At 75.3% G+C, this 56,693-nt stretch carries 52 protein-coding genes, 1 tRNA gene, 2 rRNA genes and 2 pseudogenes (1 of these 57 running past the window's edge); 20 read left to right on the top strand and 37 right to left on the bottom strand.

Translation table 11 applies throughout. The annotated features are described in order from the left end of the window. On the top strand, positions 1–138 hold the final stretch of the coding sequence (locus LN037_RS09370; RefSeq protein ID WP_230751675.1) for a muconolactone Delta-isomerase family protein. Its footprint begins 171 nt before the window's first position; the window shows 138 of its 309 coding nt (coding positions 172–309); its start codon lies beyond the left edge, outside the window; the stop codon is at positions 136–138. A 201-nt stretch (positions 139–339) separates the two neighbouring features. On the opposite strand, the gene LN037_RS09365 is transcribed toward LN037_RS09370, so the two are convergent. After that, a complete protein-coding gene (locus LN037_RS09365; protein WP_230751674.1) occupies positions 340–759 on the bottom strand; it encodes a hypothetical protein in 420 nt (139 codons plus the stop codon). A gap of 312 nt (positions 760–1,071) precedes the next feature. Between LN037_RS09365 and LN037_RS33150 the strand changes: the two genes are divergently transcribed. Further along, positions 1,072–1,731 (top strand): transglycosylase family protein, encoded by a 660-nt coding sequence (locus tag LN037_RS33150; RefSeq protein ID WP_372460410.1) that lies wholly within the window; start codon positions 1,072–1,074, stop codon positions 1,729–1,731. 57 nt (positions 1,732–1,788) lie between these two features. Here LN037_RS33150 and LN037_RS09355 read toward each other — a convergent pair whose 3' ends face one another. The 3 genes from LN037_RS09355 to LN037_RS09345 form a co-directional block, all read right to left on the bottom strand. Next, the gene (locus LN037_RS09355; RefSeq protein ID WP_230751673.1) at positions 1,789–3,699 is read right to left on the bottom strand and encodes an acetoacetate--CoA ligase; all 1,911 of its coding nucleotides are present in this window, start codon (positions 3,697–3,699) and stop codon (positions 1,789–1,791) included. Between the two features lie 161 nt (positions 3,700–3,860). Then, complete coding sequence (locus tag LN037_RS09350) at positions 3,861–4,481, bottom strand: DUF5134 domain-containing protein (RefSeq protein WP_230751672.1); 621 nt, start codon at positions 4,479–4,481, stop codon at positions 3,861–3,863. After that, a complete protein-coding gene (locus LN037_RS09345; protein WP_230751671.1) occupies positions 4,478–5,095 on the bottom strand; it encodes a TetR/AcrR family transcriptional regulator in 618 nt (205 codons plus the stop codon). The genes LN037_RS09350 and LN037_RS09345 overlap by 4 nt, the downstream gene beginning before the upstream one ends. A gap of 64 nt (positions 5,096–5,159) precedes the next feature. Here LN037_RS09345 and LN037_RS09340 point away from each other — a divergent pair, with 64 nt between their 5' ends. The 3 genes and pseudogenes from LN037_RS09340 to LN037_RS09330 all read left to right on the top strand — a co-directional run. Then, positions 5,160–5,327, top strand: coding sequence for a hypothetical protein (locus LN037_RS09340; RefSeq protein WP_230751670.1), 168 nt, complete (start codon positions 5,160–5,162; stop codon positions 5,325–5,327). Between the two features lie 33 nt (positions 5,328–5,360). After that, a complete protein-coding gene (locus LN037_RS09335) occupies positions 5,361–6,074 on the top strand; it encodes a hypothetical protein (RefSeq protein ID WP_230751669.1) in 714 nt (237 codons plus the stop codon). 12 nt (positions 6,075–6,086) lie between these two features. Further along, a pseudogene (locus LN037_RS09330) lies at positions 6,087–7,289 on the top strand (linalool dehydratase/isomerase domain-containing protein); the annotation flags it as partial. Between the two features lie 10 nt (positions 7,290–7,299). Here LN037_RS09330 and LN037_RS09325 read toward each other — a convergent pair. Then, the gene (locus LN037_RS09325; protein ID WP_230751668.1) at positions 7,300–8,193 is read right to left on the bottom strand and encodes an FkbM family methyltransferase; all 894 of its coding nucleotides are present in this window, start codon (positions 8,191–8,193) and stop codon (positions 7,300–7,302) included. Positions 8,194–8,347: 154 nt separating this feature from the next. Here LN037_RS09325 and LN037_RS09320 point away from each other — a divergent pair, with 154 nt between their 5' ends. Both LN037_RS09320 and LN037_RS09315 read left to right on the top strand, forming a co-directional pair. Beyond that, positions 8,348–9,706, top strand: coding sequence for an APC family permease (locus LN037_RS09320; protein WP_230751667.1), 1,359 nt, complete (start codon positions 8,348–8,350; stop codon positions 9,704–9,706). 58 nt (positions 9,707–9,764) lie between these two features. Then, positions 9,765–10,223 (top strand): SRPBCC domain-containing protein, encoded by a 459-nt coding sequence (locus tag LN037_RS09315; protein WP_230751666.1) that lies wholly within the window; start codon positions 9,765–9,767, stop codon positions 10,221–10,223. Here LN037_RS09315 and LN037_RS09310 read toward each other — a convergent pair. Next, positions 10,188–11,129 carry a pseudouridine-5'-phosphate glycosidase gene (locus tag LN037_RS09310; protein ID WP_230751665.1) on the bottom strand — a complete coding sequence of 314 codons (942 nt, stop codon included), beginning with the start codon at positions 11,127–11,129 and terminating at the stop codon, positions 10,188–10,190. The genes LN037_RS09315 and LN037_RS09310 overlap by 36 nt on opposite strands. A gap of 251 nt (positions 11,130–11,380) precedes the next feature. On the opposite strand from LN037_RS09310, the gene LN037_RS09305 reads away from it, so the two are divergent. The 3 genes from LN037_RS09305 (at position 11,381) to LN037_RS09295 (ending at position 15,740) form a co-directional block, all read left to right on the top strand. Beyond that, complete coding sequence (locus LN037_RS09305; RefSeq protein WP_230751664.1) at positions 11,381–12,592, top strand: acyl-CoA dehydrogenase family protein; 1,212 nt, start codon at positions 11,381–11,383, stop codon at positions 12,590–12,592. A 140-nt stretch (positions 12,593–12,732) separates the two neighbouring features. Continuing rightward, positions 12,733–13,365, top strand: a complete 633-nt coding sequence (locus LN037_RS09300) for a ribonuclease H family protein (RefSeq protein ID WP_230752030.1) — start codon at positions 12,733–12,735, stop codon at positions 13,363–13,365. Positions 13,366–13,598: 233 nt separating this feature from the next. Continuing rightward, positions 13,599–15,740, top strand: coding sequence for a DEAD/DEAH box helicase (locus LN037_RS09295; RefSeq protein ID WP_230751663.1), 2,142 nt, complete (start codon positions 13,599–13,601; stop codon positions 15,738–15,740). Between the two features lie 175 nt (positions 15,741–15,915). Here LN037_RS09295 and LN037_RS09290 read toward each other — a convergent pair whose 3' ends face one another. From LN037_RS09290 to LN037_RS09255, 8 genes are all read right to left on the bottom strand, one after another. Continuing rightward, a complete protein-coding gene (locus LN037_RS09290; RefSeq protein ID WP_230751662.1) occupies positions 15,916–16,278 on the bottom strand; it encodes a nuclear transport factor 2 family protein in 363 nt (120 codons plus the stop codon). A gap of 262 nt (positions 16,279–16,540) precedes the next feature. After that, positions 16,541–18,037: a long-chain-fatty-acid--CoA ligase gene (locus LN037_RS09285; protein ID WP_230751661.1), complete on the bottom strand. Its 1,497-nt coding sequence runs from the start codon at positions 18,035–18,037 to the stop codon at positions 16,541–16,543. A 53-nt stretch (positions 18,038–18,090) separates the two neighbouring features. Beyond that, complete coding sequence (locus LN037_RS09280) at positions 18,091–18,468, bottom strand: YchJ family protein (protein WP_230751660.1); 378 nt, start codon at positions 18,466–18,468, stop codon at positions 18,091–18,093. A gap of 6 nt (positions 18,469–18,474) precedes the next feature. After that, positions 18,475–19,374, bottom strand: a complete 900-nt coding sequence (locus LN037_RS09275; RefSeq protein ID WP_230751659.1) for an alpha/beta hydrolase — start codon at positions 19,372–19,374, stop codon at positions 18,475–18,477. Between the two features lie 48 nt (positions 19,375–19,422). Then, positions 19,423–20,373, bottom strand: a complete 951-nt coding sequence (locus tag LN037_RS09270; protein ID WP_230751658.1) for a helix-turn-helix domain-containing protein — start codon at positions 20,371–20,373, stop codon at positions 19,423–19,425. 77 nt (positions 20,374–20,450) lie between these two features. Then, positions 20,451–20,672 (bottom strand): hypothetical protein, encoded by a 222-nt coding sequence (locus tag LN037_RS09265; protein WP_230751657.1) that lies wholly within the window; start codon positions 20,670–20,672, stop codon positions 20,451–20,453. Positions 20,673–20,758: 86 nt separating this feature from the next. Next, positions 20,759–20,835 (bottom strand) — tRNA-Pro (locus LN037_RS09260). 157 nt (positions 20,836–20,992) lie between these two features. Next, positions 20,993–21,553 carry a TIGR03086 family metal-binding protein gene (locus LN037_RS09255; protein ID WP_230751656.1) on the bottom strand — a complete coding sequence of 187 codons (561 nt, stop codon included), beginning with the start codon at positions 21,551–21,553 and terminating at the stop codon, positions 20,993–20,995. A 148-nt stretch (positions 21,554–21,701) separates the two neighbouring features. On the opposite strand from LN037_RS09255, the gene LN037_RS09250 reads away from it, so the two are divergent. Beyond that, positions 21,702–24,293 (top strand): LuxR C-terminal-related transcriptional regulator, encoded by a 2,592-nt coding sequence (locus LN037_RS09250; protein WP_230751655.1) that lies wholly within the window; start codon positions 21,702–21,704, stop codon positions 24,291–24,293. Continuing rightward, a complete protein-coding gene (locus LN037_RS09245) occupies positions 24,290–26,908 on the top strand; it encodes a helix-turn-helix transcriptional regulator (protein ID WP_230751654.1) in 2,619 nt (872 codons plus the stop codon). Before LN037_RS09250 ends, LN037_RS09245 begins: the two co-directional genes overlap by 4 nt. Here LN037_RS09245 and der read toward each other — a convergent pair. From der to LN037_RS09230, 3 genes are read right to left on the bottom strand one after another with little or no spacing between them, the layout of a single operon-like run. After that, positions 26,905–28,278: a ribosome biogenesis GTPase Der gene (gene der, locus LN037_RS09240; protein ID WP_230751653.1), complete on the bottom strand. Its 1,374-nt coding sequence runs from the start codon at positions 28,276–28,278 to the stop codon at positions 26,905–26,907. The genes LN037_RS09245 and der overlap by 4 nt on opposite strands. 3 nt (positions 28,279–28,281) lie before the next feature. Continuing rightward, positions 28,282–29,064 carry a (d)CMP kinase gene (cmk, locus tag LN037_RS09235; protein ID WP_230751652.1) on the bottom strand — a complete coding sequence of 261 codons (783 nt, stop codon included), beginning with the start codon at positions 29,062–29,064 and terminating at the stop codon, positions 28,282–28,284. Positions 29,065–29,102: 38 nt separating this feature from the next. After that, complete coding sequence (locus LN037_RS09230) at positions 29,103–29,849, bottom strand: pseudouridine synthase (protein WP_230751651.1); 747 nt, start codon at positions 29,847–29,849, stop codon at positions 29,103–29,105. 42 nt (positions 29,850–29,891) lie between these two features. On the opposite strand from LN037_RS09230, the gene LN037_RS09225 reads away from it, so the two are divergent. Further along, positions 29,892–31,070 (top strand): YbfB/YjiJ family MFS transporter, encoded by a 1,179-nt coding sequence (locus LN037_RS09225; RefSeq protein WP_230751650.1) that lies wholly within the window; start codon positions 29,892–29,894, stop codon positions 31,068–31,070. Positions 31,071–31,142: 72 nt separating this feature from the next. Here LN037_RS09225 and LN037_RS09220 read toward each other — a convergent pair whose 3' ends face one another. The 4 genes from LN037_RS09220 to LN037_RS09205 all read right to left on the bottom strand — a co-directional run bounded on the left by LN037_RS09220 (position 31,143) and on the right by LN037_RS09205 (position 34,060). After that, the gene (locus LN037_RS09220; protein WP_230751649.1) at positions 31,143–31,760 is read right to left on the bottom strand and encodes an SDR family NAD(P)-dependent oxidoreductase; all 618 of its coding nucleotides are present in this window, start codon (positions 31,758–31,760) and stop codon (positions 31,143–31,145) included. A 73-nt stretch (positions 31,761–31,833) separates the two neighbouring features. Then, positions 31,834–32,397 carry an SMC-Scp complex subunit ScpB gene (gene scpB / locus LN037_RS09215; RefSeq protein WP_372460409.1) on the bottom strand — a complete coding sequence of 188 codons (564 nt, stop codon included), beginning with the start codon at positions 32,395–32,397 and terminating at the stop codon, positions 31,834–31,836. Beyond that, on the bottom strand, positions 32,394–33,185 hold the full coding sequence (locus tag LN037_RS09210) for a segregation and condensation protein A (protein ID WP_230751648.1): 792 nt from the start codon (positions 33,183–33,185) through the stop codon (positions 32,394–32,396). The genes scpB and LN037_RS09210 overlap by 4 nt, the downstream gene beginning before the upstream one ends. Beyond that, positions 33,182–34,060, bottom strand: a complete 879-nt coding sequence (locus tag LN037_RS09205; protein ID WP_230752014.1) for a ParA family protein — start codon at positions 34,058–34,060, stop codon at positions 33,182–33,184. The genes LN037_RS09210 and LN037_RS09205 overlap by 4 nt, the downstream gene beginning before the upstream one ends. 167 nt (positions 34,061–34,227) lie before the next feature. On the opposite strand from LN037_RS09205, the gene LN037_RS09200 reads away from it, so the two are divergent. The 3 genes from LN037_RS09200 to LN037_RS09190 all read left to right on the top strand — a co-directional run bounded on the left by LN037_RS09200 (position 34,228) and on the right by LN037_RS09190 (position 38,006). Beyond that, a complete protein-coding gene (locus tag LN037_RS09200; RefSeq protein ID WP_230751647.1) occupies positions 34,228–35,004 on the top strand; it encodes an IclR family transcriptional regulator in 777 nt (258 codons plus the stop codon). Between the two features lie 168 nt (positions 35,005–35,172). Next, the gene (locus tag LN037_RS09195) at positions 35,173–36,405 is read left to right on the top strand and encodes an MFS transporter (protein ID WP_230751646.1); all 1,233 of its coding nucleotides are present in this window, start codon (positions 35,173–35,175) and stop codon (positions 36,403–36,405) included. After that, positions 36,402–38,006 carry a thiamine pyrophosphate-dependent enzyme gene (locus LN037_RS09190; protein ID WP_230752012.1) on the top strand — a complete coding sequence of 535 codons (1,605 nt, stop codon included), beginning with the start codon at positions 36,402–36,404 and terminating at the stop codon, positions 38,004–38,006. The genes LN037_RS09195 and LN037_RS09190 overlap by 4 nt, the downstream gene beginning before the upstream one ends. An 8-nt stretch (positions 38,007–38,014) precedes the next feature. Here LN037_RS09190 and LN037_RS09185 read toward each other — a convergent pair whose 3' ends face one another. Next, positions 38,015–38,572 carry an ATP-binding protein gene (locus LN037_RS09185; RefSeq protein WP_230751645.1) on the bottom strand — a complete coding sequence of 186 codons (558 nt, stop codon included), beginning with the start codon at positions 38,570–38,572 and terminating at the stop codon, positions 38,015–38,017. 160 nt (positions 38,573–38,732) lie between these two features. Here LN037_RS09185 and LN037_RS09180 point away from each other — a divergent pair, with 160 nt between their 5' ends. The 3 genes from LN037_RS09180 to LN037_RS09170 all read left to right on the top strand — a co-directional run bounded on the left by LN037_RS09180 (position 38,733) and on the right by LN037_RS09170 (position 41,159). Then, positions 38,733–39,146 (top strand): helix-turn-helix domain-containing protein, encoded by a 414-nt coding sequence (locus LN037_RS09180; RefSeq protein ID WP_230751644.1) that lies wholly within the window; start codon positions 38,733–38,735, stop codon positions 39,144–39,146. Between the two features lie 82 nt (positions 39,147–39,228). After that, on the top strand, positions 39,229–39,963 hold the full coding sequence (locus tag LN037_RS09175) for a GAF and ANTAR domain-containing protein (protein WP_230751643.1): 735 nt from the start codon (positions 39,229–39,231) through the stop codon (positions 39,961–39,963). Further along, entirely contained in the window at positions 39,912–41,159 is a 1,248-nt protein-coding gene (locus LN037_RS09170; RefSeq protein WP_230751642.1) for a CaiB/BaiF CoA transferase family protein, read from the top strand. The genes LN037_RS09175 and LN037_RS09170 overlap by 52 nt, the downstream gene beginning before the upstream one ends. On the opposite strand, the gene LN037_RS09165 is transcribed toward LN037_RS09170, so the two are convergent. Genes LN037_RS09165 through LN037_RS09155 form a run of 3 tightly spaced genes read right to left on the bottom strand, consistent with a single transcriptional unit; the run spans position 41,156 to position 43,700 of the window. After that, positions 41,156–42,322 (bottom strand): acyl-CoA dehydrogenase family protein, encoded by a 1,167-nt coding sequence (locus LN037_RS09165; protein ID WP_230751641.1) that lies wholly within the window; start codon positions 42,320–42,322, stop codon positions 41,156–41,158. The genes LN037_RS09170 and LN037_RS09165 overlap by 4 nt on opposite strands. Positions 42,323–42,332: 10 nt before the next feature. After that, positions 42,333–43,256 carry a site-specific tyrosine recombinase XerD gene (gene xerD / locus LN037_RS09160; protein WP_308286130.1) on the bottom strand — a complete coding sequence of 308 codons (924 nt, stop codon included), beginning with the start codon at positions 43,254–43,256 and terminating at the stop codon, positions 42,333–42,335. 18 nt (positions 43,257–43,274) lie between these two features. Next, the gene (locus LN037_RS09155; protein WP_230751640.1) at positions 43,275–43,700 is read right to left on the bottom strand and encodes a pyridoxamine 5'-phosphate oxidase family protein; all 426 of its coding nucleotides are present in this window, start codon (positions 43,698–43,700) and stop codon (positions 43,275–43,277) included. Between the two features lie 542 nt (positions 43,701–44,242). Here LN037_RS09155 and LN037_RS34120 point away from each other — a divergent pair. Next, positions 44,243–44,548: pseudogene (locus LN037_RS34120) on the top strand (helix-turn-helix transcriptional regulator); the annotation flags it as partial. Positions 44,549–44,626: 78 nt separating this feature from the next. On the opposite strand, the gene LN037_RS09145 reads toward LN037_RS34120, so the two are convergent. From LN037_RS09145 to LN037_RS09090, 12 genes are all read right to left on the bottom strand, one after another. After that, positions 44,627–45,307 carry an NUDIX domain-containing protein gene (locus tag LN037_RS09145; protein WP_308286129.1) on the bottom strand — a complete coding sequence of 227 codons (681 nt, stop codon included), beginning with the start codon at positions 45,305–45,307 and terminating at the stop codon, positions 44,627–44,629. Further along, the gene (gene pyrG, locus LN037_RS09140; protein WP_230751638.1) at positions 45,304–47,070 is read right to left on the bottom strand and encodes a CTP synthase; all 1,767 of its coding nucleotides are present in this window, start codon (positions 47,068–47,070) and stop codon (positions 45,304–45,306) included. The genes LN037_RS09145 and pyrG overlap by 4 nt, the downstream gene beginning before the upstream one ends. A gap of 201 nt (positions 47,071–47,271) precedes the next feature. After that, positions 47,272–48,189 (bottom strand): copper transporter, encoded by a 918-nt coding sequence (locus LN037_RS09135; protein ID WP_230751637.1) that lies wholly within the window; start codon positions 48,187–48,189, stop codon positions 47,272–47,274. Continuing rightward, positions 48,186–49,397 carry a putative cytokinetic ring protein SteA gene (gene steA, locus LN037_RS09130; protein ID WP_255693706.1) on the bottom strand — a complete coding sequence of 404 codons (1,212 nt, stop codon included), beginning with the start codon at positions 49,395–49,397 and terminating at the stop codon, positions 48,186–48,188. The genes LN037_RS09135 and steA overlap by 4 nt, the downstream gene beginning before the upstream one ends. A gap of 121 nt (positions 49,398–49,518) precedes the next feature. Further along, positions 49,519–51,378, bottom strand: coding sequence for a DNA repair protein RecN (recN, locus tag LN037_RS09125; protein WP_230751635.1), 1,860 nt, complete (start codon positions 51,376–51,378; stop codon positions 49,519–49,521). A 99-nt stretch (positions 51,379–51,477) separates the two neighbouring features. Then, positions 51,478–52,383: an NAD kinase gene (locus LN037_RS09120; protein ID WP_230751634.1), complete on the bottom strand. Its 906-nt coding sequence runs from the start codon at positions 52,381–52,383 to the stop codon at positions 51,478–51,480. Positions 52,384–52,402: 19 nt separating this feature from the next. Continuing rightward, positions 52,403–53,224 (bottom strand): TlyA family RNA methyltransferase, encoded by an 822-nt coding sequence (locus LN037_RS09115; protein WP_230751633.1) that lies wholly within the window; start codon positions 53,222–53,224, stop codon positions 52,403–52,405. A gap of 5 nt (positions 53,225–53,229) precedes the next feature. Then, a complete protein-coding gene (locus LN037_RS09110; protein WP_230751632.1) occupies positions 53,230–53,397 on the bottom strand; it encodes a hypothetical protein in 168 nt (55 codons plus the stop codon). A 15-nt stretch (positions 53,398–53,412) separates the two neighbouring features. Further along, on the bottom strand, positions 53,413–54,432 hold the full coding sequence (locus LN037_RS09105) for an HAD-IIA family hydrolase (RefSeq protein ID WP_230751631.1): 1,020 nt from the start codon (positions 54,430–54,432) through the stop codon (positions 53,413–53,415). After that, the gene (locus LN037_RS09100) at positions 54,429–55,325 is read right to left on the bottom strand and encodes a hypothetical protein (RefSeq protein WP_230751630.1); all 897 of its coding nucleotides are present in this window, start codon (positions 55,323–55,325) and stop codon (positions 54,429–54,431) included. Before LN037_RS09100 ends, LN037_RS09105 begins: the two co-directional genes overlap by 4 nt. Positions 55,326–56,354: 1,029 nt before the next feature. Then, positions 56,355–56,471, bottom strand: a 5S ribosomal RNA gene (gene rrf, locus LN037_RS09095). Positions 56,472–56,599: 128 nt separating this feature from the next. Next, a 23S ribosomal RNA gene (locus LN037_RS09090) occupies positions 56,600–56,693 on the bottom strand; the annotation flags it as partial.

Here is a 56,693-nt window from a genome sequence, read left to right as displayed (position 1 = left end):
AACGCCGAGAGCCGCGAGGACCTCGACGCGCACCTGCGCACGCTGCCGGTCCTCCCCTACAACGACCTCGAGATCACCGCTCTGGCCCTCCACCCCGCCTTCCCGACTCCCCTACGCGCCGCGGCACGGCCGGCGTGACGCCGACCGGTACGCGGCGCCCCTCGGCGTCGGAGGGCCCAGAATCTCGGCGAGCGGGGCCGGCCGACACGTGCGCCGGAGTCCGCCGGGACCGGACCACCGCCGGTGATCGCGTCGCGCAGGGCGCCCACGTGGCTCGCACACCGGCCCGCGGGGCCCGGTCATCGCCCAGCTCCCCGCGGCCGCCTGCGTGCGCCACCGTCAGCCGGCGCCCCCGCACGCCGCCTCGTCGGACGAGGGTCCGAGCGGGTCGGTGGCGTCCACCGCGAAGACCCGCCCGTCCGGCGCGCGGAGCTCGCAGCTCAGGGTCGTGCGCGGGTTCCGGTCGGGCGGCCCCGCGACCCGCGCCCAGACCCAGTTGCCGTTCTCGTGGGGCACGGGCAGGACGGCGGTCGGACGCTCCGGGGACAGTTCCACCGGGGTCGCGTCGATGCCCTCCCCCGTCAGCCCGGACGGGCTGCGCTGACGGACGTCGAACCACACCGTCATCGGCGTCCCGGTCTCGGCGGACACGGTCAGCGTGTTCGGCGGTCCGGAGTCGGTGACGGCGGCGCACCCGGCCAGGAGGCAGGCCCCGGCCCCGCACAGCGCGGCGAGTCCCGTCACGAGCGTCCTGGTCACCGGGGCCTCCCGCCTCGACGTCAGCGTCCGTCCGCCACCGTGCAGCGAGGACGGCCGCGGGGCATCGGCTCGGCGGGGCACATCCGGACGACCACCCTCCGCCCGTGAGGTCGGCGCCGGGCCCGCTCGGCGCAGGCCGGCGCGCCGAGCGGATCTCCCTGAGGCGACGGCGGGGCATCCGGCTCCGCCCGCTGCGCCCTTCGGCCGCGTCCCCGGTCGCCGGTCGCGTCCCGGACGCAGATCGGCGCAGCCGCCCGCCTCCGGCTCTCAGGATCGCCGGGTCACGCCGGAGGAGATCCCTACCGTCGCGCCGTGCCGAAACACCGCGCTCCCCGCGCCGCCACCCCGCTCCGTCGGACCGTGGTCGCCACCACCACCGGGCCGCCGGCCCTCGCCGCCCTCGGGGCGGTCGTCGCCCCCGCCGCCCAGGCCGCGCCGTCGGTGAACTGGGACGCGATCGCGCAGTGCGAGTCCTCGGGCAACTGGGCCGCGAACACCGGGAACGGGTTCTCCGGCGGCCTGCAGTTCACGCCGTCGACGTGGAAGGCGTTCGGCGGCACGGGCTCGGCCCACAACGCGTCCCGCGAGGAGCAGATCGCGGTGGCCGAGCGCGTGCTCGACGGGCAGGGCATCGGGGCGTGGCCGGTGTGCGGGAAGAAGGGCGGGACGCCCTCGTCCGGCTCGTCGTCCGGCTCGTCCGGCTCGTCCTCCGGGACGACGACGAAGGCGAGCACGAAGGACACCTCGACCGCGAAGCGGTCCTCCGGGTCGACCCCGAAGCGCAGCGTCCCCGCGAAGCAGGCCGCGAGCGGAACCGGCGGCTACACGGTGAAGGCCGGGGACACGCTCTCCTCGATCGCCGGCGCGCAGGGCATCTCCGGCGGATGGCGCTCCCTGGCCGACGCCAACCCGGACATCGCGACGAGCCCCGACCTGATCTTCCCGGGCCAGTCCCTCACGATGCCGGCCTGACGGCCCGCTGCCTCTCCCGACGACGGGTCCGCGACCGGCGCAGGTCGCGGAGCCACCTCAGCGGGACGCCCGCTCCGCGAACGCGGTCAGCGCGGACGGGTCGTCGACGGCCCCCGGGCTCGCGACCTCCTCGACCGGCCGGCCCCGCAGGATCTGCTTCACCGGCTTCTCCAGCTTCTTGCCGGTCATCGTGCGGGGGACGGCAGGGACGGCCTCGATGACGTCGGGCAGGTGGCGCGGCGAGAGCTCGGACTTCAGTGCCCGTCGGATCCGGCCGAGCAATCCCTCGTCGAGCTCGCCTCCCCCGGCGACGACGACGAAGAGCAGCAGCTCTCCCGGCCCGCCGTCGGAGGCCTCGAGGTGGACGACGAGCGAGTCGGCGACCTCCGGGAGCTCCTCGACGACGCTGTAGAACTCGGCGGTGCCCAGCCGCACGCCGCCGCGGTTGAGCGTGGCGTCCGAGCGGCCGGTGATCACGAAGCTGCCGCGGGAGGTGCGGATCGCCCAGTCGCCGTGGCGCCACACGCCGGGGAACTCGTCGAAGTAGGACTCGCGGTAGCGCTCGTCGTCGGGGTCGTTCCAGAAGCGGACCGGCATCGACGGCATCGGGCGGCGGATCACCAGCTCCCCGACCTCGTCGACGATCTCGCGGCCGGACTCGTCGAAGACGGTGACGTCGACGCCGAGGCACGGCCCGGCCAGCTCGCCCCGGTACACCGGCAGCCACGGGTTGCCGGCGACGAAGCCGGAGCCGACGTCGGTGCCGCCGCTCATCGAGTTGACGAGCACCCGGGGGCCGAGCTGCGCGGCGGCCCAGTCGAACCCGTCGTCGGGAAGGGGCGATCCGGTGATCCCGAGCAGGCGCAGCGACGACAGGTCGCGCCCCGACCGCGGCTCGACCCCGGCCTTGCGGCAGGCCATGAGGTAGGCGGGGCTGGTGCCGAGGTGGGTGAGCCGGGCGTCGGCGGCGATGGCCCACTGCGCGGTGAGGTCGGGGTACAGGAAGTTGCCGTCGACGAGCACGATCGCCGCCCGGCACAGCAGCCCGGAGACGAGGATCGGCCACATCGTCCAGGCCGTCGTCGTGAACCAGCAGAAACGGTCGCCGGGGCGCAGGTCGAGCGCCAGGGAGTGGTTCTTGAGGTGCTCGAGCAGGATGCCGCCGTGCCCGTGGACGATCGCCTTGGGCAGCCCGGTGGTGCCGGAGGAGAACAGCACGGTGAGCGGGTGGTCGAACGGCACCGGCTCGAAGGCGAGCTCACCCGGCTCCGCGAGCAGGTCGTCCCAGCTCAGGGCGTCGGGGACCTCCTGGGCACCGTAGGGCACCGCCACCACGTGGCGCACGGTCGGCAGGCCCGCCCGGATCGTCGCGACGTCGGCGGTCTTGTCGATCGGCTTGTCGCCGTAGACGTAGCCGCCGATCGTCAGGAGCACGGTCGGCTCGACCTGCGCGAACCGGTCGATCACGCTGCGCGCGCCGAACTCCGGGGCGCACGCGGCCCAGATCGCGCCCAACGACGCGCAGGCGAGGTAGGCGACGACCGCCTCGGGGATGTTCGGCAGGAACCCGACCACCCGGTCGTCGCGCCCGACGCCGAGCCGCTGCAGGCCCGCGCGGCACCGGGCCACCCGGTCGGTGAGCTCGCCGAAGGTCAGCTCCTGCTTCTCGCGGGTCTGCGAGTAGGCGACGACGGCGGTCTCCTGCAGATCTCCCCGCAGCAGGTGGGAGGCGTAGTTGATCGCGCTGCCCGGGAACCACGTCGCGCCCGGCATCTCCCGGGAGGCGAGGACCTCGTCGGAGAGGCCCTCCACCCCGAAGTGGTCGCGGATCGCGCGCCAGAACCCGTCGAGGTCCTCGACCGACCAGCGGTGGAGCTCGGCGAAGTCGGCGAACGACCGGTCCAGGCCCGCCAGGAACTCCCCCAGGGCGGTCCCGTCGAGGGGGCCGGCGTCTCGGATCACGGTCATCGCGTCACGCTCCGTGGGCGTCGTTGCGGCAGGGGACGGCTCGGCACGAGCGTCGCCGTCGTGGCGACGCTAGGCCGCCGAGTGCCCCGTGTGGTGCTCAGGATTCCTGTGCACCACACACGGCATGCCATGACCCAGCCACTCCGTGGGGCACCGGGCCGCTACCCCGTGGCGAGCAGCATCGCGACCATGCCCACGTCCATGACGACGTGCGGGACGGTGCCCACCCGCAGGGTCCGGACGTCGGCGCGCGGCGCCGGCGCCGGCGCCGGCGCCGGCGGACCAGTGGGGACCGGGACCGGCTCGGGTGCCAGGGCGAGCTGCGGCGCGAGCAGCACGACGGCCGTCGTCGCGATCGCATCGAGGGCGAAGAGCACCGCGAGCACCCAGGCCGCCGCGCCGGGACCCGCATCGGCCATGTCCATCCCCGCCATGTCGCCCGCGTGGCTCCCGGCGAGCTCCGCGTAGAGCATCGCCCCGGCCGCGACCAGGTGGAACAGGTGAGCGGGACGGGCCGCACCCGGACCTCGGACCAGCAGGACCGCGAACGCGAGCCCGAGGACCACGAGGACACCCACCGCGGCCGCGCGCACCGCGCCGGTCCACCAGGGGGTCAGCATCAGCGCCATGACCAGGTTCATCACGAGGTGCCCGGTCTCGGCGCCCCGCCCGGTCACGTAGCGGTCGACGCTCCGGCCGCGGACGAGCTGGACCGCGCTGACGGCGGCCGCGGCGAGCAGGGCGACCAGGAGCAGCCGGTCCAGCGCGGGCGACCCGGTCACCTCGCGCCCCCGAGCGGACCGGGGACGTCGCGCGCCCCGAGCTCGGCGAGCGCGTCGATCACCCGCCGCCGCCCGAGCTCGAGCTCGCCGCCGAGCCAGGCGCAGAGGACCTCGGTGGTGCCCGCGATGACGTGCCGGGCGGCGAGCCGGGCCAGGGGGTCGGTCGGGTCCCGGCGGAGCACGTTGGTCAGCCAGAACTCGGCGTAGCGCGCGAACGTGCGGTCGCGGTGGGGGCGCAGGGTGCCGTGCCCGGCGGCCTCGACGTAGAGCCGGGCGAGCCGCCGGTCGTCGGCGAGGAGGTCGGTGAGCTCCCCGACGGCGGCCCGGGACCGGTCGAGCCGGGTCGGCCCCGCCACGAGCAGGGCGGCCACGATGCGGCGGTTCACCGTGCGGAAGAGCTCCTCGAGCACGGCGACGAGCAGGGCGTCCCGGTCGGGGAAGCTCTCGTAGAAGTACCGCTTCGTCAGGCCGGCCCGCGCACAGACCTGCTCGACGGTCACCGCCGCGACCCCCTGGTCGGCGACGACGTCCAGGCAGGCCTCGCGGAGCTGCCGGTCGCGTCGGCGGCGGCGCTCGTCGGCGCTCAGGCCGCGGTAGAGCCGGGTCTCCGTCACCCCCTCATGTTGACACGCCTGCGTTCCAGTTGGTCAGATGGCATCTGACACAGCGACGTATCAGATGACGGGAGGGGCCGGGATGGCGTGCTGCGTGGCGGCCGGACTGCTCATCGCGTTCGTGCGTCGGCAGTGGTTCCGCCTGTTCCCGGGACGCGCCCCCGAGCAGGCCGGGTTCGCGCCGCCCGCCCGTCGCGAGGCACCGACCACGACCGCCGTCAGGAAGGCCTGAGACGAGATGAGTGCCGCGGAGTTGCCGGGACCGGTGACCACCACCGCCCCGACCGGCCGGGCCGGCGACCGCCGGACGACCGTGCTGCTGCCCGACGTGGCCGCCCTCGGCCCGGTGACGGCGCGCCGGATGCGTCGGGCGGTCGCCGTGTACGCGGTGTTCTGGGTGCTCGGCTCACTGCCCGGGTGGCTCGGCGCGACACCCGCGCCGACGAGCTTCGGGCTGGGGCTCGTCCTGCCCGGCGGGGGCTTCCTCTACGGCGGCTCCCCCGTGCTCGCCGCGGTGGCCCTCCTGGTGTTCCTGCTGGCGCTCGTCGTCTGGTGGTTCGCCGGGCCCGTGGTCCTGCCGCCGGTCGTGTGGGTCGTGGGCGCCGGGCTGTCGGCGCTCGCCGTCGACCCCACCAAGGTCGTCCCGACGATGCGCACGGCCGTCCCGGCCGCGGTGGTCGTGCTGCTCGTGGCGGCGGTCGTCGTGCACCGCGGGCGCCACGCGGCCCAGCGGCGCACCCGGGACCGGCTCAACGCCGAGCTCGCGCGGACCGACTTCCTGATCACCGGTCCGCCGGCCCTCGCGAGCGACCTGCCCGTCGTCGAGAGCTCCGCCGACGACCTCGCGCACCTGCGTTACGCGCTGGACATGGCCCTGCAGCCGGTGGACGAGTTCCGGGGCTTCACGATCCTCGACCAGTACCGCGAGGCCGCCCTGCGCTATCAGCTGACGGCGCTGTGCAACGGCGTCGCGATGTAGCAGTTCACCCGGACCCCGGCCTTCTCCGGGTACCTGGCCGAGGCCCAGCGGAACGCGATCGAGAAGGTCCTGCTGCGCAAGGTCTGGGGCTACTGGGCGGCCGAGAACCTCTGGGGCAACCTCTCGACCAACCGCGACCCGCTCGACACCGACGAGAACATCATGCTCTCGGGCTGGCACGGGACGATGGTCGGCGCGTACTCGGTGCTCAACGACGACCGCTACTCCGCGCCCGGCGGACTGACCTACCGGTGGTCCGACGACGAGGCCTACGCGCACGACTTCCACGCGCTGGCCGGACAGATCCACCGCAGCATGCTCGCCTCGGACTACGCGCTGATCCCGTGCGAGCCGAACTGGATCTACACCGTCTGCAACACCTTCGGCATCAACACGCTGCTCGCGCACGACGCGGTGCACGGCACGGCGTTGTTCGAGGACGTCCGCGACCGGCTGCACCACGCCTACGAGCACGAGTTCCTGCGCCCGGACGGGCGGATCGTCGGCGTCCGGGCCCGGCACCTCGGCCTGTCCTGGAACTTCTGGGCGGGCGCCGCCGTGCAGCTCAACACCACGTTCTGGCTGCACGCGGGGTTCCCCGACCTCGCGCAGCGGGCCTGGTGGCTGCTGCGGGAGCGGGAGCTGGACACCACCGACGGGCTGCCGGCCCTCCCCCTCGGCCTGGTCTCGCGCCTCGATCCCGGCAACTACACGCTCGGCCGCGACACGCTCGGGCTGATCGGGATCACCATGGCCGCCCGCGAGGTCGGCGACGAGGAGACGGCCGCCGCGGCGGCGGCCCGGCTCGCCGACCGCGAGCCGGTCGAGGAGCGCCACGGCGCCCGCCGGTACGCCGACTCCTCACCACTGGTCAACTTCTACGGCGTGCTCGGACGCTTCGGGCGCGCGGGCGGCCTGCGCGACCTGCTCGGCCACGGCGCCGTGCCCGAGGCCTGGCGCAACGGCCCGCGCCTGGCCGAGGTCGCCTACCCCGACGTGCTCGTCGCCCGCGCGGTCACCGACGGGAACGCCCTCGACCTCGTCCTGCGCCCCGGCGACGGCCCGGTGCGGACCACCCTCGCGGTCGACCGGCTCGTCCCCGGGCGGACCTACGCCGCACTGGGCACGACCGCCGACACGGTCACGGCGGACGGGTCGGGGCGCGCCCTGCTCGAGGTCGACCTCGGCGCGCGGCACGAGGTCCGGCTGCACTGAGCGCGCGGGCTCAGCGGGTCCGGCGCCAGAAGCTGTTGTACGGGGTCAGCTTGTCGACGAACGTCCAGCCGGTGGCCTGCAGGTACCCGACGACGGCGTGGTCGACGAAGTCCTCCACCAGCAGCAGCGCCTCGGCGGCCCCCGTCGTCGTCGCGAGGGCGCCGTCGAGGGCCGGGACCTCGTAGCCCTCGACGTCGAGCTTGAGCACGACGACGTCGTCGGCGCGGACCTCCGGCAGGTCCGCGAGCGTGGCGTCGACGGTCGTCACGGCGACCTGCTCGCGGCGCGCGCCGCCCACGAGGTCGGCGCGGACGCCGCTGCTGCCGGGCTCCTCCGCGTCGAAGGTGAGCAGCAGGCGGTCCACCGACCCGTCGCCGCACGCGACCCGCACGCGGTGCACACGGTCGGCGACGCCGTTGAGCTCGACGTTGCGGGCGAGCAGGTCGTGCGAGTCGTAGGCCGGCTCGAACGCGACGACCGTGACCGCGGGATCGTGCCGCGCGACCGTGACGGTGTAGGTCCCGAGGTCGGCCCCGATGTCGAGGAAGGTGACCGTCCGGCCCGCGGCGCGGTAGCGGTCGAGCTCGGCGAGCAGGCGGTCGACGTCGGGCCGCTCGAAGGCGGGCGAGGCGCAGGCGGCGTCGATGGTGCCGGGCCGCACGGCGAAGCGGCCGAAGCGGGAGTCGACCTCGTCGATGCCCAGCCCCCGCAGCGGGGCCGGCCGGCGTCCGGCGAACCGCGCGACGGAGTACGACCACTCGTAGGCGGTGAGCCGCAGCCGGTGCGAGCGGACGTCGGTGACCATGCCGACCGTCTTGTCCTTCACGTAGGAGGCGACGAACCGGGCCCGGTCACGATGCCGGAAGCCGAAGGGACGCGACGGAGCCGGCAACGAAGTCGTCATGCGCCGAATGTCGCAGGATGGCGCCGTCGACGTTAGGCCGATCGCGTGAGCAGCACTCGTTCGGGTGGCGCGGAGGACCCGTCCTCAGGACGCCGGGACCGACGGTCACGGGGATGAAACAGACATTCGTCGCACATCGTGTGACCATGCGCGGATGGCTGACGCCCCGGCGGACACGGCGACCGCGCCGCACGCGACCAAGCTGAAGCGCACGGTGGGCACGGTCCTGCTGTTCTTCTTCATCGTCGGCGACACCCTCGGGGCGGGGATCTACACCCTCGTCGGGACGATGGCCCAGGACGTGGGCGGCATGCTGTGGCTGCCGCTGGTCCTCGCGCTCGTCCTCGCCCTGCTGACCGCGGGCACCTACGCCGAGATGATCACCAAGTACCCGCACGCGGGCGGAGCGGCGCGCTACGCCGAACGGGCGTTCACGATGCCGTTCGTGACGTTCGTGGTCGGCTTCTTCATGCTCTCCTCGGGGATCACGACGTCGGCGCTGCTCGCCAGCGCCTTCTCCGGGGACTACCTCTCCGAGCTGATCGACGTGCCCGCCGCCCCGGTCACCGTCGTGTTCCTGCTGCTGCTCATCGCGATCAACCTGCGCGGGGTGAAGGAGTCGCTCTCGGCGAACGTGGTGGCGAGCGTGATCGAGGTCAGCGGCCTGGTCCTCGTGATCGTCGTGGCGGCGATCGTGTTCGGCAGCGGCGGCGGCGACGTCGCCCGCATCCTCACGCCCTCGCCCGACCAGCCCCTGCTCTACGGCGCGTTCGCCGCGTCGGTGACGGCGTTCTTCTCCTTCCTCGGGTTCGAGGCCGCGGCGAACATGGCCGAGGAGGTCAAGGACCCGAGCCGGGCCTACCCGCGGGCGCTGTTCGGCGCGATCGGCACGGCGGGCGTGATCTACCTGCTCATCGCGCTGGGCTCGGCGATCGTGGTCGACCCGCTGCGGATGGCGGAGTCGACGGGCCCCCTGCTCGAGGTCATCACGGCCTCCGGCCTCGCGATCCCGGGCTGGCTGTTCTCGGTGGTCGCCCTGATCGCGATCGCCAACGGCGCGCTGCTGTTCATGGTCATGGCCAGCCGGGCGACCTACGGGCTGGCCGAGGCGGGACTGCTGCCCTCGATCTTCGGCAACGTCGCGCCGACGCTGCGCACCCCGTGGGTGGCGATCCTCGTGGTCGGCGCGGCGACGATCGGCATGAGCTTCGTCGGCGGCATCGGCACCCTCGCCGACATGACCGTGCTGCTGCTGGTCTTCGTGTTCATCTCGACGAACGTCTCGTGCCTCGTGCTGAAGAACGACCGGGTCGACCACGAGCACTTCACGATCCCGCGCGTCGTGCCGGTGCTGGCGATCATCGCGAGCATCGCGCTGCTGTTCCAGCAGTCGTCGGAGATCTGGCTGCTGGCCGCGGTCTACCTGGCGGTGGGCACGGTGCTGTTCCTCATCGCCCGCTACAGCCGGCGCCACTTCGACCAGGGGCCGCACGAGACGTCGTTGACGTTCTGAGTCGGGCAGCCGCCGGCACCCGCCGTCCCGCCACCCGCCGTCGGGAAGGATCGGCCGCATGGCCCGCACCGACCGCGCCGCGCGCGTGATCAGCGCCGACCCGGAGCGGGTCCACGCCGCCCTCGTCGACCCGGACGCCCTCGTGACGTGGCTGCCGCCGGAGGGCATGCGGGGGCGGATCGAGCGATGGGACCTGCGCCCGGGCGGCGGGTTCCGGATGGAGCTGACCTACCTCGACGCCGCCGGCGCCCCGGGGAAGTCGACCGCGGCGACCGACGTCGTGGAGGTCGGGTTCGGCGAGGTCACCGCGCATCGGGTGGAGTGGCGGACGGAGTTCGTGGCCGACGACCCCGCGTTCGCCGGGGTCATGACGATGACGTGGTCGCTGCGCCCGGCCGGGTCCGGCACCGAGGTGGTCGTGACCGCCGACGACGTCCCGCCCGGCATCGGGGCGGACGTGCACGAGGAGGCGATGGCCTCCTCACTGGCGAACCTCGCCGCCGCCGTCGAGCGCTGACAGCTCCCGGGCCACCGCGCCGCCGAGCGCGACGTTGGCCCGGTAGAGCGCGAGGTTGACCTCCAGGCTGCGGCCCGCGCTCGCGCGGTGCAGGTGGTCGAGCAGGTGCGGGGTGGTGTCCTTGCCGCGCACGCCGTGGGCCTCGGCGTCGGCGAGGGCCCCGTCGAGCACCGCGCGGTGCAGCTCGTCGTCGAGCTCGTCCGCCTCGGCCACCGGGTGGGCGAGCAGCACCGCCGAGGACAGCCCGAGCGCGTCCCGCGCCCGCACCACCGCGGCCACCTCGCCCGGCGTCTCGACCCGGTCCGCGATCCCGAACCCGGAGTCGCGCACGTAGAAGCCGGGGAAGGTCGTCGTGCGGTAGCCCAGCACCGTGACCTGCAGCGTCTCCAACCGCTCCAGGGTGGCGCCGACGTCGAGGATCGACTTCACCCCCGCCGAGACCACGAGGATCGGCACACCCGCCAGCGCCACGAGGTCCGCCGACTCGTCGAACGTCGTCGCGGCGCCGCGGTGCACGCCGCCGAGGCCGCCGGTGGCGAAGACGCCGACGCCCGCGCGGTGGGCGAGGACGGCCGTCGCCGACACCGTCGTGCCGCCCGACCAGCCCTGCGCCATCGCCACGGGCAGGTCGCGCGTGCCGATCTTGTGCACGTCGTCGGCGGCCCCGAGTCGGTCGATCTCCCCGGACGAGAGCCCGACCGTCGGCCGCCCGTCGACCACGCCGACCGTCGCCGGGACGACCCCCGCCCCGCGCAGCAGTGCCTCGGCGTCGCGGGCCGCCGTGACGTTCCGCGGTCGCGGCAGACCGTGGGTGATGATCGTGGTCTCGAGCGCGACGACGGGCCGGCGGGCGGCGACCGCCGCGCGGACCTCGTCAGAGACGGACACGGCCGACGAGATCGCCATGGTCGGCATCCTGCCTCCTCACACCGCCTTGGACCCGTCCCGACGGCGGGTTATGGTCGCTCCATGATCGCGGCGGTGCTGCTGACCACGCGGGGTCACATCGACCTCGCGCGGGTCGCCTCCGCGCTGTGTCGCGCCTGACGTCTCGTCGCCGCACCCCCTCACCTCCCGGGCCCGGTCCGCCCGGCGGCCGCGCGTGCCGCCGCGCCCCGGCCCGGTCGTCGCCGTGCCCCCGTCCGCGAGAGGAACCCATGACCGCCACCGTGCCCACCGAGACCACCCCCGACGCGAGGCTCGACGAGCTCTTCGCTCCCGTCTTCGCGCGCATCGCGGAGGGCGCGCTGCAGCGCGAGCACGACCGTGCGCTGGCCTTCGACGAGGTCCGCGCGCTCAAGGAGGTGCGCTTCGGCGCGCTGCGGGTGCCCGTCGAGTTCGGCGGGTACGGCGCGAGCGTGCGCCAGCTGTTCCGGCAGCTCATCGCCCTGGCGGCGGCGGAGTCGAACCTGCCGCAGGCCCTGCGCGTGCACTGGTGGTTCGTCGAGGAGCAGCTGCTCGCCGAGCCGGGGCCCGAGCGGGAGCGCTGGCTGCGCGCGGCCGCCGACGGCACGCTCGTGGGCAACGCGATCTCCGAGCCGGGCGTCGGCGCGATCGACCGCTACCAGACGACCCTGACCCCCGACGGCTCCACCGACGGCGCCCTGCGCCTGAACGGCACGAAGTACTACAGCACCGGCAGCCTCTACGCCGACCACATCATCGTCGCGGCCGACCAGGCCGGCGAGCGCGTCGCGGTCCTCGTGGACGCCGACGCCGAGGGCATCACCCAGCACGACGACTGGGACGGCTTCGGCCAGCGCCTGACCGCGAGCGGCACCACCGAGTTCAGCGACGTCCTCGTGCCCGGCGACCGGGTGCTCGGGCCGGGCTACGGGACGCCGGGGCGCACGTACGGCACCTCCTACCTGCAGCTCGTGCAGCTCGCCGTGCTCGCGGGCATCGCGCAGCGCGCGACCGACGACGTGTCCGCCTGGGTCCGCGAGCGCACCCGCTCCTACACCCACGCCGCCGCCGACCTGCCCAAGGACGACCCGCTGGTGCAGCAGGTGATCGGCCGGCTGTCCTCGGCCGCCTACGCGGCCCGGACGATCGTGCTCGACATCGCCGACCAGCTCGACGTGATCCTCGCCGGGGACAGCGAGGACGCCGACCTGCTCGACCGCGTCGAGTTCGACGTCGCCCGCGCCCAGGCCGCCGTCATCCCGACGGTTCTCGACGCGACGACCCAGCTGTTCGAGGTCGGCGGCGCGTCGATCACCTCGGAGGCCCTGCGCCTCGACCGGCACTGGCGCAACGCCCGCACCATCTCGGTGCACAACCCGCTGATCCACAAGCTCCGCACGGTCGGCGACCACGTGCTCAACGGCTCCGAGCTGCCCTACGCCTGGAGTGCGGGCAAGCGCTGACGCCACTCCTCCCCCGGTCCCGCGCGAGGGGAACCCTCGGGCCAGAAGAGCGCCCGAATCCTCCCCTCGCGCGGCGAGGTGGCGGACACGCGGCGGGTGACGGGCGCGGGAGCGGCGCGACCTACCCTGGCCGCGTGCCGATGACCGCCAAGTACGCGACCACCTGCGGGGTGTGCGCCGCCCCCGTCTCCCCCGGCGAGCAGATCGCGAAGGCCGGCCCGCGGTGGGCGCACGTGGCGTGCGCGGACACGGCCGGGGACGCCCCGGCGAAGGCGCCGGGCACGGCACCCGCGAAGAAGGCCGCGACGAAGGCGACGAGGCCGGCGCGCGCGGACATGCCCGCGGCCGAGGGGGCGCTGGAGGTCTGGACCGACGGCGCGTGCTCGGGCAACCCCGGCCCCGGTGGCTGGGCGTGGGCGACGCGGGACGGCCGGCAGGACAGCGGCGGCGAGGCCGGCACCACGAACCAGCGCATGGAGATCCGCGCCGCGCTCGAGGCGGTGCGCTCGCTCGAGGGCCCGTTGGTGGTGGTCAGCGACTCGACCTACGTCGTGAACTGCTTCCGCGACGGCTGGTGGAAGGGCTGGATCGCGCGTGGCTGGACGACGAGCGCGAAGAAGCCGGTCGTCAGCCGCGACCTGTGGGAACCGCTGATCACGCTGGTCAACGAGCGCGGCGACATCTCCTTCCGCTGGGTCAAGGGGCACTCCGGCGACGAGATGAACGACCTCGTGGACCGGCTCGCCGTCGAGCGGTCGAAGGCCGTGGCCTGACCTCGCGCGTGTCCCGTACCGGGTCGCGTCCCGTCCGCGTATAGTCGCGGGTGCGACGCCACCCGTGGTGTCGCACGGTCCGGGTGACGCACCGGTTCTTCGCAGAGCGGTCCTGTTCTGCGGCGGGGCTCCCGGGCGACGGGTCGAGGTCGCTCCCATCGGGTCGGCACCCTCGCGCCCCCGCTGTCTCACGACAGGCCAGCACGACGGCGTCGTGCACGGAGGAGGAGTACGTGGCTCGAGGAGGCCAGCCCACGAGGGCTCGCCGTGGCGCCGCCAACGACCGGCGGCGTGGTGGCCGCCGCGGCGGCGACGACGTGATGTCGGTGCTCCAGCGCGCCGTCCGTGAGGTCAAGACCGCGCTCGGCAACGGCCGGGTGACCGAGTCGATCCGCACGAAGTTCCAGGCCGTCGCGCTGATGCTGCGCGACGAGCGCGCCCGGGTCCGCGCCGACGAGTCCCTCGGCGAGACGAAGCGCGCCGAGCAGCTCAAGCGGCTCGACGACGTCGCCACCTCCCTGGCGATGAGCGCGGTGCGCGACTCCCGGCTCATGGTGCTGCTCTCCGAGGACGCCGTCGTCTCCGACGAGGCCCGCGCCCTCGAGCGCGACATGCTGCGCAAGGCCGGCATCGAGGTCGCCGAGGAGCCGGAGCCCGAGCCCGAGGAGGAGCCGGTCGCGCCCGTGCGCAGCGGCGTCGTCCCGCGCTCGGTGATCTCGCGCCAGCTCGCGAACCCCTTCATGGAGCCCGACTACTCGATCTCCCGCCCGAGCGCGCCCCGCCCGTCGCGCCTGGCCAGCTGGGAGCTCCTCGAGCCGCTGCTGCGCTCCTTCGAGCGCGCGAGCGCCGGGGCCCCGGCCTGCATGGACCTGCCCGAGCCCGGGTCGCTGCAGACCCGCGGCGGCCAGCTGCTCATGCCGCACCAGGCCGAGGTCGTCGAGGCCGTCGCCGAGGGCCACCGCACCTTCCTGCTCGCCGACGAGCCCGGGCTGGGCAAGACCGCGCAGGCGCTGCTCGCCGCGGAGGCCGCCGAGGCCTACCCGCTGCTCGTCGTCGTCCCGAACGTCGTCAAGACCAACTGGGTGCGCGAGGCCGGGCTGTGGTGCCCGCGCCGCGGGGTCACCGCCGTGCACGGCAACGGCGACTCGGTCGACGGGTTCGCCGACATCGTCGTCGTGAACTACGACGTCCTCGACCGCCACGTCGGCTGGCTGGGCGACTTCGGCTTCCGCGGGATGGTCGTCGACGAGGCCCACTTCATCAAGAACAAGGGCTCGCAGCGCTCCCAGCACGTGTTGTCGCTCTCCGAGAAGGTCCGCTCGTTCGCGGGCCGGCCGCTGCTCATGGCGCTGACCGGCACCCCGCTGATCAACGACATCGAGGACTTCCTCGCCATCTGGGAGTTCCTCGGCTGGATCGACGAGAAGAAGCCCCTCGCCGACCTCATGGACTCCCTCACCGACACCGGCCTCACGCCCGCCGACCGGGAGTTCTACCCGGAGGCCCGCCAGGCGGTCGTCGACATGGGGATCGTGCGGCGACGCAAGGTCGACGTGGCCGCCGACATCCCGGAGCGCCGGATCGCCGACCTGCCCGTCGAGCTCGACGGACCCACCGGCCGCTCGATCCGGGCGGCGGAGCGCGACCTCGCGGCGCGCATGATGGCGCGGTACGACGAGGCCCTGGCCGCCCGGTCGGGCGGCGAGCGGGCGGTCGAGGGCATCGACCGCGACCTCGTCCGCCTGGTGGCCTCGTGGGAGCAGAAGGACGCCGAGAACTCCCCCAACGGCGACAACGTCTTCACGATGATGCGCCGGATCGGGCAGGCGAAGGCGGCGCTCGCGGCCGACTACGCCGCGCAGCTCGCCCGCAGCGCCGGCAAGGTCGTCTTCTTCGCCAAGCACGTCGACGTGATGGACGAGGCGCAGGCGACGTTCGACAAGCAGGGGGTGCGCTGGGCGGCGATCCGCGGCGACCAGTCCCGCACCGCCCGGCAGAAGAACATCGACGCCTTCGTCGAGGACCCGGAGGTCCAGGTCATCGTCTGCTCGCTGACGGCGGCCGGCGTGGGCATCAACCTGCAGGTCGCGTCGGACATCGTGCTCGCGGAGCTGCCCTGGACCGCGGCCGAGCAGACCCAGGCGATCGACCGCTGCCACCGCATCGGCCAGTCGATGCCCGTCACGGCGTGGCGCATCCTCGCCGCGCAGACCATCGACGCCCGCATCGCCGAGCTGATCGACGACAAGGCCGGGCTCGCCGCGGTCGCGCTCGACGGGTCCGAGGGCGAGATCGCCACCGCCGACGCCCAGCACGCGACCCTGGTCGCGCTGCTCACCAGTGCGCTGGAGTCGCGGACGCCCGCCCTGTCCTGACGACGGGGCGGGGCGTCCTCCGGTCGTCAGCTGCTCCCGGGCCGACGCCGGCCGGTGGCGGGCCCCGACGGAGTGGGCACGAGCAGCACGGCGGCCGACGGCGGGGGCGAGTTCCGGGTCGAGGAGCGGCGGGGCCCGACCTGCTCCGTCCGAACCCTGGTGGTCCCTGCGGCGGTCACGACGGCAGCACGACGTCGAGCCGGGCGATCCGGTCGCCGGCGAGCGTGAACCGGTAGTCCAGGTCCGCCTCTCCCCCGGGGAAGTCGCCCTCGAGGTGGTGGCCCACCACCCAGATGTCCCCGTCCCGCGTCACCCCGGTGAGCTCGGTGGTGTAGGTGAACTCCGTCCCTGCCTCGACGAGGAAGCGCCGCAGCCCGTCCGGGCCGCTGAAGACCTCGCCGCCGTCGGCGACGTCGACGATGACGGCGTCCTCGGTCAGGAGCGGGAGCGCCCTCGTCTCGTCGCGGGCCACCTGGGCGTCGAGGAACGTGGTGATCGTGGCGGGGAGCTGCGCGGTGGTGCTGGCGTCGTCGTCCATGCCTCGGAGCGTGGTTGCTTCCGCGGCGCGAGGGTCAAGCGTTCGCGTCTCCCGCGGGGAGAGGGTTCAGCCGAGGTCGTCGATCACCGGGGCGAGCTCGCGGACGGGCCCGCCGACCCCGCGCGCCACCGGCAGCGGGTCCCGCACGAGGCCGACCGGCGCCTGCGCCGTCGACGACGACGCACCGGAGCGCCGCCACGGGCGGCGTCGGTGAGCGCGCGGTCCGGCGGCGCCCCGGTCGGGACCTCGTCGGGATCGGCGGTCACTCGACCTCGAGGTCCGAGGGCGGTTCGACTTCCCGGTGCAGGATCTTGCCCGTCGGGCCCTTGGGCAGGTCGTCGACGACCCAGACGTGGCGGGGGTACTTGTAGCCCGCGAGCTGCTCCTTCGCGAACGCCTTGAGCTCCTCGACGTCGATCTCGGCGCCGCCGCGCACGGAGATGGCGGCCCCGACCTCCTCGCCGAGCCGGGAGTGCTTCAGCCCGACGACGGCCACCTCGGCGACCGACGGGTACTGGTAGAGCACCTCCTCGACCTCGCGCGGGTAGACGTTGTAGCCACCCCGGATGATCAGCTGCTTCTTGCGGTCGACGATGAAGAAGTAGCCGTCGTCGTCGACCTTCGCGAGGTCGCCCGAGCGGAACCAGCCGTCGGGGATGGACTCGGCGGTCGCCTCGTCGCGCCCGAAGTAGCCCGCCATCACGCCCTCGCCGCGGATGGCGATCTCGCCGACCTCGCCCACGGCGACGTCGGCGCCGTCGTTGTCGACGAGCCGCAGCTCCATCCCCGGCACGGGCCGGCCGATCGAACCGGGCTTGCGCTCCTGGTCGGGCTGGTTGAACGAGGCGACCGGGGACGTCTCGGAGAGGCCGCAGCCCTCGAGGATGGTCGCGTCGAACTTCTTCTCGAAGGAGTGGAGCAGCTCGACGGGGAGCGCGGCACCGCCGGAGATGCAGGTCCGCAGGCTGCTCGTGTCGGACTCCGCGTCGACGTCGAGCAGCGCGCCGTACATCGTGGGCACGCCCTCGAAGACGGTGACCCGCTCCTGCTCGATGATCTGCAGGACGGCCTTCGGGTCGAAGCGCGGGATGAGCGCCAACGACGCACCCGACACCACGGCCGCGTTGAGCCCACAGGTCAGGCCGAAGACGTGGAAGAGCGGCAGGCAGCCCATGATCACGTCGTCGGGCGTCGTGCGGATGAGGGCCTCGACGGTGGTGCGGCAGTTCGTGTCCAGGTTGTGGTGGGTCAGCATCGCGCCCTTGGGCTGACCCGTCGTCCCGGAGGTGTAGAGGATGACGGCGAGGTCGTCGTCGGCCCGGTCGACCGGGTCGGTGACCGGCTCGCCGGCGAGCGACCCGTCCGCCGGTCCCGCGGCGGGCAGCTCGAGGACCGGGATGCCCGCGGCCTCGGCGGCCCCGCGCGCGGCCCGGGCCACCTCGTCGAGCACGACGACCACGCTCGCGCCCGAGTCCTCGAGGTAGTAGCTCACCTCCCGCTGCGTGAGCATCGGGTTCATCGGCACCACCCCGGCCCCGGCCAGCAACGCGCCGTAGAAGCCGATCGGGAACGCGGGGACGTTCGAGGACACCAGCCCCACCCGGTCGCCCGGTTGCACGCCCAGGTCCCGCAACGCGCCGCCGACGGCGCGGGCGGTCGCGAGGAAGGACGCGTAGTCGATGGTCGACCCGCCGGCCCGGAGTGCGATCCCGTCCGGGGACCTGTCCGCCGTGTCGACCAGGTTCTGTGCGAGGTTCACCGTCGTACCCCAAACTGTGTGCGAGACGCGATCGAACCACGAACGTCCGCCGTTCAGCGCGCGACGGAGCCGTCGCGGTAGGTCCACCGCCCGTCGACGCGGGTGAACCGGCTCCGCTCGTGCTGGACGCCGTCGCGGTGGTGGGCGCGGAACTCGACGACGCCCTCGGTGTCGAACAGCCCGCCCCCGACCCGGTCGACGATCTCGAGCCCGCGCCACCGGGTGTCGGGGTCGAGCTCGAGCGTCGCCGGCCGGGTCGAGGGGTGCCAGGTGCGGAGCAGGTGCTCGACGTCGTGGTGCACGAACGCCGTGTACCGCGACCGCATCAGCGCCTCCGCGGTCGGCGGGGCGGCGCCGTCCGGCCCGAGGTAGCGGCCGCAGCACGCAGCGAGGGGCTCGGGCAGTCCGCAGGGGCAGCGACGGGAGGTCACGGCCGGTCAGCCTCGCAGGTGCTCGACGAACCAGTCGCGCGCCGGGGGCATGGAGTGGTCGTAGCCGTCGACGTAGGCGTCGAAGTGCCCGCCGGGCAGGATGACGAGCTTCTTCGGCTCGCGGGCCTGCTGATAGGCGCCGATGGCGAGCTCGGTCGGCGTCAGGACGTCCTTCTCGGCCACCAGCATGAGCAGCGGGGTCGGGCTGATGCGGTGGATGTAGCTGATCGGCTCGTACTCCGAGAGCATCTCGACGGTCCGCAGCGTGACCTCGTTGCGCCAGGACGGCGCGCGCTGCTCGTGGGTCCCGGTGAACCACGTCCACGAGTCCGGGGTGGGCAGCGCCGACGGCGCCATCGGGTCCTGGTCGACGACGGGCACCATCGCCGGCGCCTCGCCCCGGCCCCGCGCCTCGCGGTCGGCGTCGAACTGCTCGCGGAAGCCGCCGATGAGGTCCGACCGCACGAGCGAGCGGATGTTCTCGTAGCCGGACACGAGCGGGACCTGCGCGACGACGGCCTTGACCCGGCGGTCGATCGCCGCGACGACGAGCACGTGCCCGCCGGAGTAGCTCGAGCCCCACACGCCGACCCGGGTGCGGTCGACCTCGTCGAGCGAGCAGGCGTAGGTGATGGCGTGGCGGTAGTCGCGGACCTGCGCCACCGGGTCGATCTCCTGGCGCGGCTCGCCGTCGGAGGCGCCGAAGTTGCGGTTGTCGAAGACCAGGGCGTTCAGGCCCGCCGCGGCGAAGGACTCGCCGTACTCGTCGAGGTACATCTCCTTCACCGCGGAGAAGCCGTGCGCCAGCACGACGACGGGTGCGGGCCCCGACACGCCCTCGGCGGGGAAGAACCACCCCCGCAGCGTGACGTCCTCGGCGCTGAACTCGACATCGCGACGGGCCATGACCTGCCTCCTCGGTGCTCCGGTGCACCGTGAGCCTCGCGGGGCGGGTCAGGTCGGCGCGTGTACCGGAGCGCCCGGCGCCGGTACCAGCGCGACCGCTTCGGACGTCGTGGCGCGACGGCGGTACTCGCGCGGCGAGCAGCCGTGCGCGGCACGGAAGCTGCGGGTGAGGTGGCTGGCGTCGAAGAAGCCCCAGCGGGCGGCCAGGGCGGCGACGGTCGCGTCCCCGGCGAGCAGGTCCGCGCGGACCCGGGCGAGGCGCCGCGCGCGCAGCACCGTCGTGAAGGTCTCTCCGGTGTCGCGGTAGAGCCGGTTGACGGTGCGCACCGAGACGCCGAGGGCCGCGGCCACCGTCTCGACGCCGACGTCGCGGTCGGCGAGTCGCGCGTCGAGCCAGCGGTCCGCGCGGTCGCGCAGGGCCGGTCGGACGGCGGTCGGGTCGACCGCGGTGTCGGGCCGCAGCGCGCCGCGCAGGAGCTCGAGGGTCGCGTTGCGCGCCGCCGTCACCGCCGCACCCGCGAGGTGGGGCAGGGTGCGACTGAGCGTGTCGAGGTAGCCGACGAGGAGCTGCATGGCCGGGCCGTCGCCGTCGATGACGACACCGCCGACGAGATCGGTGCCCTCGATCGCCTGGCGCGGGACGAGCAGGCTGCGCTTGACCAGGGGCTCCCACACCGCGAAGCGCGCCGGACGGGCGCTGTCCCAGGCCACCGCGTCGCCGGGCCGCAGCAGGGCCTCCCGCCCGTCCTGCCCGACGGTCTCGCTCCCGCCACGGTTGATCAGGACGACGAGGTGCTCGCCGTCGGTCGCGGCGAGCTGGCTGCGGCCCCGCACGCCGCTGCACGGGCCGCACTCGCAGTCGACCAGGGCGAGGTCGTCGATCCACTGCCGGCGGACGACGGCCCGGAACTCCTCACCCGTCGTCGGGACCCGCACCGACCAGGGCAGGTGGGTCGCCGAGAGCAGGCTCTCCCACTCGTCGGTGGCGCTGGTGGTCAACGGCATCTCCCGGGGTCGGGAGGACTGTAACCGGGGTCACCATGAGTGCCCAGGGCCGTGATGGCCCGAGCGCCGGCTCACCGGGCCGGATCGGTCGGGCCCGCCGCGTTCCGTCGCACCAACCGGTCGGCCCGCCCGACGAGGCCGGCGGCCACGATCGCGAGGACGACACCCACCCAGGCCCGGACGTCGGTCGGGTCCTCGAGGACGACGCTGACGAGACCCCCGACGAGGGCGGCGCAGACGAGAGCTGCCGTCCCCAGGAGGGTGCGCACGGTCCGCACGGTCCCCGTGTCCATGGTCGGCACGCTACGGGCGGATCTCCACGGTGACGAGAAAGGCCCGCTGACCTGGTAATCCACCAGTGTCAGCGGGCCTCGCGTGCTGGTCGGGACGACAGGATTTGAACCTGCGACCCCTTGACCCCCAGTCAAGTGCGCTACCAAGCTGCGCCACGTCCCGAACCGCTGCCCGACCGCTGCAGCGTCGTGAACACTACCGCATCGGTCCCGGCGCCCCCGGCGACGGGTCGTGATCACGTCGGCCCCGCCGGACGATCGTGGCGCACCCCTGACGTCCGGCGTCAGCCGTGTGCCACCGCTGACACCGGAGACCCGCCCTACAGCGACGGCGGACCGGCCGCCGGGTCACGGCCGGACAGCCGGAGCAGCCGCTCGAGCCCGGCCGACTCGCCCGCGCCGGGCAGCGGGTGCGCGAACGGCCCGCCGTCCATCCCCGCCACCTGCTCCACGAACGGCAGACACACCTCGACGTCGGCCTCGGCCACCGAGAACGGCACCTCGAGCGCGGCCGCGAGGTCCCAGCCGTGCAGCACGACCTCGTCGAGCGCGACGATCCCGAGCGCCGCGCGGGGCATCGTGACCCCGCCGGCCTCGTCGGATCCCTGCCACGCCTCCTCCGGACGCCACGCCGCGGCGAGCTCGGCGAGCTCCTCGGCGAGCAGGTCCCGCCACCCGTCGGGCAGGTCGGACGCGGGCGGGGGCGACGACGGCGGGGTCGCCCGCGCCACGCCCGCGAAGTGCCAGGCGAGGCCCGCGAGGTGCTCGACGAGGTCGCGCACCGGCCAGGCCGAGCACGGCGTGGGCCGGTCGAGGTCCTCGTCGGTCACCAGCGCGACGACGCGGGCCGCGGCGGCGGTGGCAGGTCCGAGATCGTGCACGGGGAACCCCCTGACGAGGCAGATCGGGCGCGCGCACCGTACCGCCGCCGGACCCCGGCGGAACAGTTCACGAGCACTTCACCATCGCTGGGGCGAATGGTGAACACTCTGCCCCGGACGGAGTGCAGGGAGGGGGCCGGACCTCACGATGGAGACCTGGCCGTTCACCGCGCGCGACGAGGTCCTGGCCGCCGCCGGTGCCGCCCTCCGCGACCGCGGTGCGGTGATCCTGGGCGGTCCCGCCGGGGTCGGGAAGAGCCGCCTGGCCCGCGAGCTGGCCGCCCGCAGCCGCGGACCCGTCGTCGGGACGGTCCGCGCGACGTCCTCCGCGCAGGAGATCCCGCTGGGCGCCCTCGTGGACGTGCTCCCCCGCGCGGCGGTGGACGTCACCTCCCCGGACGCCGACCACGTCCGGGCCGCGCTCGACGCGCTCGGCGCCGTGCCGGACGGTCTGCTGGTCGTGGACGACGCGCACCTGCTCGACGACGTCTCCGCCACCGTCGTCCACCAGCTCGCCCACGGCGGCCACGCGCGCCTCGTGGTCACCCTGCGCAGCGGCGAACCCACGCCGGACGCGGTGACCGCCCTGTGGAAGGACGAGGACGCCCCGCGGATCGAGCTGGAGCCGTTCACCCGCGACGAGTCCGCCGCCGTCCTCGCGACCGTGCTCGGCGGGCCGCTCGAGGCGCGCACGGCCCGCCTGCTGCACGAGACCGCCGGCGGCAACGTCCTCTGGCTGCGCCACCTCGTCGAGGGCGAGCGGGCCGCGGGGCGGCTCGCCCGCGACGGGTCGACGTGGGTGTGGACCGGCCGGGTCGGCCTCTCCCCCGCGCTGCGCGACCTCCTCGACGCCCGCATCGGCACCCTCACCGCCCCGCAGCGCCGGGTCCTCGAGCTGCTCGCCGTGGCCGAGCCGCTGGGGCCGGGCATGCTCGGCACGCTGGTCGGCGAGGCCGTGGTCGAGGAGGTCGCCGACCGGGGGCTCGTGGTGGTCCTGCCCGACGGCGACCGCTGGGAGGTCCGGCTCGCCCACCCGCTCTACGGCGAGTCGGTCCGCGCCACGATGAGCGTCCCCCGCGCCCGGCGGCTCCGCGGCGAGCTGTCCGAGGCCCTCGCCCGCACCGGCGGACGGCGGGCCGGGGACGGCCTGCGTCGCGCGGTGCTCGACCTGGGCAGCGACCGCCCCCTCGACCCCGACGCGCTCGTCGCGGCCTCGGTCCAGGCGTCCGGCCTGCGCGACTTCGCGCTGGCCGAGCGGCTGCTGCGGGCGGCGGTCGCGGCGGGCGGCGGGTTCTCGGCGCGGCTCGGTCTGGCCCACCTGCTCGACTACCAGATGCGGGTCGAGGAGGCCGACGTCATCGTCGCCGAGGGCCGCGCCGGGGCGACCGAGGCGGAACGCCGGCAGGCCGTCGTGCTGCGCGGCCTGTCCCACCACTTCCAGCTCGACCCGCCCCGCTCCGGTCCGGACCTGCTCACCCGCGACGAGGCCGCCCACCACGGCGGGCGGCCCCACCCGGCCTACGACGCGTTGCGCGCGATGTTCCTCGGGTCGGCGGGGCGGATCCCCGAGGCGCGGGAGCTCGCCGAGGCGGTCGTCGACGACCCGGCCCGACCGGACGAGACCGTCGCGCTCGCGTGCTTCGTCCTCGGCCTGCTCGGGGCGCTCACCGGCGACCGCGGCGACCTGCGGCCACTGCTGCAGCGCGGCATCGAGGCCGCCCGGCACGGCATCACCGCGACCGTCACCGCCAACATCGGCTACATGGAGCTCCTCGACGCCGACCTGCGCGGCGAGCCCGCCCGGGCCCGCCGTCGGCTCGACTGGATCCACGGCCTCACCGGCCCACAGGCCCCGAGCTTCGCCGCGGTCTACGACGGCCGCGTCGCCCGCGGCGCCGGACTCCCCCGCACCGCGATCCGGGCGCTCGAGTCCGCGCTGCCGTCCTTCCCCGGGCACGGCGGCGGCTGGGGCGGCTGGGGGGCCGCGCTCGTCGCCCAGTGCCACGGGGTGCTCGGCGACGGTGCCGCCGCGCGCGCCGCCCTCGAGGACGCCCGCCGGCGCCGGCACCCCCACATCCCGGTGGTGGAGCACGAGTACGACCTCGCCCACGCCTGGACCGCCGCGGCGTCCGGGGCCGTGCGCGAGGCCGTGGACGCGGCGCACCGCGGCGCCCGGCGGTGCGCCGACCTGGGCACGCACGCCGCGGAGGTCCTGCTGCGCCAGACCGCGGTCCGCCTCGGGGACCGGGACCAGGCCGCCCGGCTGGGCGAGCTGGACCGGCGGCTCGGCACCCCGCGCTCCCGCGGCGCGCGGGCCCACGCGGAGGCACTCGCCGCGCAGGACCCCGACCGGCTCCTCGCGGTGGCGGGCGACCTCGAGGTGGCGGGGATGGTCCTGGAGGCCGCCGACGCCGCCGCGCAGGCGGCCGCGACCGCCCGCCGCGACCGTCGGCTCGTCGTCGCCACCGAGGCCGAGGAGCGGGCGCGGATGCTCGCCGCGACCGGGGAGGGGGCGCGGACCCCCGCCCTCGCCGAGGCGGACGCGCCGGTCCCGCTGTCCGACCGCGAGCGGGAGGTCGCCCTGCTCGCCGGTGAGGGCCTGACCAACCGGCAGATCGCCGAACGGCTGCACGTCTCGGTGCGCACCGTCGAGTCCCACGTCTACCGCGCCTGCTCCCGGCTCGGCCTGCCCGACCGGGCGGCCCTCGTGACCGTCGCCGCGTCGCGCCGGGTGTCGTGAGCGGGGGCTGGCCGTTCACCGGCCGCGAGGACGAGCTGGCGCGGGCGTCGTCGGCGCTGGCCGACCACGGGGCGGTCGTCCTCGTCGGCGCGGCCGGGGTCGGGAAGAGCCGCCTCGCCCGGGAGCTGCTCGACCGGCTGGGGCGGGCCCACGTCCTCGGGATCGTCCGGGCCACGGCGTCCGCCCGCGAGCTCCCGCTCGGCGCGCTGCTCGACGTGCTCCCCGAGGTGTCAGCGGACCTGTCGGGCCTGCAGCGCGCGGTGGCCTCGCTCGGTCCCCGCGACGGCCGCGACGTCCTGCTCGTCGACGACGCCCACCTGCTCGACGAGCTCTCGGCCGTCGCGGTCGGTCGTCTGGTCGGCCGCGGGGTGCGGCTCGTGCTGACCGCCCGCAGCGGCGAGCCCGCCCCCGAGGCGGTCACCGCCCTCTGGAAGGACGACGTGGCCGCGCGGCTCGACGTCGGGCCCCTCGACCGGGAGCGCACGGTGGCCGCGCTGGCCGGGGCCCTCGGCGCACCCGTGGAGCCGGTCACGGCCCGGCGGCTGCACGACATCTCGGGCGGCAACCTGCTGTGGTTGCGCCATCTCGTCGACGGCGAGCGCGCCGCCGGCCACCTGCGGGTCGAGAACGGCTCGTGGGTGTGGTCCGGCGAGGTCACGCTGTCCCCGGTGCTGACCGACCTGGTCGGTGCGCGCCTGGCGGGACTGTCCGGACCCCAGCAGCGGGTCCTCGAGCTCCTCGCCGTCGTCGAGCCCCTCGACCTCGACCTGCTCGAGCGGCTCGCCGGGGCCGACGCCGTGGAGGAGACCGCCCAGCGGGCGCTCGTCGCCCTGGAGGAGGCGGGCGACCGCTGGGACGCCCGCCCCGCCCACCCGCTCTACGGGGAGGTGGTCCGGTCGCGCCTCGGCATCCCGCGGGCCCGCCGGCTGCGGGCGGAACTCTCCGACGCGCTGGCGGGCGCGGCCGACACGGACGGCGGCCGGGTCGGGGACGACCTGCGGCGGGCCGTGCTGTCCCTCGACAACGGCCGCCGCCCGGACCCGCACCTGCTCCTCACCGCTGCCCGCCAGGCGTCCGGGCTGAGCGACTTCGCCCTGGCCGAGCGGCTCCTGCGCGCCGCGATCGGGGCGGGCGGCGGGTTCGACGCCCGCGCCGCCCTCGCTGCGCTCCTCGTCTACCTGCTGCGCGCCGACGAGGCCGACGCGCTCCTCGCCGTGGCCGCCGAGGAGGCGGCCGACCAGGACGAGGTGACCCGCGCGGTGCTGCTGCGGACCCTGGTGGCCCACTTCGGCGCCTCGGGCTCGGATGCCCTGGACGGCGGCGAGCACGTGCTCCGCGAGGCCGAGCAGCGGTCCGCGGCGACCACCGGTCCCGCCCCCGAGGACCCCCGGTACGACGGCATCCGGTGCGTCATCGCCGCGTGCCGCGGCGAGGTCACCGCGGCGACCGTCCGCGGCGAGCGGGTGCTCGCCGCACCGGACCCGAACGACGACGACGTCGTCCTCGTGAGCTGGGGACTCGGGTACGCCCGCGCGCTCGTCGGGGACGGACGCCCGCCCGCCGACCTCGTCGAGCGCGGGCTCGCGGCGGCGCTGCGGGGCCGCGTGATGGTGAACTACGCCGGGAACCTCGCCTTCAGCGAGATCCTCGACGCCCACCTGCGGGGCGAGCCGGAGGCGGCGCGGCGCCGGCTCGCGTGGGCGCGCGGGCTCCCCGGCGCCGAGGGTGCCCTCTGGGTGGCGCTCTTCGAGGGCCGGCTGGGGTCGGTGTTCGGCTCGCCGCGGTCGGCGGTCCCCGCGCTGGAGGGCGTGCTCACCGTGTTCCCCGGACACGGCGGCGGCTGGGCGGCCTGGCTGCTCGCCCTGGTCGCGCAGTGCCACGGGATGCTCGGGGACGCGGCGGCGGCCCGGGCCGCGCTCGCCGCGGCGGAGGACCGGCGGCACCCGCAGGTGGCGATGACGGAGTTCGAGATCGACCTCGCCCGGGCCTGGGGACACGCAGCCGCCGGCGCACGGCAGGACGCCGTCGACACCGCCCGTCGGGCCGCCGAGCGCTGCCGCGCCGTCGGCATCGCGGCCGCCGAGGTGTTCGCCCGCCAGACGGCCGTGCGGCTCGGCGACCACGACCAGGCGGCGCGGCTCCGTGAGCTCGACGAGCAGGTCGGCTCGCCCCGGTCGAGGCTGGCCGCGGACCACGCGGCCGCGGCGGGGGACCACGAGCAGCTCCTCGCGGTGGCCGGGCGGCTCGAGCGCGCCGGCATGCGCCCGGAGGCGGCCGACGCCGCGGCCCAGGCCGCCGCGGCCGCCCGGGTCGACGGCGGGCTGGTGGCCGCGGCCGAGGCGGAACGGCGGGCCCGCCGGCTCGCCGCCGCGTGCGAGGGGCTCCGCACCCCGGCGCTCGACGCCGCCGGGACCCCCGTCGTGCTCTCGGCCCGGGAACGCGAGATCGCCCACCTCGCGGGCGAGGGCCTGACCAACCGGCAGATCGCCGGCCGGCTCCAGGTCTCGGTGCGCACCGTGGAGTCGCACATCTACCGCGCGTGCTCGCGCCTCGGGCTCTCCGACCGCGCGGCCCTCGTCGTGGTGGCCGGGCCCCGGCCGGACGGTCCCGCCTAGCTCTTCCTGCGCTTCTCCCGGACGCGCACGTTGATCTGGATCGGCGTGCCCGTGAGGTCGAAGGCCTCGCGGAGCTTGCGCTCGAGGAAGCGGCGGTAGCCCGCCTCGAGGAAGCCGGAGGTGAACAGGACGAACGTCGGCGGACGGCTCTGCGCCTGGGTGGCGTAGAGGATCTTCGGCTGCTTGCCGCCGCGCACGGGCGGCGGCGTGGCGGCGACGATGTCGGCGAGCCACTGGTTGAGCCGCCCGGTCGGGATGCGGCGGTCCCAGTTCTCCAGCGCCGTGCGCATCGCCGGGGCCAGCTTCTGCACCGCGCGGCCGGTGCGGGCCGAGATGTTGACCCGCTCCACCCAGGGCAGGCGCACGAGGGCCCGCTCGAGCTCGCGCTTCATCGCGGTGCGGCGGTCCTCGTCGACGAGGTCCCACTTGTTCATCGCCAGCACGAGCGCGCGGCCCGCCTCGGTGACCTGCGTGGCCACCCGGAGGTCCTGCTCGCTGATCGGCTCCGAGGCGTCGAGCAGCAGCACGGTCACCTCGGCCGCCTCGATGGCGGCCTTGGTGCGCAGCGACGCGTAGTACTCCATGCCGGAGGCCTGGTGGACCTTGCGGCGCAGGCCCGCGGTGTCGACGAGCTGCCAGGTCTGCCCGTCGATCTCGACGAGCGAGTCCACCGGGTCCGTCGTCGTGCCGGCGGTCGCGTCGACCACCGAGCGGTTCTCCCCGGTGAGCTGGTTGAGCAGTGAGGACTTCCCGACGTTGGGCTTGCCCACCAGCGCCACGCGCCGCGGGCCGCCCTCGAGGTCGACGTCGTCGCGCGGGGACTCCGGCAGCACGTCGAGCACGGCGTCGAGCAGGTCGCCCGAACCGCGGCCGTGCAGACCGGACACCGGGTGCGGCTCGCCGAGCCCGAGGCGCCAGAGCGCGGCGATCTCGCCGAGCCCGCGCTCGTCGTCGACCTTCGTGGCGGCGAGCAGCACCGGCCGGTCCGACCGGCGCAGCGTCCGCGCCACGGCCTCGTCGACCGACGTCGCGCCGACCTGCCCGTCGACGACGAGCAGGATCGCGTCGGCGGTGGCCATCGCGGTCTCGGCCTGCGCCGAGATGGCGGCCTGCATGCCCTTGGCGTCGGGGGTCCAGCCCCCGGTGTCGACCAGGGTGAAGCGGCGCCCGTTCCACAGGGCGTCGTAGGCGACCCGGTCACGGGTCACGCCCGGGACGTCCTGGACGACCGCCTCGCGGCGGCCGATGATGCGGTTGACCAACGTCGACTTGCCGACGTTCGGACGCCCGACGACCGCGAGCACCGGCTGGGCCGGGCGCTCGAGGTCGTGCTCGGGCAGGTCAAAATCCGCAGGCAGTTCCTGCGTCACGTCTTACCTTCCGTTGGCGCTGGACTCGGCCAGCGCGGGAACCAGCATGCCGCGCTCGGCGGCGAGTTCTTCGAGTCGGTCGAGGACGCCCTCGACGTCGAGCGTCGAGGTGTCCACCTCGACGGCGTCCTCGGCGGCCCGCAGCGGGGAGGCGGCCCGGGAGGAGTCGAGCCGGTCGCGGCGGGCGAGGTCGGCGCCCGTGGCGGTGGCGTCGGTGGCGCGGCCGGCGGACGTGTCCTCCGCGCTGCGGCGGCCCGCCCGGACGGTGTCCGAGGCCACGAGGTAGATCTTCAGGTCGGCGTCCGGGGCGACGACGGTGCCGATGTCGCGGCCCTCGACGACGATGCCCGACCCGTCCTGCCGTGCCTCGGCGAGGATCCGCCGCTGCTCGGCCACGAGGTGGTGGCGGACCTCGGTCAGCGCCGAGATCGCCGAGACGTTCCGGGTGACCTCCGCGCCGCGGATCTCCGCGCCGACGTCCTCGCCGCCGAGGCGGACCCGCGGCTCGGCCGGGTCGGTGGACATGACGAGGTCGGCCGCGAGCGCCACCGCGACGGCGTCGTCGTGCCCGTCCGCGTCGGTGACCGTCGCGTCCAGCGCGACGCCGGAGCGCATCACCGCGAGGGTGGCCGCCCGGTACATCGCGCCGGTGTCGAGGTAGCGGGCGCCGAGGCGCATCGCCAGGCCGCGGGCGGTCGTCGACTTGCCGGTGCCCGACGGTCCGTCGACCGCCACGACTCCCTGCAGGACCTTCTCCACGACCAGCGCCTCCCGAACGTCGACCACACGTGCGTCCGGGAGTCCATTGTGCCTGATGAAGCCGCCTACAGGCCCACCGCGTGGTACAACGCTCCCACCTCGCCGCGCCCGAGCTTGCGCAGCGTGCCCGGACGCTGGTCACCGAGGCGCACCTCGCCCACCGCGGTGCGCACCAGCCGCTCGACGGGCTTGTCGACGGCGTCGAACAGGCGGCGCACGATCCGGTTGCGGCCCTCGTGCAGCACGACCTCGACCATCACCCGCGCGCCCGACCGGTCGATCACCTTGAAGCTGTCCACCGCGGCGGGCCCGTCGTCGAGCTCGACGCCCTCGCGCAGCCGCTTCCCGAGGTCCTTCGCGATCGGCGTGCGGATCTCGGCGAGGTAGGTCTTGGGCACCTCGTAGGACGGGTGCATCAGCCGGTTCGCCAGCTCGCCGTCGTTCGTGAGCAGCAGCAGACCCTCGGTCGCCGCGTCGAGCCGCCCGACGTGGAAGAGGCCCTTCGTCGAGCCCGCCTTCTCCAGCACGACGTCGCCGACGCAGCGCCGGCCCTCGCCGTCCCACATCGTCGAGAGCATCCCCTCGGGCTTGTTCAGCGCGAGGTGCACGGTCTCCACGTCGGTGACGATGCGGCTGCCGTCGACGTGGATGACGCTGGTGTCCGGGTCGACGCGGCGGCCCATCTCCGTGACGACCTCGCCGTCGACCTCCACCCGGCCCTGGCGCATCAGGATCTCGGCCTGCCGCCGCGAGGCCACGCCGGCCTCGCTGAGCACCTTCTGCAGGCGGACTCCCTGCTCACCCTCGGTCACGGGACTCCAGCGTAGTCGTGCTGCGCACTAGGCTCGGCGACCGTGTCGACGCCGACCGTCGCGGCCCGCCCGCGCCTGGGGCCCGTGGTCGCCGCGGGGGCCGCCGCGTTCGCGGCGGCCATGGGCGTGGGCCGGTTCGTCTTCACCCCGATCATCCCGGTGATGGGGTCCGGCGCCGGCCTCGGCACCGCCGACGCGGGCCTGCTCGCCGCCGCCAACTACCTCGGCTACCTCGTCGGCTGCCTCCTGGCCGCCGCGCCCGTCGTCCGCCGGCACCGCGCCGCCGTCCTGACGACGGGTCTGGTCCTGACGGTGCTGACCCTCGCGGCGATGCCGCTGTCGTCGGCGTTCGGGGTGTGGGCGACCGCCCGCGGCGTCTCCGGAGTCGCGAGCGCGTTCGCCTTCGTCACCGCCGCCGATCTCGTGCTCACCCTGCTGCGCCGCCGCGACCGCGACGACCTCGCCGGGTGGGTCTTCGGCGGCGTCGGCGGCGGGATCGCCCTGTCCGGCCTCGTGACCCCGCTGGCCGCGGCCCTCGGCGGCTGGACCGCGACCTGGTGGGTCGCCGCCGTGCTCGCGCTCGCCCTGTCGCTGGTCGCGGTCCGGCTCGTGCGGCTGCCCGCGGACCCCGACGACGGCGGCGCGACCGAGGGCCCGCCGCCCCGGCGCCTCCCGCTGGTGGCCCTGGGCACGGCGTACTTCCTCGAGGGGGCCGGCTACATCATCACCGGCACGTTCCTGGTCGACGTCGCGACCGACATCGGCCCGCCGTGGGTCGCCGCGAGTTCGTGGACGATCGCCGGGCTGGCGGGGATCCCGTCGTGCCTGCTCTGGGCGCGGGTGGCGGCGCGACGTGGCCGTGGTGTCGCGCTGCTCGCCGCGCTCGCGGTCCAGGCGGCCGGACTGGCACTCCCGGCGCTCGTGGCCTCGCCGGTCGCGGTCGTCGTCTCGGCGGTCGTCTTCGGCGGGACGTTCATCGGCATCGTCATGCTCACCCTGCCGCTGGCCCGCACCCTGGCCGGACGCGGCGCGGGACCCGTCGTCGCCGTGTTCTCCGCGCTCTACGGGATCGGGCAGGTGGTGGGCCCGGTGCTCGTGACCGTGGTGAGCGGCGACGACGCCCGCCCGGCGCTCGCGCTCGGCGGCGTGCTGGTCGTCGCGGCGACGCTCGTGGCGATCCCGGCGGCGCTCGTCCGGCGCCGGGCCGGATCTCGCGGGTGACCGGCGGACAGCGCGAGTGCGGCGGAGTGCGTCACCGGTGGCGCACTCCGCCGCACTCGGCGCCGAGCCGGCTCAGCAGCCGTGCCGGATCTCCTGGTCGGTGACCGCCCCGGTGTGCAGCTGCCAGTAGTGCTCGGCGATCTTGTCGGGGTCCCACGGCCCGCCGGGCTCGACGGGGCCGCCGACCGTCACCGACGCCGTGTGCACCTCGGGGCGCCAGGCGTTGAGCAGGTCCACCAGCCCGCGCACCCCCACCTTGCCCAGCGACAGGCTGGTCAGGCCGGGGTCGGGGCGGACCATGCCGGAGGTGATGACGTACGTACCGCTCATCTCCGGCAGCAGCTCCCCCGCCGTCGTGATCGCCCCGACGACGTTGACCGCGTAGGTGGCGAGCATCGTCTGCTGGTCGAGCTCACCCGGCTCGTCGGTGCGGATGATCGCTGCGTTGTAGACCACGACGTCGGGTGTGCCGTGCTCGTCGACGAAGGCACGCAGCGCCGCGCGGAGGGCCTTCTCGTCGGTCGCGTCCGCCGTCCGGGTCCAGGTGGTGCCGCCGACGGCGTCCGCCGCGGTCGCGACGGTCTCCTCGCGCCGGGCGATCAGCCCGACGGTGAACCCCTCCCGGGCGAACCGCCTCGCCACGGACGTCCCGATGCCCGGGCCGACTCCTACGACGATCACGCTGGGCACGGGGCAGCTCCTCGACGATGTGGCTTTCCTGGCGCTGGACGACAGCAACGACGCTTTCCTGTCACGGGCGTGGTCACAGCTCGTCGATGTCGTCGACCTCGGGCAGCAGCGGCGCGATCGGGGGCAGCTCGTCGAGCGAGCCGAGGCCCAGACGTTCCAGGAACAGCTCCGTGGTCCGGTACAGCGTCCCCCCGGTGGCGCCGTCCGTCCCCGCCTCGACGATCAGCCCGCGGGCGGTGAGCGTGCGCATCACGCCGTCGACGTTGACCCCGCGGACCGCGGACACCCGCGCGCGCGTCACGGGCTGGCGGTAGGCGACGACGGCGAGGGTCTCCAGGGCGGCACGGGTGAGGCGGGCGCGCTGGCCGTCGAGGACGAACCGCTCCACGTAGGGCGCGAACCGGGCGCGGGAGGCGTAGCGCCAGCCCTCGTCGGTGCGGCGCAGCTCGAAGCCGTGCGACGCGTAGGACGTGGCGAGTCGCTCGAGCGCCGTCGTCACCCGTGCCAGCGGTTCCTCGAGGACCTCCGCGAGCTGGCTCGGCGGGACCGGGGCGTCGACGACCATCAGCACGGCCTCGAGCGCGGCGTCGAGCTCGGCGTCCGTGCCGAGCCCGGGGAGCTCGTCGTCGGGGCTCATGCCTCGGGGTCCGACGCCGCCGTCCCGCGGTCCTCGGCGTCCGGGGCCCAGCGCACCGCGAGCTCGGCGAAGGCCTCGTCCTGGTCGAGGGCGACCTGGCGCGAGCGGTACATCTCGAGCACGCCGAGGAACCGGCCGACGACCTCGACGCCGTGCTCGCAGTCCGCGCAGAGCTCCGCGAAGGTCAGCCGTCCCGCGACCTCGAGCCGCCCGCTCATGATCACCACCTGCTCGGGCACCGAGACGGTCGGCGCGTGCAGGTGGTCCAGGCCCACGGTCGGCGGGGGCGAGGGCCGGAAGACGGCCGCCGCGATCTCGGCGAACCCGGCGGCGTCGACGCCGAGCTCGACCGGCGGGAGCAGCGACGCGAGCTCCGGCGAGAGCGACACCGCCCGCGGGTAGCGCAGGCGCGCCGAGGACTCGAGCTCCCGGAACAGGGCCGCGACCTGCTGGTAGGCCCGGTACTGCAGCAGCCGCGCGAAGAGCACGTCCCGGGCCTCGAGCAGGGCGAGGTCGTCCTCGTCCTCCACCTCGGCGCTGGGCAGCAGGCGCGCCGCCTTGAGGTCGAGCAGGGTCGCGGCGACGACGAGGAACCCGGTGGTCTCCTCGAGGTCGGCCGACCCGCCGAGGGCGGCGGTGTAGGCGATGAAGTCGTCGGTGACGCGGGAGAGCGCGACCTCGGTGACGTCGAGCTCGTGGCGGCCGATGAGCTGCAGGAGCAGGTCGAACGGGCCGGTGAAGTTCTCCAGGCTGACCTGGAAGCCCGGCCGCTCCGGGGCGAGCGTCACCGTGCGATGACCTCTCGCGCGAGCGCCCGGTAGGCCTCCGCGCCCTGGGACCGCGAGGCCCACCGGGTGATCGGCTCGCCGGCCACCGTGGTCTCCGGGAAGCGCACCGTCCGGTTGATGACGGTGTCGAAGACGAGGTCGCCGAACGCCTCCACCACGCGGGCCATGACCTCGCGGGTGTGCAGGGTGCGCGGGTCGTACATGGTGGCCAGGATGCCGGTGATCTCGAGGTCCGGGTTCAACCGGTCCTGCACCTTCTCGATCGTGTCCATCAGCAGGGCCACGCCGCGCAGCGAGAAGTACTCGCACTCCAGCGGGATCAGCACGCCGTGCGCGCAGGCCAGGGCGTTGACGGTGAGCAGGCCGAGCGAGGGCTGGCAGTCGACGAGGACGTAGTCGTAGTGCGCCAGCGCGGGCGCGAGGACCCGGCCGAGCGTCTGCTCGCGGCCCACCTCGCTGACCAGCTGCACCTCGGCCGCGGACAGGTCGATGTTGCTCGGGAGCAGGTCCAGACCCTCGACCGCGGTGCGGAGCACGACGTCGTCGAGGGTGACGCGCCGTTCCATGATCAGGTTGTAGATCGTGGTGTCGAGCTCGTGCGGCTGCACCCCGAGCCCCACCGACAGCGCGCCCTGCGGGTCGAAGTCGACCAGCAGCACCCTCCGGCCGTACTCGGCCAGCGCGGCGCCGAGGTTGATCGTCGAGGTCGTCTTCCCGACCCCGCCCTTCTGGTTGCACATCGCGAGGACCGTCGCGGGGCCGTGCCCGGACAGCGGCGCGGGCTCCGGGATCTCCCGGCGGGGTCGCGACGACGGGTCGGGCGGCTCGGGCGCCGACGTCACCGCCGGCACGTCCGGCCGAGCGGGCTCGCCCATCCGGAGCGACTCGGCGTCGAAGAGAGGTGCCGACATGATCGTGCTCGTCCTCCCTCCGGGTGACCCCCGCGCCTCCGTGGTCCGCCCAGGCTAGGAGGGGGGCCCGAGCGGGGCCATCATGACGCGCCGACGTGTGACGGAAGCGCTTCCGGGGGACCCCCGACGCCATGACAGCGGGCGGGGCCGAGGACGACGGCACAGCGCCACGCTCCGTGCTCGGCCGTGCGCTCGCGGTGCTCGCCGCGTTCAGCGACGCGTCCCCCGAGCTGGCCCTCGGCGACATCGTGGCGGGCACGGGTCTGCCGCCGGCGACGGCGCACCGCATCGTCGCGGAGCTCGTCGGGTGGGGCGCCCTCGAGCGGGTCGGGCGTGGGCGCTACCGCATCGGGCTGCGGCTCTGGCGGATCGGCGCCCTCGCCCCGGCGGCCCGGACGCTGCGCGAGGCCGCACTCACCCCGATGCAGGACCTCGCGGCGGTGACCGGGCACGTCGTCCACCTCGTGGTGCGCGACGGGTACCGCGCCCTGTTCGTGGAGCGCCTGGCCGGACGGGAGGAGCTCACGGTCCGCTCCCGCGTCGGGCGGGACATGCCGCTGCACGCGAGCGGGCCGGGCAAGGTGCTGCTCGCCCACGCCCCCACGGCCTTCGTCGAGGAGGTGATCACCCGGGGCCTCCCCCGCCTGGCACCCGGGACGATCACCGACCCCGCCACCCTGCGCGCCGCGCTCGCCGACATCCGGCGCACCGGGCATTGCCTGTCGCGGGAGGAGATGACCGAGGGCGCCTCCTCCGTCGCCGCACCGGTCGTCGGCGCCGACGGGACGGTCGTGGCCGCCCTCGGCGTCGTGGTCCCGGCGGCCGTCCCGCTGCCGCCGTACGTGCCCGCCGTGAAGGTCGCCGCCGCCACCGCGTCGCGGAACCTGGGGCTCCGTCCCGGGCGCTGACGCGTCCGCCGGACCGCGCCGTGGAGCCGGGCGTCCCCGCCGCCGTCGTCGTCGCGGGTGCGCGGGGTCTTCCGCTCAGCGGGAGGAACCGGTGACCGCGGGGCGGCCCTGCTCGCATACTCCGCCGCACGCCGCGGACACGGACGTCACGGCAGGAAGGTGGCAGCGATGACGAACCCGTCCTCGAGCGCGGTGCGGTGGCTCGCGTGGTCGGCCGTGGCCCTGGAGGGCTACGACCTCGTCGTCCTCGGCGTCGTCATCCCGGTGCTGCGCCGTGACCCGGTCTTCGCCCTGAGCCCCGGCAGCGCCACCACGGTGGCCACGGTCGGCCTCCTCGGCGTCATGGTCGGCGCCCTGGCCGTCGGGCCCGTGGCCGACGTGTGGGGCCGGCGCCGCACGATGATCGCCTGCGTCGTCGCGTTCTCCCTGCTCGGTGCCGCCTGCGCGCTCGCCCCGAACGCCGGTGTCCTCGGCGCCCTGCGCTTCCTCGCCGGCATCCCCCTCGGCGGCGTCCTGCCCGTCGCCCTCGCGATGACCGCCGAGCACGCCCCGCCGCGCCGCGGCAACACCGCCACCACGATCCTCATGACCGGCTACCACGCGGGCGCCGTCGCCGCGTCGCTGCTCGGCGCCCTGCTCGTGTCAAGCCTGGGCTGGCAGTTCATGTTCGTCGTCGGCGCCGTGCCCGCGCTCGTGCTCGTGCCGCTGATGGCGCGCCGGCTCCCCGCCGACGCCGCGCCGGTCGCACGGGAGGCGACGGCGGGCCGGAAGAACCCGGTCGGCGACCTCTTCCGCAGCGGCTACGGCGTCGCGACCGTCGCCTTCTGGGTCGCGTCGTTCATGGGCCTGCTGCTCGTCTACGGCCTCAACACCTGGCTGCCCGAGATCATGCGGCTCGCGGGCTACGAGCTCACCCAGGCCCTGTTCCAGCTGCTCGCGCTGAACGTCGGCGCGGTGATCGGCCTGCTCGTCGGCGGCCGGGTCGCCGACCGCATCGGCGTCCGCCCCGCCACCATCACCTGGTTCGCCGTGGCCGCGGTCTTCCTCGCCCTGCTCTCGATCCGGCTGCCCGGCGCCGCGGTCTACGTCGCGATCCTGCTCGCCGGCGTGTTCGTGTTCTCCTCGCAGGTGCTGGTCTACAGCTGGGTCGGGCGCATCTACCCGGCCGCCGCCCGCGGGACCGCCCTCGGCTCGGCGAGCGGCGTCGGCCGCCTCGGCGCGATCTCCGGGCCGGCGTTCACCGGCGCCCTGGTCGCCGGGGGCGTCGCCTACCCGTGGGGCTTCTACTTCTTCGCCCTGGTCGCCGCCCTCGGGGCGGTCGCCGTGGTGTTCGTGCGGCGCACCGAGCCCGCGTCGGACCTCGCCGGCACCGCCGTCGAGCGCGATCGGACGGCGTCCTGACCACCGTCCGCGAGGCCGCGTTCGACGTCCTGCGCCGGCGCGGCCTCGACCGGATCTTCGCCAATCCCGGGTCGACCGAGATCACGCTGCTCACCGACCTGCCCGACGACCTCGACTTCGTGCTCGCCCTGCACGAGGGCTCGGTCGTCGGGCTGGCCACCGGCTACGCCACCGCGACCGACCGGCCGGCCCTCGTCGTCCTCCACACGACGGCGGGCCTGGGCAACGCGGTCGGCGCCCTGGCGACCGCGCGGGTCAACCGCACCCCGCTCGTCGTCCTCGTCGGCCAGCAGGACCGCCGCCACCTCGCCGCGCGCCCCTTCCTCGCCGGCGACCTCGAGGGGCTCGCCGGCTCCTACCCGGTCTGGTGGTCGGCGCCCGCCCGGCCGCAGGACGTCCCGGGCGCCCTCGACCGCGCCTTCCACGAGGCCGTCAGCGCCCGCGGACCCGCCGTCGTGACCGTCCCGAGCGACGACTGGGCCGCCGAGGCCGACCCACGGACGCTCCCGTCCCCCGGGCTCGTCCGGCGCGGCCTCCTTCCCGACGACGGGTCGGTGCGGGAACTGGCGGACCGGGTCGCCGCCGCGACGTCCCCGGCCCTCGTCGTCGGGGCGGACGCGGACTCGCCCGCCGCGTGGACGGCCCTGGTCCGGCTCGCCGAGCACCTCGGGACGCCCGTGTGGCAGGAGGCGTTCGCCGCGCGCGCGGGCTTCCCGCAGGACCACCCGTCCTTCGCCGGGCACCTGCCGCCCGAGCGCGCCGCCCTGCGCGCGACCCTCGCCGGGCACGACCTCGTCCTCGTCGTCGGCGCCCCCGTGTTCCGGCAGTACCAGTACTCCCCCGGCGAGCTGGTGGAGCCGGGCACGACCGTGCTGCTGGTCTCCGACGACCCCGAGGACGTCCACCACAGCCGGGCCGACCTGGCGGTGCTCGCCGATCCCGCCGCGACCGTCACGGCGCTGACGGCCGCGCTCCCGCCGCTCGCCACCCCGCGCTCCACCCCGCGTGCGGGGAACCCCGGTGCCACACGAGCGCCCGAGGCTTCCCCGCACGCGGTCACGGGTGGTGCGCACCTCGACGCCCCGACGGTGTTCACGGCCCTGACGGCACGGCTGCCGGCCGACGCGGTCGTCGTGGAGGAGACGCCCTCGTCGCGCCCCGACCTGCACCGCCTCGTGCCCGCGCGGGCGCCGCTGGGGTTCCTCTCCGCGGCACAGGGCGGGCTCGGGTTCGGCGTGCCCGCGTCGATCGGGGTACGGATGGGGGCGCCGGACCGTCCGGTGGTCGCCGTCGTCGGCGACGGCTCGACGCTCTACGGGGTCCAGGCGCTGTGGACCGCGGCGCACTACGGCGTCGGCGTGCTGGTACTCGTCCTGGACAACGGGCGCTACGCGATCATGGACCGGCTCGCGTCGGCCGCGGGCGGCAAGGCCCCGTGGCCCGGGTTCGGCGAGGTGGACGTGCCCGGGCTCGCCGCCGCGCTGGGGTGCGCGTCGCGCCGGGTGCACACCGCGGCGGAGCTCGCCGACGTGCTCGACGACGTCGTGCCGACCCTCGCCGCGCGTCGGACGCCGCTCGTCGTGGCCTGCGACCTGCGGTAGTCCTCCGGTCAGTTCCGGGTGCGGCGGGCCGGTCGCCCGTCGCGCAGGGCCGCGAGCCAGCGCACCACGCGGGCCCGGCGCAGCGGGGTCCCGCCGACGTCCTCGCGGACGACGTCGTCGGTGCCCTCGAGCAGGGACCGCAGACGGGCCGCGATCGCCGGGAGCATCTCCTCCCCCGGCTCGGCGGCCGCCGTCGACGCGTCGACGCCGAGTTCGAACCACACCCGGTGCCCACCCCGGTAGGGCTCGTGACCCCAACGCGAGGCGAGGGCCGCGAGCAGCCGCAGCCGGCCGGTGAGCGCGTCCACCACGGCGGGGCGGACGGCGCTGCCGTCGGCGAGCGAGACGCGGAGCAGGTCCTCGTGGAGCGTCAGCTCCAGGCGGAGGTCGTGCTCGCCGTCGGCGTGGGAGACGACGTCGGAGCTGAGGTCGTCGATCAGCAGCGCCAGGTCGACGCGGCAGGTGGTGCTGTCCCAGCTGTCGACGAGGTCGAGGACGAGCACGCGGGCGTCGCGGACCGTGTGCTCGGTGACCGGGAGGTCGACGGTTGCGGAGAGTGTGGTCATGCGGGGTTCCGATCCGGGTCGGCCCTACCGACCCTTCACTCGTTCGGCGCACTCACCCGCTGATGCGCAACGGAGGGCGCTCCCCATAGAGTCGCACACAACCGATTACGCAACAACCATTGCCTGCAACACAGGTTGCGGACAGACGGAGGGAGGGCCCGTGGCCGAGGAGACCCCGGAACGGCCCGACGAGGTCGACGGCGCGCTCGCCGACCTCGTGGTCGAGCTCGGGACCTGCATCGAGAGCCTCGGCGCCGCCCGGGACCGGGCGGCGGAGCTCCAGCGCCTGCGGGCCGCCGGCACGGACTGGACCACCGCGGTCCGCTCCGAGGAGCCGCCCCTCATCGTGGAGCGCATCTCCCGGGCGCTCGAGTCGCTCAACTCCGTGGGCGGCCGCTGGCGCCGCCGGGAGGCGAGCGCCCTGCACGGCGCGGGCATGAGCATCAACGAGATCGCCCGGCTCTTCGGCGTGACCCGCCAGCGGGCGTCGGTGCTCGTCCGCGAACCCGACAACGGCACCGGCACCGGCACCGGTCACGACTCCGATGGGGGCACCCGCCACGGCACCGCCTGACGCCTCCGGTCGGGGCCGGATCTCCTACTCTGAAGGACCCGCCTCGACGCCGCCGGGCGGACGCGCACCAGACCGGGGAGAAATGGAACAGCACGAGGTCGACGCCCTGTCCGAGGCCCTGAGCCACGCCGCCACCAGCGTGCTCCGCGCCCCGACCCCCGACCAGGGGCTCGGGACGACGGAGGAGGTCCTCACCCGCATCGTCGAGGTCGCCGCGCAGCGCGTGCCCGGCGCCGACGGCGCGGGGATCACCCAGACCGACCGGGGGAAGGTCACGAGCCGGGCGCCGTCGAGCGACTGGGTCGCCGACCTCGACGCGGCCCAGGCGGAGCTGGACGAGGGTCCCTGCGTGGACGCCGGGCACCGGGACGAGCCGACCCACGTCGAGGCGATCGACCTCGACGACGAGACGCGGTGGCCCCGGTGGCGGCCGCGCGCCCGAGCGGCCGGCGTCCGGGCGATGCTGTCCTACGCGATGGGGCCGCCCGACGCGCCCGTCGGCTCGCTCAACCTGTACTCCTTCACCCCCGGCGCCTTCTCCGAGGCCGGCCGGGTGACCCTCGAGGTGTTCGCCCTGCAGGCAGCGATCGCGCTCTACGGGGCGAGCCGCGCCGAGGGCCTCGACATCGCCCTCGGCAACCGCGACCAGATCGGGCAGGCCAAGGGCATCCTCATGGAACGGCACGGGGTCGACGGCGAGCGGGCCTTCCGGATGCTCGTCGAGGCCTCGCAGCAGTCGAACATCAAGCTGCGCGACGTCGCCGGGTGGCTGCTCGAGGAGCACCGGCGCCGCTCCGACGAGGGGACGGGGAGCTGAGCGTCGACCGCCTCCCGCTCGCGGGGCTCCGCGTGCTCGACATGGCCTCGCTCGCCGCGGCACCGCTCGCGGCCACCTACCTCGGCGAGTTCGGCGCCGACGTCGTCAAGATCGAGCCACCGGGCGTCGGCGACGCCATCCGCGGCTGGGGCGCGCAGCGCGACGGCGTGGGCCTGATGTGGAAGAGCATCGGCCGCAACAAGCGCTCGGTCACCGTCGACCTGCGGACCCCGGACGGGCAGGACCTGGTCCGCCGCCTGGTCGAGCGCTGCGACGTCGTCGTCGCGAACACCCGGCCGCAGACGCTGCGCCGCTGGGGCCTCGACCACGAGCGCCTGCACGCGGTGAACCCGCAGGTCGTGATGCTGCACGTGACCGGCTTCGGCCTGTCCGGCCCGAAGAGCGAGCGCCCCGGGTTCGGCACCCTCGGCGAGGCCATGAGCGGCTTCGCGCACATGACCGGCGAGGCCGACGGGCCGCCGACCCTGCCCGCGTTCATGCTCGCCGACAGCGTCGCCTCCCTGCACGCGGCGTTCGCGGTGATGACCGCGCTCTACGACCGCGACCTGCGCGGCGCGGGCGGCCGGCTCATCGACGTCAACCTGCTCGACCCGCTCGCCCGGATCCTCGAACAGTCCCTGCTCACGTGGGACCAGACCGGGGTCGTGCCCCACCGGGCGGGCAACCGGTGGGACATCTCCGCGCCGCGCAACACCTACCGCACCGCCGACGACCGCTGGATCGCCATGTCCGGCAGCGCGCCCACCGTCGCCCTGCGGGTGTTCCGCGCGATCGGCCGCCCCGAGCTGGCCGAGGACCCCGAGTTCGCCGACCCGCAGCGCCGCCTCGCCCGCGCCGGCGAGGTCGACGCGATCGTCGCCGACTGGGTCTCCCGGCAGACCCTCGAGCAGGCCATGGCGGTGTTCGAGGCCGCCGAGATCGCCGCCGCCCCGGTCTACGACGTCACCGACCTCGTCGCCGACGACCAGATGCTCGCCCGCGAGGTCTTCCGGCGGATCCCCGACGACCAGCTCGGGAGCCTGCTCGTGCAGGGCCCGGTCCCGCGGCTGTCCGGCGTCGAGGCCCGCGTCGACCACCTCGGCCCCGAGCTCGGCGCCCACACCCGCGAGGTCCTCGGCGAGCTCGGGCTCACGCCCGCCGAGCTGGACGACCTCGCGGCGCGCGGGATCGTCTAGTACGACCGCTCGAGTCCCAGCACGGTCTGCGCGAGGTAGTTCAGCGCCATGGCCTGCGGGAGCGGGGCGAGCCGCTGCAGCCGGGCCTCCCGGAAGTAGCGCTCCACGTGGTACTCCTCGGCGTAGCCGAACCCGCCGTGGGTCTGCACGGCGGCGTCGGCGGCGAAGAAGCCCGCCTCCGCCGCCACGAACTTCGCGGTGTTCGCCGCCTCGCCCGCGGGCTCGCCCCGGTCGACCTTCCACGCCGCCTCCCGGACCACCAGCGCGGCCGCGTGCAGGCGCGCGTGGGCCTCGGCCAACGGGTGGGAGACCGCCTGGTTCGCGCCGATCGACCGGCCGAACACCCGCCGTTGCTTCGCGTAGGCCACGGCCCGCCGCAGCGCCGCCCGGCCGGTCCCGAGGGCCTCGGCCGCGATGAGGACCCGCTCGGCGTTCAGCCCGCCGAGGATCTGGCGGAAGCCCTGCCCCTCCTCGCCGACGAGGTCGTCGGCGGACACCTCGAGCCCGTCGTAGGCGACCTCGCACGAGGCGACCGCGTTGCGGCCGAGCTTGGCGATCGGGGTGATCGTGACGGCGGGGTCGCGCAGGTCCGCGAGCAGCAGCGACAGCCCGTCGGTGCGCCGCGCGCACTCGGCGGTCGGCGTGGTGCGCACGAGCAGGAGGACCTTCTCCGACTCCAGGGCCTTCGACGTCCACACCTTCCGGCCGTGCACCCGGTAGCCGCCCGGCGTGCGCTCCGCGCGGGTCGTGATGGCGGACGTGTCCAGCCCGGCGTCGGGCTCGGTGACGCCGAAGGCCACGTGGAGGTCACCGGTCGCGATCCGCGGGAGGTAGCGCGCCTTCATCGCCTCGCTGCCGTGCAGCACCACGGGGTGCATCCCGAAGATCGACATGTGGATCGCGCTGGCGCCGTTCATGCACGCCCCGGAGGCCGCGACCTCCTCCAGCACGATCGACGCGGCCTCGATGCCCTGCCCGCCGCCGCCGTACTGCTCGGGGATCGCGATGCCGACCCAGCCGCCGGCGGCCATCGCCTCGTAGAAGGCCCACGGGAAGGCGTGGTCGCGGTCGCAGGCCGCCCAGTAGTCGTCGTCGAACCGGGCGCAGAGCTCGCGCACCGCCTCCCGGATCAGCCGGTGGTCCTCGGCCTCGGTGAAGTCCACTCCTCGGACGCTAGCCCGCCCGGGCGCGGGGGTGCGAGGTCGCGTACACCTCGCGCAGCCGGTCGACCGTGACCATCGTGTAGATCTGCGTCGTGGTCACCGAGGCGTGACCGAGCAGCTCCTGCACCACGCGCAGGTCGGCGCCGCCGTCGAGCAGGTGCGTCGCGAACGAGTGCCGCAGCGTGTGCGGCGAGATGTCGGCGGTGACGCCCGCGAACTCGGCGGTCTCGCGCAGCACGTTCCAGGCGCTCTGCCGGGACAGCCGCGCCCCCCGCGCGTTGAGGAACAGCGCCGGCGTGCCCCGGCCGCGCACCGCGAACCCCGGCCGCGAGCGCACCCGGTAGGCCTCCAGGGCGGAGAGCGCGGGCCGCCCGACCGGCACCAGCCGCTGCTTGCCGCCCTTGCCGCTCAGCAGCACGGTGCGCTGCTCGACGTCCACGTCGTCGACGTCGAGGCCCACCACCTCGCTGATCCGGGCCCCCGTCGAGTAGAGCAGCTCCAGCAGCGCCCGGTCCCGCACGCCGCGGGGGTCGTCCGCGGACGGCGCCTCGAGCAGCCGGGTCACGGTGTCGACGTCGAGCGCCTCGGGCAGCGTGCGGGGCGGCGCGGGCGGGTGCACCTCGGCAGCGACGTCCTGCGCGACGACCCCCTCGGCCAGGGCGAACCGGTGCAGCCCGCGCACGGCGACGACGGCCCGTGAGGCGCTCGAGGTCGCCAGGGGCCGGTGCCCGTCCTCCCCCGTGCGCAGCGCCACCAGGAAGGTCCCGACGTCGGGTGCGGTCACCTCGGCGAGGTCGGTGCGGCCGACCCGCTCCAGGTGCCCCAGGTAGCGGTCCAGGTCGCGGCGGTAGTTGGAGAGGGTGTGCACCGACATGCCGCGCTCGACGTCGAGGTGGTCGAGGTAGGTGGCCACGACGTCCGCTGGGTGTGCCACGGGCTCGGTTCTACCGCCTCACACCGCCGGGCCCCGGGTGACGCGCCGCGGGTGCAGGACGATCCGGCGGACCTTCGCCGGGTCCGCGAACGACGCGAGCAGCTCCCGGTGCTCGTCGGTGTCCGGGTCGGCCCAGTAGCGGTCGGCGAGGCGGTGCGCGAGCTCGCTCGCCCCGTCGTCGTGCACGGTGACGTCGGCCTCGACCGAGACCCACCGCTCCGGCTCGTCGGCGGGGGCGACGACGACGAAGCTCGCGCGCGGGTCCGCGCTCAGCCGCCGGACCTTGAGCGCGTCGGCCATCGAGAACAGCTGGAGCCCGCCGTCGGCGGTCGTCTCGAACCACACCGGGCGCGGAGCCGGGAGCCGCTGCGGGCCGGGCGGGATGGTGAGCAGGCCGAACAGGGGGCGGTCGAGCAGCTCGCGGTCGGCGGCGGTGATCGTCATGGCGTCCAGCCTGGCCGTCGGCGACCGGTCCGCCCATGTCCGTGGCGCTCCGGCACCTTCGCGCGCGTCTATCCTCGGGCGGCGTGGAGGCCCTGCTCGGCGCGGTCCGTGTGGTGGAGCCGGAGCTCGTGGTGGCGGAGCCGTCCGGCCGGGCGACGCTCGCGACCGGCCACCGGCGCAGCCTCGTCGCCGTGGCGCGGGGCCGGGTCCGGGCGCTCGGCACCGACCTCGGCCCCGGGGACGCCCTCCTCCTGCACGACGCCGGGTCGGTGCCGGTCGTCGCGGTCGACCCGACCACCGTCGTCGTCGCCCGCTTCGCCCTGCAGGGACCGGCGCGCCTGCTCGCGCTGCCCGACGAGGTGCTCGCCCCGGCGGACTCGGAGTTCTGCCGCCTGCTCATCGAGCGGGTCGCCGACCAGGCGGGGACCGGTGCCGCCGCGGGGGACGTCGTGTCCGCCCGGCTGCTCGACTGGCTCGTCGTCGAGACCGTCCGCGACGTCCTCCTCGCCCGCGGTTCGCAGGGCGAGGTCGCCGACGCGGCCGTGGCCGCGGCGCTGGCCGCCCTGCACGCCGACCCGGCCGCGCCCTGGAGCGTCGCCGCCCTCGCCGACCGCGCCGGCGTGAGCCGCGCGGCGTTCGCCCGCCGCTTCCACGACGCGGTCGGCACGTCGCCCTCGGCCTACGTCCGCGAGCACCGCCTCGCCGTCGCCGAGCACGCCCTGCTCACCGAACCCGACGTCACGGTGGCCGCGGTCGCCCGCCGGGTCGGCTACGCGAACCCGTTCAGCTTCTCCACGGCGTTCCGACGCCACCGCGGGGTGGCGCCCAGCGAGGTCCGGGCGTCCTGACGGCGGGTGGGGGTGTCAGCGGTGGCACACGGCGGACGCCGGACGTCAGCCGTGGGCCACCGCTGACGTCGCGGCGGCTCAGCCCTGCTTGCGCGCGGCGTACTCCGTCGGGCGGTCGATCCACGGCGCGTCGACCGGGCGGGGGTGGAACCGGCCCGCCACGACCTCGACGGCGGCGAACACGCCCGCGATGCACGGGCCGTTGACCAGGTCACCCGACATCGCGCCGGCCACGAGGTCGTCGAGCGGCACCCGCCGGATCACCAGGTCGGCCTCCTCGTCGTCCCCCGCCTCGGGGCGCTCCACCGCGCGCAGGCCCCGGGCGAGGAAGACGCGCACCGACTCGTCGGCGAACCCGGGGCAGCCGACGACGTCGACGAGGGCCGACCAGTCGTCGGCCTCGATCCCGACCTCCTCGACGAGCTCGCGCTTCGCGGCCTCGACGGGGGCCTCGTCGGACCCGCCGTCGAGCAGTCCGGCCGGCATCTCCCAGATGCGCCGGCCGATGGCCGGGCGGTACTGGTAGATCATGACGAGGCGGTCCTCGTCGTCGAGCGCCGCGACGGCCACCGCGCCGTAGTGCTCGACCTTCTCCCGCGTGGCGATCCGCCCGCCGGGCATCCGGACCTTGTCCCCGCGCAGCGCGAAGATGGCGCCCTCGTAGAGCGTCTCGGTGTCGACGACGTCGAACGAGTGCGGCGGGTGCCCGTCGTGCGGGTCGCGCAGGGACTCCGGGGTGACCGGGTCGCGCGGGCTCACGAGACGCCGGCCTCGTGCAGCCGTGCGGCCTCGGCGTCGACCGGGTCGTCACCCTCGAGGTCGGCGTCCCCGGTCCCGTCGGCGGTGTCGGTCCCGTCGTTGCCGAACAGCCGCGACGAGGCGTCGTGGCGCAGCGCCGCCGCCACGAACGCGGCGAACAGCGGGTGCGCCCGGGTGGGCCGCGACTTCAGCTCCGGGTGGGCCTGCGTGCCGACGAAGAACGGGTGCACCGAGCGCGGCAGCTCGACGAACTCGACCAGCGTGCCCTCGGGCGAGGTCCCGGAGAACACGAGGCCCGCGTCGGCCAGGCGCTGCCGGTAGGCGTTGTTGACCTCGTAGCGGTGGCGGTGCCGCTCGGAGACCTTGCCGGTGCCGTAGGCGGCGCGGGTGACGGTGTCCGGCGCGAGCACGGCCGGGTAGGCGCCGAGGCGCATCGTGCCGCCCATGTCGCGCTCGCCGGAGACGACGTCGGTCTGGTCGGCCATCGTCGAGATGACCGGGTTCGCGGTGTCGGGCTCGAACTCGGCGGAGTTCGCGTCCTCGATGCCGGCGAGCGCCCGCGCGGCGTGGATGACCATGCACTGGAGCCCGAGGCACAGACCCAGCGCGGGGATGCCGTGGCGGCGGGCGTGGTCCAGCGCGCCGATCTTGCCCTCGATGCCACGCACGCCGAACCCGCCGGGGACGAGCACGCCGTGGACGTCGGCCAGGGCCTTCTCGGCCCCGGCGGGGGTCTGGCAGTCGTCGCTGGGCACCCACCGGACGTCGACCTTGGCGCGGTGCGCGAACGCCCCGGCGCGCACGGCCTCGGTCACCGAGAGGTAGGCGTCGGGCAGGTCGACGTACTTCCCGACGATCGCGATCGTGACCCGCTCGGTCGGCTGGTGCACGCGGTCGAGCAGGTCGCCCCATACCGTCCAGTCGACGTCGCGGAACGGCAGCCCGAGGCGGCGCACCACGTAGGCGTCGAGACCCTCGGAGTGCAGCACCTTCGGGATGTCGTAGATCGACGGCGCGTCGGGGCAGGCGACCACGCCGTCCTCGTCGACGTCGCACATCAGGGAGATCTTGCGGGTCATCTCCTCGGGGATGTGCCGGTCCGCCCGCAGCACGAGGCCGTCGGGCTGGATACCGATGTTGCGCAGCGCGGCGACCGAGTGCTGGGTCGGCTTCGTCTTCAGCTCGCCGCTCGGGGCCAGGAACGGCACGAGGCTGACGTGGAGGAAGAAGCAGTTGTCCCGGCCGACCTCGTGGCGCAGCTGCCGGGCGGCCTCGAGGAACGGCAGCGACTCGATGTCACCGACGGTGCCGCCGATCTCGGTGATGACGACGTCGGGCCCGGGCCCGTCCCCGCCGTCGCGCATCGCGAGCACCCGCGACTTGATCTCGTCGGTGATGTGCGGGATGACCTGCACGGTGTCACCGAGGTACTCGCCGCGGCGCTCCTTCGCGATGACCTCGGAGTACACCTGGCCGGTGGTGACGTTCGCACGCGCCGAGAGGTCACGGTCGAGGAAGCGCTCGTAGTGGCCGATGTCGAGGTCGGTCTCGGCGCCGTCCTCGGTCACGAAGACCTCGCCGTGCTGGAACGGGTTCATCGTCCCGGGGTCGACGTTGAGGTACGGGTCGAGCTTCTGCATCGTCACCCGCAGGCCGCGGCTGGTGAGCAGCTGGCCGAGGCTGGAGGCCGTCAGGCCCTTGCCGAGGGACGAGGCGACGCCGCCGGTGACGAAGACGTGCTTCGTGGTCCGCGGATGCTGCATCAGTTCCCCCCGTTCGAGCGGGGGTCGGTCCGGGAGATTCGGGCGTTCGGGCACCGGTCCACGGAACCTCACCCTAACACCGCCGTCCGGGTGACCAGCGCAGACCTCACGCCGTCGTCGTCCGCAGGCGCCGCCCCGGCGTGCGACCGGGCCGTTCGTCACCGTCGTGCGGGACGAACGACCCGTGCGTGGGGGCGTGGGTCAGGCCGCGGGCGACCGCGGTGGCAACGGTGCGACCCCCGGGGCCGCGCCGTACGCGCCCGAGCGCCCGGCCGCCTGCTCGGCCGCGGCGAGCACGGCGGCGAGCCGGCCCGCCGTCGCCCCCACGCCGTCGACGGTGGAGACCCCGCGCAGCGCCTGGTCGCCGCGCACGACCGCGACCGCGCCGTCGGCGGACCGGGTGGCCAGCACCGTCCCGGCGCCGCCGGCGTGCACGCCCGCGGCCAGGCGGGCGAGGGTCGCGGACCGGCCCGCCGCGTCGGGTGCGGGCGCCGCGGTCCCGCCGACCACGAGCGCGAGCTGCGCCGGCGCCGGGGCGGCACCGGGCGCGAGGAACCCGCCGTCGGCCAGGGCGGTGAACGCCGTGCCCACCTCGGCGGGCGAGCTCGACGGGCCGCGTCCGGTCGTGACCAGGGAGCCGAGCAGCGAGCCGGTCAACGTGCCGACGTCGGTGGTCGACGGCAGCTGCACGCCGGCCGGGAGCACGCGGGTGACGAGGGTGCGCAGCGCGTCGGCCCGGTCGGGCGCGAGCATCGCGTCGGTCAGCGACAGCGTGCCGGTCACCCGTCCCCCGGCCTGCCCGACGAGCCCGGTGAGCGCGTCGAGGTCGGCGGGGTCGGCGTCCGGTGCTGCGAGCAGGACGACGGTGCGGTCGCGCAGCGCGCCGCCCACGAGCGCGGGCGCGGTCCCGGCGAGGACCCGGTCGGCCGCCGACTGCTGCGCGCGGGCGGTGTCCCGCTCGGCGGTCAGCGTGCCCACCTGCCCGGAGAGGTCGGCGCGGTCGGAGGAGAGCGCCCCGAGCATCGTCTGGGACAGCGAGGAGGCCCCGAGGACGACGCCGAGCGCGAGCGCGAGGACCACCGCGCACAGCGACACGATGTGATAGCGGAACGAGATCATCCGACGACGCTCCGGACGACCGCGGTGCCCCAGTCGAGGACCGCCCGGCCGCCGGTCTGCAGCAGCAGCACGAGCGAGGGCCCGGCGCCGAGCGCGAGGGCGGCCACGACCGCGGCGGCCAGGACGGCGACGACGAGCATGACCAGCGTGAGGATCGAGACCCGGCTGCGGTGGAGCGCGAGCACGGCGGGCGCGTCGACGAGGGTCGGGCCGAGCCGCAGCCGCGTCAGGAAGGTGGAGGGGATCGACCCGGACCGGCCGCGGTCGAGGAAGCCGCCCAGGCTCGCGTCGAAGCCGACGGCGACGACGAGCGCCGCGCCGTGCGCGTGGGCGAGCAGCAGGGCGAGGTCCTCCGGGTTGGCCGACGACGGGAAGGCGACCGGGTCGACGCCGAGGTCCTGCATCCGCGCCAGCCCGGCGATGAAGCCGTCCGGGTCGGCGGGCACGACGACGTCGCGGGCCTTGCGGGCGACGGCGGGGTCGAGCTCGGCGACCGTCCCGAGCACGACCGTGGGCGTGAGCCCGGCGTCGCGCAGCGCGTCCGCACCGTCGCCGACCCCGATGAGCACGGGCTTGTACTCGCGGATGAACCCGGTGAGCGCCCGGACCTCCTCGGCCGTGCCCGGACCGCCGGCGACGACGACGACCTGCTTGTCGCGCATGGAGGTCGAGATCGCGGGGACGCCGACGCCGTCGACGAGCAGGGCGCGCTCGCGGCCGAGGAACTCGCTGGTGTTGGCGGAGAACGCCTCGAGCTGGGCGGCCATGCCGCCGCGGGCCTCCTCGAGGAGGTCGGCCACGCTGGCGCGGTCCTGGCCGAAGCCCCGGAGCACCTCGCGGTCGCCGATGTGCACCGCGCCGTCGTGCAGCCGCACGATGGCGCCGTCGACGAGGTCGGTGAAGACCCCGGCGCCGCAGTCGTCGACGAGGGTCACGCCCGCCTCGACCAGGATCTCCGGTCCGAGGTTCGGGTAGCGACCGGAGATCGACGGGGCCGCGTTGACGACCCCGACCACCCCGGCCTCGAGCAGCGCCGCGGCCGTCGCCCGGTCCAGGTCGACCTGGTCGATGACGGCCACGTCCCCCGGGCCGAGCCGACGCAGGTAGGCGGCGTCCGCCCCCGACGATCCGCGGCGCCCGATCCGGGCCGTGCCGCTCACGCCGGGCAGCACCGATCGCGTCCGGGTCCCGCGTCCAGGCCATCGCATGCGCACGATGCTGACGGGCGATCACGATCCGGACACGTCGCCACGCCGAGCCACACCACAGGTCTCACCCGACCCGGGCGCCACATCCGTCACAGGGGTGAACGCGGGACCACCGCCCGGCTCAGCCTGCGCGGCGCTTCGGCCGCCGACCACCGCCCTTCGCCGCACCCCGGCTGATGGGCGTCGGTTCGGGCACGCCCCGCTTGTCGTCGGCCGCGGCGGCGAGCAGCTCCTCGGCGTGCGCCCGCCCGGTCTCGGTCTCCTCCGTGCCGGCGAGCATCCGGGCCAGCTCGACCACCCGCTGCGAGTCGTCGAGGGTGCGCACCGAGCTGCGGGTGACGCCCTCGGTGACCGACCCCTTGTCCACCACCAGCTGCCGGTCGGCGTACGCCGCCACCTGCGCCAGGTGCGTGACGACCACGACCTGGTGGGTCTCGGCGAGACGCGCCAGCCGGCGCCCGATCTCCACCGCGGCCCGGCCGCCGACGCCGGCGTCGACCTCGTCGAACACGAGCGTCGGCACCGTGTCCGCCCCGGCCAGCACGACCTCGACGGCCAGCATCACGCGCGAGAGCTCGCCGCCCGAGGCGCCCTTCGCGATCGGCAACGGCGGCGCCCCGGCGTGCGGGGCGAGCAGCAGCTCGACCTCGTCGACCCCGTCGGGCCCGGCCGCCACCCGGCGCCCGTCGAGCTCGATCGCGTCCGCGCCCGTGCTGTCCTTGCGGCTCACCTCGACGGTGACGGTGGCCGCGGCCATCGCGAGCCCGTCGAGCTCGGTGCTGACCGCCTCCGCCAGACGCGTGGCCGCCTCGGAGCGGACGGCGCTCAGCTCGGCGGCGTGCCCGGCCAGCTCGGCGCCCAGCCGGTCGGCCTCCGCGGCCAGCGCGGCGATCGCCTCGTCGGAGACGTCGAGCGACTCGAGCCGCTCCCGGGCGGTGTCGGCCCACGCGAGCACCCCCGCGACGTCGGCGGCGTACTTGCGGGTGAGCCCCTTGAGCGCGGCCTGGCGCTCCAGCACCCGGGCAAGGCGCTCCGGGTCGGCCTCCAGCCCGTCGAGATACCCCGACAGCTCCGCCGCGACGTCGGTGAGCAGCGCCGCGGCCTCGGCCAGGCGCGGCTCCAGCGCGGTCAGCCGCGGGTCGTCCGTGGCGAGCGCGCGGCGCGCCTCCCCCACGAGGGCGGTCGCGTCGGGCTCGTCCCCGGTGCCGTCCGGCGGGCCGGCGACCGCCGCGAGCGCGGTGAGCGCGGCGGACCGCAGGTCGTCCACGTCGGCGAGCCGGCGAGCCTCGGCGACCAGCTCCTCGTCCTCGCCGGGCTGCGGGTCGAGCGCCTCGATCTCGGTGAGGCCGTGGCGGAGCAGGTCGGCCTCGCGGGCCATCTCCCGGGTGCGCTCGCGGCGCTCGGCGAGCTCGGCGACGGCGGTGCGCCACCGGCTCCGGACGTCGCGGTAGCGCGCCAGCGCGTCGGCCGCCGGGGCCCCGGCGAACCGGTCGAGCACCGCGCGCTGCTCGGCGGGCCGGAGCAGGCGCAGCGCCTCGTGCTGGCCGTGGACGGCGAGCGAGGCGTCGGCGACGTCGGTGAGCACCGCGAGCGGCACCGACCGGCCCCCGAGGTGCGCCCGGGAGCGCCCGTCCGCGGACACCGTGCGGGCCGCGATGAGCGACCCGTCGTCGTCGAGCGCGGCCCCGGCGTCGCGGGCGACGTCCGCGGCGTCGCGCGGCCCGTCGTCGTCGCCGGGCCCGTCCGCCGTCGCGGATGCGCCGTCGACGGGCAGCACGTAGCGGCCCTCCACCACGGCGCGCGACGCCCCACGTCGCACGCGCGAGGAGTCCGCGCGACCGCCACCCAGGAGGTGCAGCCCGGTGATCACCATCGTCTTGCCGGCGCCCGTTTCGCCGGTCACCGCGGTGAGCCCCGGATGCAGCTCCAGGGTCGCGTCCTCGATCACGCCGAGGCCCTGGATTCTCAGCTCGGAGAGCACGCCGTCACTGTAACGACGGGGTCCGACACCCAGGGCCGAACACGCCGATCGAATTCGAACAGGTGGTCGAACGGTCGGTGGACCGCGGTGGCCGGATCCCTACCGGCGCCCGCGCCAGCCCTGCACGGGCAGGCCGAACTTGCGCACCAGGCGGTCGGTGAACGGCTGCACCCGGAGGCGGACCAGCAGCACCGGCGTCTCCCCCTTGCCGATCTCCACCCGCGACCCGGGCGGCAGGTCCAGGGTCCGGCGCCCGTCGCAGACGAGCACCCCCGCGTCCCCGCGCCCCGACACCTCGAGCGCGACCCGCGACTCGGGCGAGACGACCAGCGGCCGCGAGAACAGGGCGTGCGCGTTCGACGGCACCAGCAGCATCGCCTGGACCTCCGGCCACACCACCGGTCCCCCCGCCGAGTAGGCGTAGGCCGTGGAGCCGGTGGGGGTCGCGCACAGCACGCCGTCGCAGGCGAACTCCGACACGGGCCGGTGGTCGACCTCCAGCACGACGTCGAGCAGCTTCGCCCAGTTGGTCTTCTCGACGATCGCCTCGTTGAGCGCCCAGGTCCGTCCGAGCACCTGGCCGTCGGCGGAGGCGGTGACGTCGACCGTCATCCGCTCCTCGACGCGATAGGTGCGGTTGACGACGGCGTCGAGGACCTCGTCGAGGTCGTCGAGGTCCGCCTCGGCGAGGAACCCGACGTGGCCGAGGTTGATCCCCAGCAGCGGGACGCGCGCCGAGCGCGCGAGTTCCGCGGCCCGCAGGAGCGTGCCGTCCCCGCCGAGCACGATGACGATCTCGGCGCCGTTGGCGGCGTCGTCGTCGGGCGCCACCCGCTGGGGGCGCTCGTGCGGCTCGAGGTCGTCGAAGAGCCCGGCGTCGCTCGAGTACTCGTCGGGCATCACCCGCAACGAGAACCCGGCGCGGTGCAGGCTGCACGCCACCGTCGACGCGACCTTCCGGGTCGCCTCGCGCCCGGTGTGCACCACGATCAGCGCGTCCCGCACCGGTTCTCCCGTTCCTGGTTCACTGTGGCCCGTTCTCGACCGCACGACGCACGATCGCGTCGTCCTGTTCACCCGTACCCGTTCCCGGCCGCAGCCACAGGAAGTACTCGACGTTCCCCGACGGACCGGGCAGGGGGCTGGCCGTCGCCCCGGCCAGCGTCAGCCCCCGTTCGCGGGCGGCGGCCACCACCCCGAGGACCGCCTCGGCGCGCAGTCCCGGGTCGCGCACCACCCCGCCGGAGCCGAGCCGGTCCTTCCCCACCTCGAACTGCGGCTTGACCATCGGGAGCAGCGCGCCGTCGGGTCGGGTGCACGCCGCGAGGGCGTCGAGGACGAGCCGGAGGGAGATGAAGGACAGGTCGGCGACGACGAGGTCGACGGGCCCGCCGATCTGCTCCGGGCTCAGTGCGCGGACGTTGGTGCGGTCGAGCACCGTCACGCGGTCGTCGGTCCGCAGCGACCACACGAGCTGGCCGTACCCGACGTCGGCGGCCACGACCTCCTGCGCGCCGCGGCGCAGCAGGACGTCGGTGAACCCGCCCGTCGAGGCGCCCGCGTCGAGGCAGCGCAGGCCCGTCGGGTCGACCTCGAACGCCTCGAGGGCGCCGATCAGCTTGTGCGCGCCGCGACTGGCCCAGTCGTCGACGGTGCCGTCCGGTTCGGGCGTGACGACGACGGCGGCCGCGGTCTCCACCGCGGTCGCGGGTTTCGTCGCGACGCTGCCGCCCACGGTGACCCGGCCGTCCGCGATGAGGGCGGCGGCCTGCTCCCGGGACCGGGCGAGTCCCCGCCGCACCAGCTCCGCGTCCAGGCGCAGGCGGCGGCTCGACGTGCGCGCCACGCCGGTCAGCCCCGGTCGACCGAGGCGAGCGCCGAGGTCAGCGCCTCGTGGAGCGCCTCGAACCGGTCGGCGTGCTCCATCGGGTCGGCGCCCCGGGACGCGTCCAGGCCCTCGACGGCGGCCGCGGCCTCGCGCAGCCGCGCCAGCCCGTCGTCCGACCCACCGTGATCCACGGGTCCCACGCTAACTCACCCGTCGGCGTCGAGGCCCAGGGCGGAGATCGTCCGGCCCGCGAGGTCGTCGGCCGGGGTCACCCGCGGGGCACGCGCCACGTCGCCGACCGCCGCCCAGTGCGCCGCGCCGAGCGCCCGCAGCGCCGCGGCCCGGTCCTCGGCGGTCTCCCCGGCGCCCGCCGGCGCCGCCAGCTCGAGCGACCCGTCGTCGTGCACCGTCGCGGTCCACCCGTCGTCGACGCCGACGCGGACGGCATCGAGGTCGGCGAGCGCGGCGAGACCGGCGGCGACGTAGGTGGGCCGCTGCTCGGGCGGGGCGGCGAGGACGTCCGTCGCGGTGGAGACGCCGGTGAGGACGAGCAGGGATTCGGCGTCGACGGCGTGCCCGCCGGCGATGTCGGTGTCGAGCCGGTCGCCGATCACGAGCGGGCTGCTCGCCCCCACCCGCTCCATCGCCTGGCGCAGCAGCGGCGCCGCGGGCTTGCCCGCGACCTGCGGTTCCCGACGGCTGGCGTGGCGCAGCGCCGCGACCATGGACCCGTTCCCGGGCAACAGGCCCCGCTCCGAGGGGAGCGTGGGGTCCACGTTGCAGGCGACCCAGGTCGCGCCGCGGGCCAACGCCAGCGCCGCCTCGGCCAGCTGCCGCCAGCCCGTGTCGGGCGAGTGGCCCTGGACGACGGCGACCGGCTCGTCGTCGTTGCTCCGCACCGGCGTCAGACCGACCGCCGTGACCTCGTCGGCCAGGGCGTCGGTGCCGAGCACCAGCACCCGTGCGCCCGCGTCGACCTGCCCGGCGAGGACCGCAGCGCCGGCCTGGGCGCTCGTGACCACGTCGTCCTCGGTGACGGTGAGACCGAGGTCGGCCAGGTGCCCGGCGACCGCGCCCGGCGTGCGCGAGGCGTTGTTCGTGACGTAGGAGACCGTCGACCCCCGCTCCCGGGCGGCCTCCAGGGCCTCGACGGCGCCCGGGATGGCATCCGGGCCCGCGTAGACGGTGCCGTCGAGGTCGACCAGGAGCGCGTCGTGGCGCGTCACCGCTCGTCGTCCCCGCGGGGCGCCTCGGTCGCGGTGTCGGTCGCGGTGTCGGTCGGGCCGTTCCCGACGACGGGTCCGTCCGCCCCGGGTGCCCCGTCGTCGGCCGTGTCGTCGGCCATGTCGTCGGGCTCGACGGTGTCGTCGTCGGTCTCGACGGTCCTGTCCGCGGGCGCGCCCGTCTCGTCGGACCCGTCGACGTCGTCGACGTCACCGGGCTCGTCCGCGGTCTCGAGCTCTCCGGGCGGGGTGTCGACCCCGGCAGCCACGAGCGCGGCCCGCTCCTCCGCGTCGGTCTCACCGTCGGCGTCGGTCTGCGCGGCGTCGAGGAAGGCGCGGACGGCCTCCTCGCGGCGACCGGCGGCCACGAGGGCCTCGCCGTAGGCGTAGAAGAGACGGCACGTCCACGGGTCGTCGGTCCGCCGGACGTCGAGCTCGGGGACCTGCAGGCCCACGACCGCCGCCGCGTACTCGCCCAGGTCCCGCCGGGCGCCGGACGTGACGATCAGCAGTTCCATCGCCTCGTCGCGCGGCAGGTCCGCCGACTCGGGGCTCCGCGCGATCTCGAGGGCCCGCTCGGGCCGGCCGAGCGCGCGCTCGGCGTCGGCCATCACCGCCACGTGGGCGGCGCCTCCCATACGACGGCTGGCCCGCAGCTCCGAGAGCGCCTCGGCCCACTCGGACGCGTGGTAGGCCGCGAGACCGCACGCCTCGCGCACCACGGCGACGCGCGAGGCCCGGTGACGGGCGAAGCGTGCGTGGGCGAGGGCGGCCTCCGGGTCGTCGTCGAGGAGCTCGCCGACCGCGACGAGGTGCCGCGCCACGTTGTCCGCGAGGTCCTTCGGCAGTCCGCGCAGGTCACGGCGGACCTCGCCGTCGAGCAGATCCGGGGTCACCTCGTCGGGCAGCGCCGGCTCCGTCGGGCGCGGCTGCGCGTCCTGGTGGCGGCGGATCGGGCGGTCCTCGGCGTGCGGGGTCCGTGTCCGGTCGTCGCCACGCGGCGCATCGCGACGGTCACGCGGCGGCCGTCCGTCGCGGTCCCGCGGGGGGCCCTGCCGGCGGTCACCGCGGGGCGGGCCGTCACGACGGTCGCCGCGGGGCGGGCCATCACGACGGTCGCCACGCGGCGGGCCATCACGACGATCGCCACGGGGCGCGCCGTCACGACGGTCGTCGCGAGGACCGGACGGACGCCGGTCCGGCGCCTGACCGGCGCGCGGGGCGTCGCTCCGTCGGGGACGGTCATCCGTCTGCTCGCGCCGCGGACCACGGTCGTCGCGGGAGTCGGAGGAACGGTCGGGCCCGGCGTCGCGGCGGGGACCGCGGTGCTCGCTGTCGGACCGGCCGCCCCGTCGACCGCCCTCGCGGCGACGGTCTTCCCAGGAACGCGAGGAGCGGTCCGAGTCGGAGCGCCCCCGGACGTTCTCGGTGCGCTCCGGGCGCCGGTCAGCTCCGGACCCGGACGGTGCGGATCGGTCGCCGTACGGGCGAGCAGTGGTCCGACGGTCGTCCCGACCCGGGGCGCCGTCGCGATCACGGCCGCGCGCCTGGTCCTGGCGCGGTCCGCCCCGCTCCGGGCGGGGTGAACGGCTGCGGTCGTCCGGCCGGCCTCCGCGGTTGCGGTCGCCGCCCTGTGTGGGTCGGCCACGTCGGTCGTCGGGCCGCCCGCCGCGGCGGTCTCCGCCGGCCGGCCGGCCCCGTCCGCCGTCTCGCGAGTCGTCGGACCGCCGCCGGTCCTCCGGAGCGGACGACGATCGGTCGCCCCGGCTGTCCTGCGGGTCCACGCTCACCGATCGGCCTCCTGACACGACGAAACGGGGCAGGACCGGATGGGTCCTACCCCGTGTCTGTCACGCGGCCGATACCGGTCCGCGCCGTTCACTCTCGAAATATGTGTGTCCACACGAGGTGGGGGTGGTTGGGTGTTCCGGCGGTGTCCTACTCTCCCACGACCTGGCGGTCGCAGTACCATCGGCGCTGGAGGGCTTAGCTTCCGGGTTCGGGATGGGACCGGGCGTTTCCCCTCCGCTGTGGCCACCGGAACACCGAACCACCCCCACCTGTGTTGTGGGGGGTTGGGGTGTTAGTGGTGTGGACGCGAGCAGCAGTTTTTCGTTGTGTGTGATGACCGATCGACGCCAACGGCCCGGGTGTGGGTGTTGGTGGTGTGTCGGGCAAGTCCTCGGCCTATTAGTACCAGTCCACTGCATACCTTGCGGTACTTCCATGTCTGGCCTATCAACCCACTGGTCTGGTGGGGGCCT

The sequence above is a fragment of the Actinomycetospora soli genome (assembly GCF_021026295.1).
Taxonomy (GTDB): domain Bacteria; phylum Actinomycetota; class Actinomycetes; order Mycobacteriales; family Pseudonocardiaceae; genus Actinomycetospora; species Actinomycetospora soli.
This window is presented reverse-complemented; position numbering and strand designations above follow the sequence as displayed.

Coding starts and splice junctions, on each gene's coding strand:
- LN037_RS09315 (WP_230751666.1), top strand. CDS start 9,765: ATGGCCCGCACCGACCGCGCCGCGCGCGTGATCAGCGCCGACCCGGAG.
- steA (WP_255693706.1), bottom strand. CDS start 49,397: ATGCGATGGCCTGGACGCGGGACCCGGACGCGATCGGTGCTGCCCGGC.
- LN037_RS09175 (WP_230751643.1), top strand. CDS start 39,229: ATGGAACAGCACGAGGTCGACGCCCTGTCCGAGGCCCTGAGCCACGCC.
- pyrG (WP_230751638.1), bottom strand. CDS start 47,070: ATGCAGCATCCGCGGACCACGAAGCACGTCTTCGTCACCGGCGGCGTC.
- LN037_RS09200 (WP_230751647.1), top strand. CDS start 34,228: ATGACAGCGGGCGGGGCCGAGGACGACGGCACAGCGCCACGCTCCGTG.
- LN037_RS09300 (WP_230752030.1), top strand. CDS start 12,733: ATGACCGCCAAGTACGCGACCACCTGCGGGGTGTGCGCCGCCCCCGTC.
- LN037_RS09155 (WP_230751640.1), bottom strand. CDS start 43,700: ATGACGATCACCGCCGCCGACCGCGAGCTGCTCGACCGCCCCCTGTTC.
- scpB (WP_372460409.1), bottom strand. CDS start 32,397: ATGAGCCCCGACGACGAGCTCCCCGGGCTCGGCACGGACGCCGAGCTC.
- LN037_RS09340 (WP_230751670.1), top strand. CDS start 5,160: ATGACGGGAGGGGCCGGGATGGCGTGCTGCGTGGCGGCCGGACTGCTC.
- LN037_RS09265 (WP_230751657.1), bottom strand. CDS start 20,672: ATGGACACGGGGACCGTGCGGACCGTGCGCACCCTCCTGGGGACGGCA.
- LN037_RS09135 (WP_230751637.1), bottom strand. CDS start 48,189: ATGATCTCGTTCCGCTATCACATCGTGTCGCTGTGCGCGGTGGTCCTC.
- LN037_RS09195 (WP_230751646.1), top strand. CDS start 35,173: ATGACGAACCCGTCCTCGAGCGCGGTGCGGTGGCTCGCGTGGTCGGCC.
- LN037_RS09325 (WP_230751668.1), bottom strand. CDS start 8,193: ATGACGACTTCGTTGCCGGCTCCGTCGCGTCCCTTCGGCTTCCGGCAT.
- LN037_RS09275 (WP_230751659.1), bottom strand. CDS start 19,374: ATGGCCCGTCGCGATGTCGAGTTCAGCGCCGAGGACGTCACGCTGCGG.
- LN037_RS09185 (WP_230751645.1), bottom strand. CDS start 38,572: ATGACCACACTCTCCGCAACCGTCGACCTCCCGGTCACCGAGCACACG.
- LN037_RS09355 (WP_230751673.1), bottom strand. CDS start 3,699: ATGACCGTGATCCGAGACGCCGGCCCCCTCGACGGGACCGCCCTGGGG.
- LN037_RS09290 (WP_230751662.1), bottom strand. CDS start 16,278: ATGGACGACGACGCCAGCACCACCGCGCAGCTCCCCGCCACGATCACC.
- LN037_RS09305 (WP_230751664.1), top strand. CDS start 11,381: ATGACCGCCACCGTGCCCACCGAGACCACCCCCGACGCGAGGCTCGAC.
- LN037_RS09310 (WP_230751665.1), bottom strand. CDS start 11,129: ATGGCGATCTCGTCGGCCGTGTCCGTCTCTGACGAGGTCCGCGCGGCG.
- LN037_RS09250 (WP_230751655.1), top strand. CDS start 21,702: ATGGAGACCTGGCCGTTCACCGCGCGCGACGAGGTCCTGGCCGCCGCC.
- LN037_RS09205 (WP_230752014.1), bottom strand. CDS start 34,060: ATGGGCGAGCCCGCTCGGCCGGACGTGCCGGCGGTGACGTCGGCGCCC.
- LN037_RS09320 (WP_230751667.1), top strand. CDS start 8,348: ATGGCTGACGCCCCGGCGGACACGGCGACCGCGCCGCACGCGACCAAG.